This window comes from Methylobacterium sp. Gmos1, assembly GCF_053764715.1.
In genome coordinates this window covers 162,784-220,131 of the sequence record NZ_JBSNCC010000004.1, presented here as the reverse complement: position 1 = coordinate 220,131, position 57,348 = coordinate 162,784, and the positions used below count along the sequence as shown (strand labels likewise).

General features: G+C 65.5%; 47 protein-coding genes, 1 tRNA gene and 1 pseudogene (2 of these 49 cut by a window edge). 21 read left to right on the top strand and 28 right to left on the bottom strand.

Annotated elements, in window-relative coordinates; genetic code table 11:
- Positions 1-821, bottom strand: partial view of a TRAP transporter substrate-binding protein gene (locus ACS5PV_RS10145; protein WP_455395211.1) — the 5' portion only. The gene continues 205 nt to the left of window position 1, outside the view; 821 of the gene's 1,026 nt are visible here — the first part of the coding sequence; it begins with the start codon at positions 819-821; the stop codon falls past the left edge of the window.
- Positions 822-1,039: 218 nt separating this feature from the next.
- Between ACS5PV_RS10145 and ACS5PV_RS10140 the strand changes: the two genes are divergently transcribed.
- From ACS5PV_RS10140 to ACS5PV_RS10110, 7 genes are all read left to right on the top strand, one after another.
- A complete protein-coding gene (locus ACS5PV_RS10140) occupies positions 1,040-1,945 on the top strand; it encodes a LysR substrate-binding domain-containing protein (protein WP_455395210.1) in 906 nt (301 codons plus the stop codon).
- Between the two features lie 185 nt (positions 1,946-2,130).
- Positions 2,131-3,492 carry an NAD(P)H-dependent oxidoreductase gene (locus ACS5PV_RS10135; protein WP_455395209.1) on the top strand — a complete coding sequence of 454 codons (1,362 nt, stop codon included), beginning with the start codon at positions 2,131-2,133 and terminating at the stop codon, positions 3,490-3,492.
- 69 nt (positions 3,493-3,561) lie between these two features.
- On the top strand, positions 3,562-3,888 hold the full coding sequence (locus tag ACS5PV_RS10130) for a putative quinol monooxygenase (protein ID WP_455395208.1): 327 nt from the start codon (positions 3,562-3,564) through the stop codon (positions 3,886-3,888).
- Positions 3,888-4,775 carry an NAD(P)-dependent oxidoreductase gene (locus tag ACS5PV_RS10125; RefSeq protein ID WP_455395207.1) on the top strand — a complete coding sequence of 296 codons (888 nt, stop codon included), beginning with the start codon at positions 3,888-3,890 and terminating at the stop codon, positions 4,773-4,775. Before ACS5PV_RS10130 ends, ACS5PV_RS10125 begins: the two co-directional genes overlap by 1 nt.
- Before the next feature lie 323 nt (positions 4,776-5,098).
- On the top strand, positions 5,099-6,145 hold the full coding sequence (locus ACS5PV_RS10120) for an L-histidine N(alpha)-methyltransferase (protein WP_455395206.1): 1,047 nt from the start codon (positions 5,099-5,101) through the stop codon (positions 6,143-6,145).
- Positions 6,146-6,270: 125 nt separating this feature from the next.
- Positions 6,271-7,044: a guanitoxin biosynthesis heme-dependent pre-guanitoxin N-hydroxylase GntA gene (gntA, locus tag ACS5PV_RS10115; protein ID WP_455395536.1), complete on the top strand. Its 774-nt coding sequence runs from the start codon at positions 6,271-6,273 to the stop codon at positions 7,042-7,044.
- Complete coding sequence (locus tag ACS5PV_RS10110) at positions 7,034-7,657, top strand: DUF1989 domain-containing protein (protein ID WP_455395205.1); 624 nt, start codon at positions 7,034-7,036, stop codon at positions 7,655-7,657. Before gntA ends, ACS5PV_RS10110 begins: the two co-directional genes overlap by 11 nt.
- Positions 7,658-8,663: 1,006 nt before the next feature.
- On the opposite strand, the gene ACS5PV_RS10105 is transcribed toward ACS5PV_RS10110, so the two are convergent.
- From ACS5PV_RS10105 to ACS5PV_RS10080, 6 genes are all read right to left on the bottom strand, one after another.
- Positions 8,664-10,100, bottom strand: coding sequence for an ATPase domain-containing protein (locus ACS5PV_RS10105; protein ID WP_455395204.1), 1,437 nt, complete (start codon positions 10,098-10,100; stop codon positions 8,664-8,666).
- A gap of 1,287 nt (positions 10,101-11,387) precedes the next feature.
- The gene (locus tag ACS5PV_RS10100) at positions 11,388-11,597 is read right to left on the bottom strand and encodes a cold-shock protein (protein ID WP_455395203.1); all 210 of its coding nucleotides are present in this window, start codon (positions 11,595-11,597) and stop codon (positions 11,388-11,390) included.
- Between the two features lie 739 nt (positions 11,598-12,336).
- Positions 12,337-14,379 (bottom strand): ATP-binding protein, encoded by a 2,043-nt coding sequence (locus ACS5PV_RS10095; protein WP_455395202.1) that lies wholly within the window; start codon positions 14,377-14,379, stop codon positions 12,337-12,339.
- Between the two features lie 2 nt (positions 14,380-14,381).
- Positions 14,382-15,902 carry an ATPase domain-containing protein gene (locus tag ACS5PV_RS10090; protein ID WP_455395201.1) on the bottom strand — a complete coding sequence of 507 codons (1,521 nt, stop codon included), beginning with the start codon at positions 15,900-15,902 and terminating at the stop codon, positions 14,382-14,384.
- 562 nt (positions 15,903-16,464) lie between these two features.
- The gene (locus ACS5PV_RS10085) at positions 16,465-16,713 is read right to left on the bottom strand and encodes a hypothetical protein (RefSeq protein WP_048435260.1); all 249 of its coding nucleotides are present in this window, start codon (positions 16,711-16,713) and stop codon (positions 16,465-16,467) included.
- A gap of 154 nt (positions 16,714-16,867) precedes the next feature.
- Positions 16,868-17,686: a transglutaminase-like domain-containing protein gene (locus ACS5PV_RS10080; RefSeq protein WP_091888983.1), complete on the bottom strand. Its 819-nt coding sequence runs from the start codon at positions 17,684-17,686 to the stop codon at positions 16,868-16,870.
- Between the two features lie 346 nt (positions 17,687-18,032).
- Between ACS5PV_RS10080 and ACS5PV_RS10075 the strand changes: the two genes are divergently transcribed.
- Positions 18,033-18,365 carry a hypothetical protein gene (locus ACS5PV_RS10075; RefSeq protein ID WP_455395200.1) on the top strand — a complete coding sequence of 111 codons (333 nt, stop codon included), beginning with the start codon at positions 18,033-18,035 and terminating at the stop codon, positions 18,363-18,365.
- A gap of 504 nt (positions 18,366-18,869) precedes the next feature.
- On the opposite strand, the gene ACS5PV_RS10070 is transcribed toward ACS5PV_RS10075, so the two are convergent.
- The 5 genes from ACS5PV_RS10070 to ACS5PV_RS10050 form a co-directional block, all read right to left on the bottom strand.
- The gene (locus ACS5PV_RS10070; RefSeq protein ID WP_455395199.1) at positions 18,870-19,202 is read right to left on the bottom strand and encodes a hypothetical protein; all 333 of its coding nucleotides are present in this window, start codon (positions 19,200-19,202) and stop codon (positions 18,870-18,872) included.
- 178 nt (positions 19,203-19,380) lie between these two features.
- Positions 19,381-19,647: a hypothetical protein gene (locus ACS5PV_RS10065; protein ID WP_455395198.1), complete on the bottom strand. Its 267-nt coding sequence runs from the start codon at positions 19,645-19,647 to the stop codon at positions 19,381-19,383.
- Positions 19,648-19,649: 2 nt separating this feature from the next.
- Positions 19,650-20,108, bottom strand: coding sequence for a hypothetical protein (locus ACS5PV_RS10060; protein ID WP_455395197.1), 459 nt, complete (start codon positions 20,106-20,108; stop codon positions 19,650-19,652).
- 513 nt (positions 20,109-20,621) lie between these two features.
- The gene (locus ACS5PV_RS10055; protein WP_455395196.1) at positions 20,622-20,864 is read right to left on the bottom strand and encodes a DUF6894 family protein; all 243 of its coding nucleotides are present in this window, start codon (positions 20,862-20,864) and stop codon (positions 20,622-20,624) included.
- Between the two features lie 1,410 nt (positions 20,865-22,274).
- Positions 22,275-22,526, bottom strand: a complete 252-nt coding sequence (locus ACS5PV_RS10050) for a hypothetical protein (protein WP_455395195.1) — start codon at positions 22,524-22,526, stop codon at positions 22,275-22,277.
- 1,047 nt (positions 22,527-23,573) lie between these two features.
- On the opposite strand from ACS5PV_RS10050, the gene ACS5PV_RS10045 reads away from it, so the two are divergent.
- Complete coding sequence (locus ACS5PV_RS10045; protein ID WP_455395194.1) at positions 23,574-25,025, top strand: diguanylate cyclase domain-containing protein; 1,452 nt, start codon at positions 23,574-23,576, stop codon at positions 25,023-25,025.
- A gap of 324 nt (positions 25,026-25,349) precedes the next feature.
- Here ACS5PV_RS10045 and ACS5PV_RS10040 read toward each other — a convergent pair whose 3' ends face one another.
- Positions 25,350-25,739: a response regulator gene (locus ACS5PV_RS10040; protein ID WP_048435255.1), complete on the bottom strand. Its 390-nt coding sequence runs from the start codon at positions 25,737-25,739 to the stop codon at positions 25,350-25,352.
- 16 nt (positions 25,740-25,755) lie between these two features.
- Positions 25,756-27,612 (bottom strand): PAS domain-containing protein, encoded by a 1,857-nt coding sequence (locus tag ACS5PV_RS10035; protein ID WP_455395193.1) that lies wholly within the window; start codon positions 27,610-27,612, stop codon positions 25,756-25,758.
- 393 nt (positions 27,613-28,005) lie between these two features.
- Between ACS5PV_RS10035 and ACS5PV_RS10030 the strand changes: the two genes are divergently transcribed.
- Entirely contained in the window at positions 28,006-28,215 is a 210-nt protein-coding gene (locus ACS5PV_RS10030) for a ribbon-helix-helix domain-containing protein (RefSeq protein ID WP_093568175.1), read from the top strand.
- A 3-nt stretch (positions 28,216-28,218) separates the two neighbouring features.
- Positions 28,219-30,273, top strand: a complete 2,055-nt coding sequence (locus tag ACS5PV_RS10025) for an ATP-binding protein (RefSeq protein ID WP_455395192.1) — start codon at positions 28,219-28,221, stop codon at positions 30,271-30,273.
- A 123-nt stretch (positions 30,274-30,396) separates the two neighbouring features.
- Here ACS5PV_RS10025 and ACS5PV_RS10020 read toward each other — a convergent pair whose 3' ends face one another.
- Both ACS5PV_RS10020 and ACS5PV_RS10015 read right to left on the bottom strand, forming a co-directional pair.
- Positions 30,397-32,811 (bottom strand): PAS domain S-box protein, encoded by a 2,415-nt coding sequence (locus ACS5PV_RS10020; protein WP_455395191.1) that lies wholly within the window; start codon positions 32,809-32,811, stop codon positions 30,397-30,399.
- Between the two features lie 282 nt (positions 32,812-33,093).
- The gene (locus ACS5PV_RS10015) at positions 33,094-35,328 is read right to left on the bottom strand and encodes a CHASE3 domain-containing protein (RefSeq protein ID WP_135414713.1); all 2,235 of its coding nucleotides are present in this window, start codon (positions 35,326-35,328) and stop codon (positions 33,094-33,096) included.
- Positions 35,329-35,611: 283 nt separating this feature from the next.
- On the opposite strand from ACS5PV_RS10015, the gene ACS5PV_RS10010 reads away from it, so the two are divergent.
- Positions 35,612-35,887: a hypothetical protein gene (locus ACS5PV_RS10010; protein WP_455395190.1), complete on the top strand. Its 276-nt coding sequence runs from the start codon at positions 35,612-35,614 to the stop codon at positions 35,885-35,887.
- 177 nt (positions 35,888-36,064) lie between these two features.
- On the opposite strand, the gene ACS5PV_RS10005 is transcribed toward ACS5PV_RS10010, so the two are convergent.
- Both ACS5PV_RS10005 and ACS5PV_RS10000 read right to left on the bottom strand, forming a co-directional pair.
- Positions 36,065-36,706, bottom strand: coding sequence for a hypothetical protein (locus tag ACS5PV_RS10005; RefSeq protein WP_455395189.1), 642 nt, complete (start codon positions 36,704-36,706; stop codon positions 36,065-36,067).
- A gap of 270 nt (positions 36,707-36,976) precedes the next feature.
- Positions 36,977-37,447, bottom strand: a pseudogene (locus tag ACS5PV_RS10000) (hypothetical protein).
- Positions 37,448-37,650: 203 nt separating this feature from the next.
- On the opposite strand from ACS5PV_RS10000, the gene ACS5PV_RS09995 reads away from it, so the two are divergent.
- From ACS5PV_RS09995 to ACS5PV_RS09975, 5 genes are all read left to right on the top strand, one after another.
- Positions 37,651-38,559, top strand: a complete 909-nt coding sequence (locus ACS5PV_RS09995) for a hypothetical protein (RefSeq protein WP_455395188.1) — start codon at positions 37,651-37,653, stop codon at positions 38,557-38,559.
- A gap of 89 nt (positions 38,560-38,648) precedes the next feature.
- Positions 38,649-39,467, top strand: a complete 819-nt coding sequence (locus ACS5PV_RS09990) for a hypothetical protein (RefSeq protein ID WP_455395187.1) — start codon at positions 38,649-38,651, stop codon at positions 39,465-39,467.
- Between the two features lie 25 nt (positions 39,468-39,492).
- Entirely contained in the window at positions 39,493-40,392 is a 900-nt protein-coding gene (locus ACS5PV_RS09985) for a hypothetical protein (protein WP_455395186.1), read from the top strand.
- 466 nt (positions 40,393-40,858) lie between these two features.
- The gene (locus ACS5PV_RS09980; RefSeq protein WP_455395185.1) at positions 40,859-42,601 is read left to right on the top strand and encodes a DUF927 domain-containing protein; all 1,743 of its coding nucleotides are present in this window, start codon (positions 40,859-40,861) and stop codon (positions 42,599-42,601) included.
- 279 nt (positions 42,602-42,880) lie between these two features.
- On the top strand, positions 42,881-43,279 hold the full coding sequence (locus ACS5PV_RS09975; RefSeq protein ID WP_455395184.1) for a hypothetical protein: 399 nt from the start codon (positions 42,881-42,883) through the stop codon (positions 43,277-43,279).
- 108 nt (positions 43,280-43,387) lie between these two features.
- On the opposite strand, the gene ACS5PV_RS09970 is transcribed toward ACS5PV_RS09975, so the two are convergent.
- Entirely contained in the window at positions 43,388-44,044 is a 657-nt protein-coding gene (locus ACS5PV_RS09970; RefSeq protein ID WP_455395183.1) for a hypothetical protein, read from the bottom strand.
- Positions 44,045-44,195: 151 nt separating this feature from the next.
- On the opposite strand from ACS5PV_RS09970, the gene ACS5PV_RS09965 reads away from it, so the two are divergent.
- A complete protein-coding gene (locus ACS5PV_RS09965; protein ID WP_455395535.1) occupies positions 44,196-44,423 on the top strand; it encodes a helix-turn-helix domain-containing protein in 228 nt (75 codons plus the stop codon).
- A 50-nt stretch (positions 44,424-44,473) separates the two neighbouring features.
- On the opposite strand, the gene ACS5PV_RS09960 is transcribed toward ACS5PV_RS09965, so the two are convergent.
- From ACS5PV_RS09960 to ACS5PV_RS09950, 3 genes are all read right to left on the bottom strand, one after another.
- Positions 44,474-44,863, bottom strand: coding sequence for a hypothetical protein (locus ACS5PV_RS09960; protein ID WP_455395182.1), 390 nt, complete (start codon positions 44,861-44,863; stop codon positions 44,474-44,476).
- A 1-nt stretch (position 44,864) separates the two neighbouring features.
- A complete protein-coding gene (locus tag ACS5PV_RS09955) occupies positions 44,865-45,200 on the bottom strand; it encodes a DUF3768 domain-containing protein (RefSeq protein WP_455395534.1) in 336 nt (111 codons plus the stop codon).
- A 105-nt stretch (positions 45,201-45,305) separates the two neighbouring features.
- Positions 45,306-45,959 (bottom strand): hypothetical protein, encoded by a 654-nt coding sequence (locus ACS5PV_RS09950; RefSeq protein WP_455395181.1) that lies wholly within the window; start codon positions 45,957-45,959, stop codon positions 45,306-45,308.
- A gap of 904 nt (positions 45,960-46,863) precedes the next feature.
- Between ACS5PV_RS09950 and ACS5PV_RS09945 the strand changes: the two genes are divergently transcribed.
- Complete coding sequence (locus tag ACS5PV_RS09945; protein WP_455395180.1) at positions 46,864-47,937, top strand: HamA C-terminal domain-containing protein; 1,074 nt, start codon at positions 46,864-46,866, stop codon at positions 47,935-47,937.
- A complete protein-coding gene (locus ACS5PV_RS09940; RefSeq protein WP_455395179.1) occupies positions 47,934-50,543 on the top strand; it encodes a DEAD/DEAH box helicase in 2,610 nt (869 codons plus the stop codon). The genes ACS5PV_RS09945 and ACS5PV_RS09940 overlap by 4 nt, the downstream gene beginning before the upstream one ends.
- A 341-nt stretch (positions 50,544-50,884) precedes the next feature.
- Here the strand turns inward: ACS5PV_RS09940 and ACS5PV_RS09935 are convergent, their stop codons facing one another.
- From ACS5PV_RS09935 to ACS5PV_RS09920, 4 genes are all read right to left on the bottom strand, one after another.
- The gene (locus ACS5PV_RS09935) at positions 50,885-52,414 is read right to left on the bottom strand and encodes a DUF6538 domain-containing protein (protein ID WP_455395178.1); all 1,530 of its coding nucleotides are present in this window, start codon (positions 52,412-52,414) and stop codon (positions 50,885-50,887) included.
- Positions 52,415-52,499: 85 nt separating this feature from the next.
- A tRNA-Ser gene (locus ACS5PV_RS09930) sits at positions 52,500-52,589 on the bottom strand.
- Between the two features lie 106 nt (positions 52,590-52,695).
- Positions 52,696-53,040 (bottom strand): hypothetical protein, encoded by a 345-nt coding sequence (locus ACS5PV_RS09925; RefSeq protein WP_455395177.1) that lies wholly within the window; start codon positions 53,038-53,040, stop codon positions 52,696-52,698.
- 318 nt (positions 53,041-53,358) lie between these two features.
- Positions 53,359-53,880, bottom strand: a complete 522-nt coding sequence (locus ACS5PV_RS09920) for a cupin domain-containing protein (RefSeq protein ID WP_455395176.1) — start codon at positions 53,878-53,880, stop codon at positions 53,359-53,361.
- 575 nt (positions 53,881-54,455) lie between these two features.
- On the opposite strand from ACS5PV_RS09920, the gene ACS5PV_RS09915 reads away from it, so the two are divergent.
- Positions 54,456-54,653, top strand: coding sequence for a hypothetical protein (locus ACS5PV_RS09915; RefSeq protein ID WP_455395175.1), 198 nt, complete (start codon positions 54,456-54,458; stop codon positions 54,651-54,653).
- 75 nt (positions 54,654-54,728) lie between these two features.
- Here ACS5PV_RS09915 and ACS5PV_RS09910 read toward each other — a convergent pair whose 3' ends face one another.
- Complete coding sequence (locus ACS5PV_RS09910; RefSeq protein ID WP_455395174.1) at positions 54,729-56,363, bottom strand: ABC1 kinase family protein; 1,635 nt, start codon at positions 56,361-56,363, stop codon at positions 54,729-54,731.
- 388 nt (positions 56,364-56,751) lie between these two features.
- On the bottom strand, positions 56,752-57,348 hold the 3' portion of the coding sequence (locus ACS5PV_RS09905) for a hypothetical protein (RefSeq protein WP_455395173.1). Its footprint extends 717 nt past the window's final position; the window shows 597 of its 1,314 coding nt (coding positions 718-1,314); its start codon lies beyond the right edge, outside the window; it ends in the stop codon at positions 56,752-56,754.

Genomic DNA, 57,348 nt, shown 5'->3' with positions numbered 1-57,348 from the left:
GCGCGGTCGAGCTCGCGCCGGACGATCTCCTGGAGCGCTTCGGGCAGCTTCCCGAAGGCGCGCCGGTTGGCCACGATCCAGAAGGGATCCCAGATGTGGTTGGTCTCCGAGACGTATTTCTGCACCTCGTAGAGCTTGCCGGCCTCGATCGCCACGAGGCCGTTCTCCTGGCCGTCGACGAGGCGCGTCTGCAGCGCGGTGTAGAGCTCGTTGAAGTTGATCGAGGTCGGGCTCGCGCCCAGCGCCGAGAACAGCGAGGTGAAGATCGGCGCCACCGGCACGCGGATGCGGTAGCCCTTGAGGTCGTCGGGCGTCTTGATCGGTTTGGCGCCCGAGGTGATCTGCCGGAAGCTGTTGTCGGCGGCCTTGGCGGGGATGACGAGGCCGGCCTTCTCGACCTGGGCCCGGACGTACTGGCCGATCGGACCGTCGACCCCGCGCCAGACCTGGTCGTAGTCGGAGAAGGCGAAGCCCACATTGGTGATCGCCGCGCCGGCTGCGACGGTCGAGATCACCGAGCCGGCGATGTTGAGGAACTCGATCCCGCCGCTGCGGACCTGGGTGATCAGGTCGGTGTCCGAGCCGAGCTGGCTTGCCGGGAAGAACTTCATCTCCATCCGCCCGCCGGAGGCCTCGCGGATGCGGGCGCAGGCCTGCTCGAGCCGGGCGTTGATCGGCTGGGTCAGGGACTGGCCGGTGGCGAGCTTGTAGGTGAACTCGGCGGCGCGCGCCGGCCGGGTGCGGATCGCGACGAGCGGCACGGCGGCGGCGCCGGCCAGGAACAGGCGGCGCGAGGGTCCGGCTTCGGGCTTGGACGTCATGGGTTTCCTCCGGCGCACCGGCATCCGCGGGGCTCGCGGTGCGGCATCGTTCAGGCCGAGGCGGAGGAGGCGCGAGGCTTGGCGCTCGTCGTCCTCCCTTGTGCGGCGCCCCTGTTCCGGGGCGTCCCGCCTCGCTGGGAACCGACACTACGGAAGAGCGTCCATGTAGGACAATCCAGATTATTTGCGCATCCGTGTAGCTCCGCTACAGTGTCGGGATGACGGTCCCGCTCCGCGCCATCACGGTCTTCCACGCCGTCGCCCGCTCCGGCAGCATCACCCGGGCGGCGGAGGATCTCGGCGTCACGCCCTCGGCGGTGAGCCAGCAGATCCAGGCGCTGGAGCTCAGCCTCGGCACAGCGCTCATCGGCAAGGCCGGCCGCAACATCGTGCTGACGGAAGCCGGCGAGCGCTACTTCGAGATGATCGGGGCCGAGATCGACCGAATCATGGAGGCGACGGAGCGCATCCAGGGCTTCCGCTCGGTGACGACGCTGACCGTGCGGGCGACCCCGAGCCTGTCGACGAAGTGGCTGCTGCCGCGGCTCGCCAGCTTCATCACGGCGCATCCGGACATCGAGCTGCGCCTCGACGGCACCAACGAGCCGACCGCGTTCCAGAAGGAGAACGTCGACATCGAGATCCGCCACGGCACCGGCGGCTGGCCCGGCCTGTTCGCCGAGGGGCTGGTGGAGGAACGCTTCCGGCCGGTCTGCGCTCCCACGCTCGCCGCGCCCGGCAGCCTCGCGGCGGCGGACCTGTCCCGCCACCTCTTGATCCACTCGGTGAAGTCGCAGGTGCAGTGGGCGCACTGGTTCAAGCTCGCGGGCTCGGTGCCGGCGGCGCGCTGGCGCCGCCTCCTGTTCGACCGGACGCACATGGCGATCGACGCCGCCGCCGGCGGGCTCGGCGTCGCGCTCGAGAGCGACCTGATGCTGTGGGGCGACCTGCGGGCCGGGCGCTTGGCCTGCCCGCTCGCCGCACCGCCGCGGATCGCCCTCGTCACCCAGTGGGTGACGTGCCCGCCCGACCACCTGCGCCACCGCAAGGTCCGCGCCTTCCTCGACTGGATCCGGCGCGAGCGCGACGCCTGGGCGTTGGAGCGGGACGCCGCGAGCCTTTAGCGCCGCTTCATGGTCGGCTCGGAAAACTGGATTGTCCTTCACGGATTCGGCTTCTAGCGTTCCGGTCGTTGGATCCCGCCCGCTCGACCGTGCTCGCAGGCCGCTCTCGCGGGATCGCGCCGAGACCGGCCCCGCCGTCCTTCGAGGACCGGCGGCGAGAGCCGGCCGGCCCTAGGAGGAAATCGATGAACCTCTCCACCCTGCTCCTCGCCCGTGCCTCCGCCGGCAAGCCGGTCCGCGTCGGCCTGATCGGCGCCGGCAAGTTCGGCTCGATGGTGCTGGCCCAGGCCCAGCGCATCGAGGGCCTGCACGTCGTCGCCGTCGCCGACCTCGATGCCGGCCGCGCCCGCGCCTCGCTCGCCCGCGTCGGCTGGCCGGAGGAGCGCTACGCCGCGACCTCGATGGGCGACGCGGTCAAGAGCGGCCGCACCTTCGTCACCGAGGATGCCGGGGCGCTCAGCGCCTGCGCCGAGATCGAGTGCATCATCGAGGCGACCGGCCACCCGATCGCCGGCATCCGCCACGCCATCCAGGCGATCGACGCGCGCAAGCACGTCGTGATGGTCAACGTCGAGGCCGATGTGCTCTGCGGTCCGCTGCTCGCCGAGCGGGCGCGGCGTCAAGGCGTCGTCTACTCGATGGCCTACGGCGACCAGCCGGCGATCATCTGCGAGCTCGTCGACTGGGCCCGCTCCTGCGGCTTCGAGCTGACCTCGGCCGGCAAGGGCATGAACTTCGAGCCGCGCTACCGCTACTCCACCCCCGACACGGTCTGGGGCTTCTTCGGCTGGTCCGAGGAGGAGGTGAAGAAGGGTGACTTCAACCCGAAGATGTACAACTCGTTCACCGACGGCACCAAGGCGGCGATCGAGATGGCGGCGGTGGCCAACGGCACCGGGCTCGACTGCCCCGACGACGGCCTCGCCTTCCCGCCGACCGGCCTGCAGGACCTCGCCCGGGTCTTCCGTCCGGTGAGCGACGGCGGGCGGCTGCCGCGCTCGGGCCTCGTCGACATCGCGGCGAGCCAGGAGCCGGACGGGCGCGAGGTGTTCAACAACATCCGCTACGGCGTGTTCGTCACCTTCAAGGCGACGAGCGAGTACACCAAGGCCTGCTTCAAGCAGTACGGCCTGCTCACCGACCCGTCGGGCTGGTACGGCTCGATGTGGCGGCCGTTCCACATGATCGGGCTCGAGACCAGCGTCAGCGTGCTCTCGGCCGTTCTGCGCAACGAACCGACCGGCTGCTCGAAGGAGTTCCGCGGCGACGCGGTGGCGACCGCCAAGCGCGACCTCAAGCCGGGCGAGATGCTCGACGGCGAGGGCGGCTACGCGGTGTGGGCGAACGCCATTCCCGCCTCGAAGAGCCTCGCGCTGGGCGCCCTGCCGATCGGGCTGGCCCACAACGTCAAGCTCAAGCGCGCGGTCGCCCGCGACCAGATCGTGAGCGTCGACGACGTCGAGCTGGTCAACGATCTCGACGTGGTGGCCCTGCGCCGCCAGATGGAGGACACCACCCGGCAGATGGCGGCCCCGAAGGCCGCCTGACGCCCGACGATCGGCGGCGCCGGAGACGATCCGGCGCCGCGCGTGCCTCTCCCTCCCGCGAGTCCCGTCATGCCCTCCCCGCCCCGGCCCTTCGTGGTCATCGCCGAGTTCCGGGTGAAGCCCGGCTGCCTCGACGCCTTCCTCGACCTCGCCCACGACGACGCCCGCTCCTCCGTCGCCGGCGAGCCCGGCTGCAGCGCCTTCGATGTCGCGGTGAGCGAGAGCGACCCGCGCACGGTGGTGTTCTACGAGGTCTACGACGACCGCGCCGCCTTCGACGCCCATCTCGAGACCCCGCATCTCGCCCGCTTCCGAGCCGGTTTCCCGGCCCTGATCGAGGAGGAGCGCCCGGTGCGCTTCCTTGCCCGCACCGCGAGCGGGGCGGAGAGCCGCTGATGGCCCCGCTGACGGTCGGCTTCCTCGGGACCGGCATCATGGGCGCCCCGATGGCGCGCAACCTGTGCCGGGCGGGGTACGCCGTGCGCGCCTGGAACCGCTCGCCCGACAAGGCCGCCGCCCTCGCGGAGGCCGGAATCAGCCTCGCCGCCGACCCGGGCGAGGCGGCGCGCGGCGCCGACGCGGTGATCTGCATGCTGAGCTCCGGCCCGGTCTGCGACGAAATCCTGCTCGGGCCCGGGGGGGTCCTCGCGGCGATGGCGCCCGGCAGCCTGCTCGTGGTGACGAGCTCGATCCCGGTCGAGACCGCGCAGCGCCAGGCCTCTGCTGCGGCGCAGGCCGGTCTCCACTACGTCGACGCCCCGGTCTCCGGCGGTGAGCGCGGCGCGATCGCCGGCACCCTGGCGATCATGGCCGGCGGCAGCCCGGAGGCGTTCGGACGGGCCGAGCCCGTCCTCGCCGCGATGGGGCGCCCGACCCATGTCGGCCCGGCGGGCTGCGGACAGCTGGCCAAGCTCGCCAACCAGGCGATCGTCGCATCGACGATCGTCACGGTGGCGGAGGCGATCACCTTCGTCGAGCGCGGCGGTGCCGACCCCGCCAGGGTCCGCGAGGCTCTCCTCGGGGGCTTCGCCGACTCGACGATCCTCAAGCAGCACGCCCTGCGGATGATCGAACGCGATTTCGCGCCGGGCGGCCCGGCGAAGTACCAGGTCAAGGACACCGGAACGGCGCTCGCCCACGCGGCGACGCTCGGCCTGGCGCTGCCCGTCCTGTCCCTCGTCGATCGGATGTTTTCAGACATGGTCGCGCACGGCGACGGTGACCTCGACCATAGCGCCGTCCTCCGCGAGCTTTACCGCCGCAACGACCTGCCTCCTCCCTAGCAGCGCCACGCGTTTCGGATCGGGGTGCCGGCGTGGACCGCCGCGCCTGCCAAGCCGACGTCAGACACGCGAGCGCGAGGCAGGCTCGAGAGGCGTGCCAGTAGCTCAGCCTCGTCCCGAGGCCGTCACGACCGGCCCTGGCCACGGACGCGACGACCTCGATGCTCTGCCGCTCCCAGCCTCTGATCGTCGTCCGGTCGGCACGCAGCGGCGCGCCAATCGACGTCGATCGACCGCCAGAACCCCGGCCTACGGGGCGGCGGACCGTATCGCGCTCGCGGTGCTGACGGCGACGCGACCGACCTGAGATGGGGAGCGCAACCATGCCGATGACCATGGCCACCGACCCTGCCGAGACCGCCGCCTTCCTGCGCGATGCCCGCGCCGGCCTGTCGGCGCAGGTCCGGTCCCTGCCGGGCAAGTACCTGTGGGACGTCGAGGGCTCGACGCTGTTCGACCGGATCTGCGGCACGCGCGACTACTACCCGACCGGCCGCGAGATGACGCTCCTGCCCGCGGTGGCGGCGGAGGTCGCCGGCCTGGTCGGGCCCGGCGCCACGGTCGTCGAGTACGGCAGCGGGGCGAGCCGCAAGATCCGCGTCCTCCTCGACGCGCTCGCGCAGCCCGCGCGCTACGTCGCGCTCGACATCTCGTGGGATTTCCTCAAGGCCGCCATCGACCGGCTCAGCCTCGATTATCCCGGCGTCGCGATGATCCCGGTCCACGCCGACTACTCGCAGCCGATCGCGCTCCCGGTCGACCTGGCGGGCGGGCCGGTCCTCCGCTTCTTTCCCGGCACCAGCATCAGCAACTTCTCACGCCCGCAGGCGGTCGCCTTCATGGAGCGCGCCCGGGCGACGCTCGGGTCGGGCTGGTTCCTGATCGGCGTCGATCCGACCCGCGACCGCGACCGGCTGCTGCGGGCCTATGGCGGAGCCGAGGGACTGATGGCGGCGCTCCACCTGAACCTGCTCGCCCGGGCCAACCGCGAACTCGGCGCGAGCTTCGACCTCGACGCCTTCCGGCACGAGGCGCGGGTGCTGCCCGAACCGTTCCGGGTCGAAGCTCATCTGGTGGCGACCCGGGACACCGAGTGCCGCCTCGACGGCGAGGTCCACCGCGTCGCGGCCGGCGACAGCATCCACACCGACAATTCCTACAAATACGCGCCCGGGCGTTTCGCGAGATCGCGCGGGAGAGCGGCTGGATCCCCGAGGCGGTGTGGCTGGACGAACTCGGCGTGTTCAGCCTGCACCTGCTGCGCAGCCCCTGATGCCGCCGGTGGCAAGCGGACGTCGAACGGGGTGACGGAGCGAAACCAGGGACCGGCATCGGGACACAGGATCCACGTGGAAAAAAGACACGCATGAGGATGCATGTGCAAGGAACTTCGTTCACCTCGACCGAACAGGGACGGGTATCGAGCGGGCGATCGCCGGCCAGGTCCGGCGCAGGATTGTCGCGCAACGATCCTCTGCCCGTGGGGCCGGCTCACCTGCCGCTGCCCCGGGACGACCGCCACCATCCGCAGGTCGAGGCCTTCCGGGCGTTCATCGGCGCGGCCGGCTTTCCGTGCGTCGGGGCCAAGGCGGCCTTGTCCCGCGGCCGGATGCGCATCCTCGTCGCACGCAGCCTGACCTCGGCCTGGGACGACATGCGGATCTACCCGGCCCTCCTCGCCTTCGCGGCGCAGTACCGGGCGCAGCCCGACCTGTTCCAGAGTTTCGCCGTCGTGTTCGAAGGGCCGGATGCCGCGGATCCGGGGCGGTTGGGCGAGGAGGCGTTCGAGCGCCACCTCTGGGAGCGCCTGCAATCGCTCGCCGGCAAGGATGCCTGGCTCGGCCACCCTTGGGACGAGCGCGTGGCGGCCGATCCGGGCAACCCGCATTTCTCCGTGAGCTTTGCCGGCGAGGCCTTCTTCGTGGTCGGCCTGCATCCCGGGGCCAGCCGGCCGGGCCGGCGCTTCTCCTCACCCGCCCTGGTGTTCAATCGTCGCCGGCAATTCGAGCAACTGCGCGAGGCCGGGCGCTACGAGAAGCTGCGCGCCGCGATCCTGGAGCGGGATGTGGCGCTGGCGGGCTCGGTCAATCCGATGCTGGCGCGTCACGGCGAGGTGTCGGAGGCGCGCCAGTATAGCGGCCGGGCCGTCGGCGAGGGCTGGCGCTGCCCGTTCCGGCCGCCGGCACAGGCCGGGTCCCCCGCCGGCGCGTCCCGGACCGGCGCACCTCCAGCGGACATTTCCAAGGCCGGAGACCCCGATGCGCTCTGACGATCGCGTCCACGAGATCGCGCCGCGATCGGGCGTGGCCTTCACAATCGACAAGGGCGACCGCCTGACCGTCATCGACCCGCGGGGCGAGCAGGTGGCGGATCTCCTCGCTTTCAACCGGCACGACGTCGACGAGGTCATCTCCTCCGGACGCACCCTCGATTATGCGAGCCGGATCTACCTGACCACGGGAGATTCCCTCTACTCGAATCGCTCGAACGTGCTCCTGCGTATCGTTGAGGACACGGTGGGCCAGCATGACTTCCTGCTGACCCCCTGCTCGGTCGACACCTTCCGCATCATCTACGGCGACATGCAACCGCATCGCGGCTGCTTCGGCAACCTCGCCGCGGCGCTGGCGCCGTTCGGGATCGCGCCCGACCGGATCCCGGTGGCGTTCAACTGCTTCATGAACGTCGTCGTCGACGGCGCGACGGGGACGCTCAGCGTCGAGCCGCCGCTCAGCCGCGCCGGCGACCGCATCACCTTCGAGGCCGCCACCGACCTCGTCGTCGGCCTGACCGCCTGCTCCGCTCTGCAGTCGAACAATGGTCGCTTCAAGCCGATCCACTATCACGTCGATCGGCACACCACCGCCGGACGTGCATCGTGAGTGGTGTCTCGATGCCGCTCGCCGGGGCGCCCGCGCTTGGCGACCATGTGCTTCCAGGAGCGGGCCACCGGCAGGCGCATAGGTGCCGCCCGACTGCATAAGTCGGGCCGTACGAAACCGTTGCGTGACGGCAATCTATCGGGATGATTCGGCTTTCAGCAAGCCTGGCGGAGAGGGAGGGACTGTCCAAGCAGACTTAAAAACTCAATGAAATCAGCGGCTTCGCGTTCGGCTTTCCATACGCTTTGTACCAGCCCTTTGTACCCCGTGTCCAGACTGCCTTGATAGGTGGCGTTGCGACTCAGGGGTCCGACTTGCCCCTATTCATGGGCAAGCGGCTACCCTGCACGAGCTCTCCAATCTCGGGGTCTGTCCGCACGAGCGCCTTACGATGGGCGGCGAACTTCGCTTCAAGCTCCTCGGGGCCATACGCGAGCCTGACTCGGAGAGCCTTCGCGACTTGGCAATGGGAAATCCGTGAACGCGGTGGCGTAATCCATCGACGTGGCGAAGGCGGTTTGGCGCGCCGCGACCAACCCGGCCTGTCTGATTTGCTTGTCCACCGGAGTTGGCGCCATCGCATTGGTCGGCAGAGGCCATCGACCGGCATCCCCGCCGATGATGTATCGGTGTTGTCGGCACCTGCCCGCACTTCTGCAACTATGGCGATGACTGTTCGAGCCGAGCGTCGGGCTCGGCAGGGCGAGGTTGGCGCTCACCCCGGCCCGAACCGCCGGTCCTGACCCCTTGCGGACATTCGCTTTCGGATTGGGAACGTCCGGTGTTCATTTTTACCATACACTCATTTGCGCATAAAAATATTCAATGACAGAATTATGTATATTTCAAACAGATTTGGCAGATAAAATCAACTTAATAGGATCATTATACGATATATTAGCGCCACGTATCAGTTGTATGATTTCGATATCTTAAATTATGTTCGAAGCAATATATATTTTTATACTGATAATAAGACTCTAGAGAAGCGACAACGAACATACGCTCACTGCCACAATGCATCTATGAGTTGTCTGCCGACGTGAAGTCCATCAGCATCAATCCAGAATTCCCGGATGGTGTCGTCGTGCGGTCCGATCCTCTTCTTGATCACCGACACCGCCCGGCGCAAGTGCCCATCCGCCTCGAAGAACCGAAACAAAAGTAGGGTGTCAGCAATGTAGGTAGGATCAATCGCGGCCGAAATCTGTCCCACCAAGCCGTGCTGGACCAGCACGAGTAGCGTCGTCACCCTCTGCTGGTTCAGATAGGTCAGGATTTCGTGCATTTGAGGCAGTAGGTACTGCTCGCCTGGCATCGCGTTCTGATAGCCGGTGAGCGAGTCGATCAGCACGAGCCGCACGCCCTCGCGCTCGACAGCGTCGCTCACCATGGCGGCGAGCTCGCCCGGCGAGACCTCCGCCGGGTCGATCTGCTCGACCCGCAGGCGCCCCTCCGCGACCGCCGCCGTGATATCCATACCGAGACCGGCAGCCCGGCGCATCAGGATCCCGGTCGGCTCGTCGAAGCTCAGGATCAGCCCGCGCTCGCCCCGCGCCAGCGCCGCCGTCACGTAGGTGAGCGCGGTCGAGGACTTGCCGACGCCTGAGGGGCCGAGAAGCATCGTACTGGTGCCTCGGTCGAGCCCGCCGCCGAGTAGCGCGTCGAGGGCGCCATTACCGCTGCTGAGGCGATCGACCTCATAGGGATGGCCGTGCTCGACCGCGACCAAGCGCGGGAACACCGAGAGGCCGCCGCGGCGGATGACGAAGTCGTGGTAGCCGCCGCGGAAATGCGTACCGCGCATCTTGATCACCCGCAGGCGCCGGCGCTCGCCGCCGTAGAGGGGGACAAGCTGTTCGAGCTGGATCACCGCGTGGCAGAGATTGTGCAAGTTGAGGTCGTCCTGGTCGACGGTGAGGTCGTCGAGGAGGAGCGCAGTGGTGTCGTGGATGAGGAGATAGCTGCGCAACGCCAGCACTTGGCGGCGGTAGCGTAGGGAGCTCTGCGAGAGCAGGCGGATCTCCGACAGGCTGTCGAACACCACGCGCTGGGGCTTGATCCGATCTATCTCCGCGATGGCGAGCCGCACGGTCTCGCCGAGTTCGAGGTCGGAGGAATGGACCAGGCTCTGCTGCTGGCGCTTGTCGATGCTGAACTCGGGCGGCACCAGCTCGAAGATCTCGATGCCGTCGAGCGACCAGCCGTGTCGGAACGCCACGGAGACGAGCTCGCGGCGGCTCTCCGACAGGGTGATGTAGAGGCAGCGCTCGCCGAGCCGCGCCCCGTCGCGGAGGAATTGCAGCGCCAGCGTGGTCTTGCCGGAGCCCGGCCGCCCCTCGACCAGGTGGGCACGGTTGGCCGCGAAGCCGCCCCCCAGAATGGTGTCGAGGCCGAGTGCCCCTGTTGCGACAGGGGAGGCATCGACGCGCTGAGTGGGCATGGGAATACTTTCAGAGCATGGTGAGCTTCACCACGGCGCTTGCAGGGTAGAAGGACAAATAAGCCATCCATTTTTCAGGATATGTTAAATTGCTTATCCGGCGCCATCCAAAGGCCGCTCCCGCGGCTGCCATGCAAATGGCTTTTTCCAGGATTTGTGCCGATGCTTATTTGCCGGAGGCCCAGCGTATGAGGGCATTTCCGTCAATTTTTCAACGCGCCGGCGAAATTCTTCATTGGAAAGACTGCGCGCTGAACCTGTGATTAAATTCTTTGCCATGAAAAATTTCTCCCGATAACCTATATACTATAATCGCTACGATCTACCGTATCGCCGGCTTGAGTCATTAGAAAATAGCGGCAATCTCACTTTCTCTGACAGCGCGATCTCCCATACGAGATCGGATACGGTACGACGCCTCCCCACTCCGATCCTCTGGCATGAGCTGCACAATTTCGAAAGTATCTCCGCTGCTCGTCAACCTGTCGGAGAAGCCGCCTTGAACCATGCGGACTTGTTGGCGTAGTTTGAATTTATGGGACACGTGGCTTGATCCTTTATTCATGATCGGGAAGATCTGATATTTCCGCCAAAATGCATTGCAACCACATCCGAGCTTGCGCCTTGCGGGCATCTCGCGCGGCCTTCTGCTTGGCACACCGCTTAACTTTAGCGACTGCGGCGTCGGCAGCACGCAGCATTTCCCCAGGCGCCGCAAGCTCGCGCTCACGCACTTGCTGGGCTTCTGCTCCAGCCTACTGGATAATCCGAGTTGCTTTTCAAGCAGCTCGTTCTGTCTCTCGCTCGGTCAGACGAATAGATCTCGCTGCGAAGATAGCCCGCCGTTCGGCTTGCCTGTCCGCAGAGGCCAGGTCGTTCTCGGCGCGCCCCCCGCTGAAACCAGGCTTGCAAGGCCTGGCGTGCCGCGGAGGCGGAACCCAGCCTTTCACCCAGAGGCGCTTCATTGCATTTGCCCATGGCTCAGGCTCGGTTCCTGACGAGGGATCGGATTGGGGACAAAAAGCGGTTTGAGGCGTGTCAGTGCGGTTCGTGGACCGAGTGATCGCAGTAGGTGCGATCGGATAGTTGACGCCGCGATGCTGGTCACCAACCTATTGCGAGTATCGATTGCCGAGGAGCGGCGACAGCTTGATTGCTACAACGCAGAGAAAAATTTATATATTTTCCAAAAATTTACGTCGCTTTTTCGCTTAAAAATATACCGACACCTTAATTTAAAGCAATGGAAGTGAGGACAGATATGCCCTCACCCCAATGTAGTGAATTTTATGCTGACTGCAGATTGCCGGCAGACTGCTTGCCGCTGCGGCGATCGGATTCCATTTCGTAGAATAGTTTCTGTCCATCGGTAAGGGTCTGCATGCCAGCCCGCTCGACTGCTGAGATGTGGACAAAGACATCCTTGGTGCCATCATCCGGCTGAATGAAGCCGAAACCCTTTTGCACGTTGAACCATTTCACGGTGCCGACGCTCATCGCCATCTCCATATTTCCCAGGTGCATACATGAACTCAGCGCGCCACAACGTCGCTAAAGCTCCGACTATCGGCAGATCTGGAGAGAATAACAGAGCGGACGCCCGGGGTAAGCGGAACGAAAAGCCCGGCAATCCGGCCAATGATCAACTCGTCTCATATGGTTCGGATCAGGCGAATTAGCAAGGGTGCAGAGAAAAAACTTTTTGCGCGTTCGGTTTTCTAATACGAAATCTTGCAAAGGCGGCCTCATCGCGCAGCTGTCCGATTCGACATAAGATGCCAGGATTGCACCCTCTGCCTCGTCGGGCCTCTTCGCGCCGTGGCCGATCTCCTCGCCGATCGATGTCGTTATACGAGCTCGGTAGCCTATCGAAAGAAAAGGGCTGCGTTGCATTGCGCTGTAACGTCATTGATGAGAATAAACCCAAATTATACTACCTATCCTAGCACGATCACGAAGTATTGACGATCATATGCCGATCGAAATGTCGAGACTGTAGCTCATTTTTGATCAAGAAGGCGCCAGCGATGAGATCAGGATGATCTTCTTTCAGACATGTTTGACTATTGTTTGTGGCGCTGTCTAATTGCGGATTTATCGATAAGCCATAGCTTTATCCACTAGATTTAATATTTTACGGTCTTTCACATAAAAATATAATACATCGGAAAATAATTGGATGACGACCGTGGAGGCATCTCCGAAGGCTGGCACCGGATCGTCATTGGTGACGCCTTCAGCGTCTTTCGCCACCAAGCACCAGCCGGAGCGAGCGGGCGAGTTCGTCGCGGCGATAGGGCTTGCTCAGCACCGGCAGCTCGCCGCGCCCGATGACCTGCCCCTCGTCGAGATTGGCGACATAGCCCGAAGTGAGCAGGACCTTGATGCCGGGACGGAGCCGTTGCGCCTCGACGGCGAGCTGCGAGCCGTTCATGCCGCCTGGCATCACCACGTCCGAGAACAGGATGTCGATGCGCTCAACCCCCCTGAGGTGCTCCAGCGCCTCCGCGGCGTTGCGTGCGACGACCACCCGGTACCGCAGCTCCTCCAGGCTCTCGACAGCCATGGCGAGCACTGGCTCGTCGTCCTCCACGAGCAGCACCGTCTCACCCGCGCCGGCTCGGCGGAGAGGAATGGCGCTGACCGGCCCGGTTCCAGGCTCCTCGCCGGCTGGATCGGTCGAGCGTGGGAAACACAGGCTGACCGTCGTGCCCCGCCCGACCTCGGTCTCGATGCGTGCGAAGCCGTTGGCGCTGCGCGTGAAGCCGTAGACCTGGCTCAAGCCCAATCCTGTTCCCTTGCCGACCTCCTTCGTGGTGAAGAAGGGCTCGAACACGCGCGGGAGCGCGTCGGACGGGATGCCGCTGCCGGTGTCCGTGACCGACACCGTCACGTAGGGACCGGGCGGCACCCCCTTGTCGGCGACGGCCGAGGTACCGAGGTGGATGTTCCGGCTCGTCACGGCGATGCGGGCGGGGCCGTCCCGTCCCTCCATCGCGTCGCGCGCGTTGACGACGAGGTTGAGCACCGCCGCTTCGAATTGGGCCGGATCGATGCGGATCGGATCAATCGCGGGATCGAGGTCGAAGGCCAGCGCGACGGCTCCGCCGGCCGCCCGCTCGGCGAGTGGCTTGAAGTCCAGGAGCAGCCGGTTCGGGTTGAGCGTCTGCGGCCGCAGCATCTGGCGCCGGGAGAAGGCGAGAAGCTGCTGGGTCAGCTGCTCGCCGCGCCTCGCCGCGCCCATGGCCGCCTCGGCCAGGCGCTTCACGCGCTCGACCTGCTCGGGCCGACGCAGCATCATGTCGAGCCCGCCGACGATGACGGTGAGCAGGTTGTTGAAGTCGTGCGCCACGCCGCCGGTGAGTTGCCCGATCGCTTCCATTTTCTGGGCTTGGCGCAGAGCTTCCTCGGTGAAGCGCTGGTCGGTGCGGTCCATCAGGATGCCGGCGATCCGCGTCGCCGTATCGCCCTCGTCGCGGACTCGGCCCCTGAGCGCGATCCAGCGCACCTGTCCGTCGGCGCGCCGGATGCGGCATTCGAGGTCGAGCGTGCCGGTCTCGCGGGTCGCCGCGAAAGTGCGCTCGGCAATGTCGCGGTCCTCCTCGACGACGTGCGCGATCAGGCTCTCTCTGTCCCAGCGCGGGCCCGCCTCGCCGTACCCGAAGACGGCGTCGAAGCGGGGCGAGCGCCGCGCTGCGCCGGTGCGGTCATCGAGGTCCCAGGACGCCATGCCGGCGGCGTCGAGGGCGAAGGCGAGTGTCTCGTGAGCGGTCTCGACCTCCCGCGTGCGCTCGGCCACGCGCCGCTCGAGATCCTCGTTGGCGAGCCGGAGCTGCGCTTGAGCCCGCTCGCGCTCCAGGAGATGCTCGCGAGCCTGGTACTGGCGGCGGCGCGCCCGAAGGGCGGAGGCCGCGGCGCTGACGAGCGTCTCGGCATTCACCGGGCGCTCGAGCAGCACGACATTGGCGAGCCGGGCGAGCCGCTGCGACGCACGCTCGGAGCGGCGGCCGGCCTGGCGGGTCGCCAGCACGATGAAGGGGAAATCCGACCAGGCCGGTTGCGCATCGAGCCACGCGAAGAGGTCGGTGAGGTCGCCCTCCAGCGCCTCCTCGGTGACGAGGGCGGCACCAGCGCCGGCCCGCAGGCTGTCGAGCCAGCCCGTCAGGTCGGGACAGGCTTGTGCGGGCGCGCCGGTCCCGGCGAGCACCTGCCCGATCACTGCGGCATCGCGCCCCCGCGGCGCCAGGATCAGGATGCGCTCTTCGTGCGCGACCGGCATGCTCACGCCTCGCCACCCGCCGGAGCCTGGCCCGTCAGCATCGCCACCTTGCCCCGGTAGGCCGGCAAGCCCGTGAGCACGCCTTCGAAGTCCTCGAGCGCCTGGCCGACCTCGAGGCCGCCCTCGGATAGCTTCAGCTCGCGGATGGTGCGCTCATGCGCGTTGACCCGGCTCTTCATCACCGAGAGGGCGGTGCGAACCATGCCCTGAGCCTCGAAGAACCGGAACAGCAGGATGCCGTCGCTGAGATAGCTCAGGTCGACATCCGTTCGGACTTCGCCGACGACGCCGTGCTGGCCGAGGACCAGCAGGGTGGTGATGCCCTGCTGGTTGAGGTAGCTCAGCAACTCGTGCATCTGCAGGACCAGGAATTCCTCGCCCGGCATCGCGTGCAGGTAGGCGTTGAGGCTGTCGATGACGACGACCGACGACCCGCGCTTCTCGACCGCCTCCCTGGCCATGGTGGCGAACTCGCCCGGCGAAACCTCGGCGGGGTCGATCTGGGTGATGGTCAGCCGCCCGGATTCGACATGCGGTCTGAGATCCATGCCGAGCGTGGCCGCCCGGGTCATCAGGGTCGCGAGTCCCTCATCGAACAGGTAGTAGGTCGCCGTCTCGCCGCGCTCCAGCGCCGCCTTCATGCACCGGACCGCGGTCGTGGTCTTGCCGACGCCGGAGGGCCCGAGCAGGAGCATGTTGGTTCCGGGTACGAGGCCGCCACCGAGCAGCAGGTCGAGCTCGGCCGATCCGGTGGACTTGGCCACCGGGTCGAAGGCCGCGTGGTGCTGGGACGCGATCAGGCGCGGGAACACCCGGATGCCGCCGGTCTCCAGGGCGAAATCGTGGTGACCGCCGCTGAACTTGATGCCGCGCATCTTCACGATGCGCAGCCGTCGCCGCTCGGACCCGTATTCGCGCGCCATCTGGTCCAGGGAGATCACGCCGTGCGCGATGCTGTGCAGCTGGACATCTCCCGTCTCCGAGGTCTTGTCGTCGAGCAGCAGCACCGTGCAGGCGCGCTTGGCGAAGAACCGCTTGAGCGCCAGGATCTGACGCCGGTAGCGCAGCGGGTTCTGAGCGAGCAGGCGCAGCTCCGAGAGACTGTCGAACACGACCCGGTCGGGCTTCGTCTCGCCGACGCGGGCAATGACGTCCTTGACGGTCTCGCCGAGTTCGAGCTCGGAGGGATGCAGGATCGATTGCTCGCTGTCGGGATCGAGGCCCATCTCGTCGACGAGCTCGTAGAGGTCGATGCCGTCGAGCGACCATCCGTGCGTCGCGGCGGCGGCGCGGAGTTCGTCCGAGGTCTCGGACAGGGTGACGTAGAGCGCCCGTTCACCGCGGGCCGCCCCCTCGCGGAGGAACTGGAGCGCGATGGTGGTCTTGCCCGTGCCCGGGGTGCCCTCCAGCAGATAGAGCCGGCTCGGGGTCAGGCCGCCGCAGAGAACGTCGTCGAGACCGGGCACGCCGGTCGAGATCCGGGGCTCCTTGCCGGGCGTCCGGCGCGTTGCGGGTTCGGTCATCGCGGAGGGTCCAGGTTCCTTGGGGCCGGTGGAGACCGCCGCCCGGCACGGCGGCGGTCCTTCCGGTCCCTCGTGGGTGCTCGCGAACGGTATGTCGGGAGTACCGGAGAACGCGGCATACGCCGAGTGAGGGTGTCAGGATACATCCCTGGAGATTCCACGAACGACCGTCCGGCGGTCAGCCACCCGAGGTCCGGCCGTCCGCCCGTCCCCAGGCGACCTTGCCTAGCTCGTTCGCACGGCGACCGGAACCGGTGGAAAGGCGAGCGTACGAGTTCGTTCGGCGATCATGCGGCGGAAACTCCGCGGGTCCTGACCTGCCGCCAAGCCGCTACGGCGGCTCGTCGGGCCTCGTACGCCATACGCTGCGGCGTCCCTGGCTCACCCCTGCCGAGGGGGCCGTAGCCGTGCAGCAGGACGCCGTCGGGCCCATGGAGCCGCTGCACCTCGGCCCGCCACGCGCGATCGGCGAGGGCCAGCCGGTGCTCGGTCTCCACCAGGCGCTGCGCGTTCGTCGCGACGCTCGTTGCGGTCACTCCTGAGGCGGACACTCCCGAGGTAGTCATGGCGCCGCGAGCCGCTTGGTGTTCGCCGCCACGTGCTCGCGGTAGCGGGCGACCACCATCTCGGGCGACCCGCCGGACGAGAGCGTCACCATCGCCTCGCCGGCCGCCGAGACTTTCTCCGTCACCATGGACTGAGCCTCGGCCCACCCCTCGGGACCGCCCCAGGCCAGCCGGACCATTCGCAGCTCGACGACCTTCTGGGCTTCGATCGCGAGCATCATCGAGGACAGCAACAGGTTGATCATGTCTCGCTCCGCACCGCGGCAGATGCGGCACGGCGTCAACCCGCCGCGACCGAGGATTGATCCGGCCCCGAAACGCAGCGCAGCCCTGCAAGCCGCCCCGTGACCAGGGGCAACCCGCGCGAGCCCGCGAGCCGACGGGCCGGGCCGGATCGTCTCATGCCGTGAGCGGCGTCGCCTCCTCGGTCGTCACCCGGAAATCCACGAGGGTGTTCGGCCCGAACGTGAGCGTCAGGGGCACGTCGGCGGCGTCGCGTCCGTAGGCGATCAGGATTCTGCCGATTCGCGAGCTGTTGTTGCGCGGATCGAAGGTGTGCCAGCGGCCGCCCAGGAAGACCTCCATCCAGGCCGCGAAATCTCCCGGAGCATGCGGCAACGGCAGACCGATGTCGCTGACGTAACCGGTGCAGTAGCGAGCCGGGATGTTGAGGCAGCGGCAGAACGCGATCGCGAGATGGGCGTAGTCGCGACAGACGCCGCGACGTTCCTCGAAGGCCTCCAGCGCCGTGCGGGTGGGCCGGGAATGCTCGTAGCCGAAGGCGATGCGATCGTGCACATAGTCGCAGATCGCCTGCACCCGCGCCCATCCCGGCGCCATGGCGCCGAACAGGTCCCAGGCCGTCTGCGACAGGCGATCGGTCTCGCAGTACCGGCTCCCGAGCAGGTAGAGCAGCGTGTCGACGGGCAGGCTGCGCACCTCCTCCTGCCGTGCGACCGTGTCGGTCATGTCCCCGTTGCCGTGATCGCGGACGACCGTGTCGGTCTTGAGCGTGAAACGTCCGGCCGGCGCGACGAGCCGGTTGCACCAATTCCCGAACGTGTCCCGATAGCCCTCCAGGGGCACGGCCGGCACCGTCAGCAGATAATCCGGTCGCTCAAGATCGGAGAACCGCGACGCGTGGACGTTGAGCATCGTGACGACCGGCGTGTCCTGCACGAAGTCGTAGGTCATTTCACAGCCGACGTGGATGCGCATCGCGTGTCTCCGGGGGACGGCAGGGTCGCGCTCTCCCTGAACGCGGGTCGGCTCGCGTCTCCGGTTCACGTGGCTGCACTCGAACGATCCATGACACGAATGGGCGATCTGTACAGCACGAAGAAAGAGCTTTTCCGTTCGCCGGACCGGAACGCGATCATCGAAGCGACAACCGGCCCCCGGCAGGGCAGTGGCCGGTCGCTCCCTCCCATCGCGGCATTCGCGGTGGTGGCAGGCATTTGGGCGTCGTGGTCCCGACGGGCCGAAAACCTGCGACGGCGTCGGAATCCAGCCGCCACCCTTTCATGCCAAAACATGATAGAGTGGGTTTTTAGAAGGTCTCCCGATGAACCGTCAAAATAATGCAGTGGTGTTTCTGGCCACGCTGATCTGCGCGGGTGTCCTCTCCAGCACCTGGTCCAGCGCCGGAGCGCGCCCGGCCGGTGCCGGGCATTCCACCGAGCGATCCGTCGATGGGGCCGCTTCCAAGGTCAGATTGGATCCCGCGAAAATCGAGGACCGCGCCAGGAGAAGAAGGGAGGCCGACCGCAGGCGCGACGAGCGCATGAACAAGCTCGGTGCCTCGATCTGCACGGGCTGCGGCGGTCCCATCGTTCCCTTTGACCCGAGCGGAGGCGATCCGAGCATCAACGGCAGATCGAAACCGCAAAGGCGCTGAATGGTCGATCGGAGTTCGTTATCGAGTGCGCAGCCGGGCGAGAGGCGGGCGGAAGCCATGACGACACGCCATTGGTTTCGCACGATGAATCGGCACCGATGGTCCTTACCCGCTGGGCGAGATCGGGTGCCAAGCCCGTATAGCGATCGAGGAGCGGGATGTTCCCGCTCGCCGACGCGCCGCTTCGTGAGACCAAGGCGATCTTCGGACCATCGCTGCATGGGTTCGATGTCGCAGCCCGGATGGCAGCGTGACGGCCACGCCCACCTCCGGCTCGAAAGCCGGCTATCGGGTATCGGCCGCCTGTCGCCGCTCCGGGACGGCGAGGCACTCAGCCGGTCGTGCGAACCCGGGCGGGCTACCGTTTCACGCCGGGCTTGCCGTTCGCCACGACCTGGCCCTTCGTACTCGGTGCAGCCGCAATGACTTTCGGGGTTTCCTTCTTCGGCTTCTTGGCTTCACGATTTCCACGAGTTCGATCGCTAGTCATCTGGACTTCTCCGGTCAGATGTTGGGAGCCTGCGAGTCTTGCGCCTCGGGCTCCGTCAGCCCCGACAGACGCGCGAAGTCGGACAACACGGCGGCGACCATGCTCTGCAAGCGAGGATCATCGCAGGAGAGCGTCGCGGCAAACCTTTCGAGCAGATACTTCGCCTTGTCGGCGGCCTCCGGCCATGTCGTCGCCTCGGCCGCGAACAGGTGGGCTTCCAGGTCGTGCTGGCGCGCGACGAGGCCCGCACGTTGCGCTTTCACCGCAGCTCGCCTGCGGCGCACCTTCGTCGCCTTCTGGGCGGCCATGCCGCGCCGTTCGTCAAGCTCGATCGGACGATCCGTCATCCAGCCAACCCTCTGTGCTGCGTTGCTGGCTCTTCGCCGCCGGGATGCGAACGCGGGTGCTCCGAGGGACCCTCTCGGACCGCAGCCGACGGAGCCGGTGGAAAGGGGGTCATGGCCTCGACACCTTGATATGCGGGGCACTGGACCCACGCACGTACGTTCCTTGCGCGAGCGAGGTTCAGGGACCAGGAGTGGCCATGGCTGCCGGCAACGACGCCAAAGAATTCGGGTCACGCGTGGAGCTCGTGCCGATACCGCTGAGCAAGCGCTCAATCAGCATCGTCGCTTCATGGATCTGCATTGCCGCGGTTCTGATCGTCTCGAGGCTGGCTCGTCCAGGCTCGTCGGTACTCCACCAGCGACCGTTGTCGATGGCTTGAAGCAGGCGGCCGATCCGTCTGTGATCCCGTTCGATTTGTTCGATAACCTCAGCACCGTAGGGCACGACTATCTCCTAGAATGAAACGACAGTGAGATCTGCTGCCAAAGGCGCACGGTGCGATCATAGGATATTTGGCCGACAGCATGAGAGCGATCATAACCGCGACGGTTTCCCTGCACACGTGCCAGTTTCAGCCGGCTGACGATCCTGTCGAGACGCCGCTCCTCGCGTGCAATTCTCGACAAGATGTCGCGTGCGCGATCGCAAAACACGTCCTTGGATTCGACTGTGGTTGTTCCGTTCGCACTCGGCAGTGCTCCTGGACCTGATCCTTCTGACGTGCGACGATGCAGTTCGGCCCAGGCATTCAGGTGGCGCAGGAGCCTGATGTGATCGCGTTCCTCAAGCGCCTGTTCGATGCGCCAGCCGAGCAAGCGGAGCCGCAGGTTGACGATGACGGCACGCAGGGTCGATCGACCGTAATCTGGAGAACGCTGTCGGCGAGAAGGAAAGTCGGTGGGCATGGCGCCCTCCGGTGCAGTCCTGGCCCATCGCCACGACACCAGTACGTATATGGTGTGCAGTGAGCGGATAGCAACTCAAATCCAAAAATACTCAAAAAATCACCGTGCGGCCAATGAAGTTGTAGGCCATGAGAATTTTTTTTGCCCTGTGGTTGTTGGTCTCGAAGCTGAGCAATATGGACGTCGACAATCGCGCTTCTCCAGCGAGCCCGGGACGCTATCGACGCGCAAAGCGCGTTCGAGCGGACTCCGCTCGCCGCCGTGCCGACGGGCATGAGATCGCTCAAGGTCGGCGACGATGCGAACGAACTCCGCTGCATTCGCAAGGAAATGGCATACAGATCCAAGGGCGTCTCAAGCCGCCAACCCGTCATGATCGATTAAATATTTCAACAAAAATACTATAGCTTTTTCCCATAGAATAAAATCGCCATGCAGCCAAAAGTTCAGCAGGGACTTGAAGCAGCAGATTTGGCCATCTCGTGTTAAGTAATGCTGCCCTACGTTAAAATCTCAGGCTGTGTCGATCAACCATTCCGCGCTAAGAATGAGAGAGGCTGCGAATAATGCCTGCCCTGCCTCGTCGCGCATCAGCACCGCAACCTGCCGGCTTTTACCCAGGCTCATTTCCTCACGCGCGATATCTGGCAGAATACGGATCGCGGCATCGCGGGCAGCATGAGCGTTAGGAAACTCGGTTCCTATATCGTCGGGGATCAGTTGGCCGTCTTGGATGTCGAAAAAGAAACGCGGCATCGCATGCTCCGCTCGTGTAACCCGGGAGCGCGCATGTCTCACAGCCGCCAAGGGGCAAAACAGGTGTTGGCGATGATGTGGCCTTATCTCGAAAGAAATCGAGGTGCATTAACATAAAGCAAACCAGGCGGATCGCAGCCGCTGCCCCGCCTCTCACAAGACCGATGCGTGAAAATTTCTGCCCGACTATGGTCGGTTTAGCTCACTAAGCGCGTTGCGTTAAGCGAACCTACCTGCCGTGAGTGACAGTGGGCGTAGCGTTCAGCGTGGGAGACGAAAAACGATGCCCATCACATACGACGAAGAATGGAAGCCCGGCTCTGACAAACATTCGAGCGTGAGGCAGGTTTATCGCGATGGGAAGCGGCTTGGCCGAGTACGATCCTGGAAGGCAGAAGATCCTGGCGAGTTGACTGGCGAGTGGTTCACTGTCGAACGATGGGAGAAGGGTCTGCATGTTCCTCAAGAAGGAATGTATGTTGATTTCCAAGAGGCCCTGGAGCGGGTTGCAATCTACAATGCAACACACTAAAAGTAGGCGCCTGTGTCATCAATCCTGGCATTTTTTACCTAAGCGCCCTTTCTTATTTCTTACGCTAAAGCAATTTTCAAAAAACTTTACGACTAATCTATTTTAGTTTGGCTGTCTCAGATTTACAAACACAAGTCTTAAAAGGTCCAAAATTATAAATGGCAATAAGTGGTCTGGTTTGCTCTAGCAACTTACGAGATTTTGCTATGATTTCATGCGATGATTCAATTAGCCAGGCATCGTACTCTGAAGCTGCGAAACGCTTGTGAGATGACATTGCCATGACAGCGCTCCTCGCGATGCAGGCGGGAGCGCACGTCTCTCTCGGCCACCAGCGCCTACAGGTTAAAACGGCTGGCGATGGCGGCATCCTGCGCCTGCATTGCGAATTATTCAAGTGAGGTGGCACAGATTATTTGTAATCAGATCAGAAAATTGAGTCCCGTTGGCATCTTGTTCAACAGTTCTATGACATGCAGCGAACGCATCTCGAACTTCGTCAATCAGACGCGCGTCTTCCACATCACCTTGCGCCCCTCCAGCAGTAGTGGCGCGATTGAGGCAGGCGGTGAGGGTGCTGGATGAGAAGGCAGGTCGGTACTCCATCCTCCCGCTGAGCCAGTACTGTCAAACTGCGCCGCTCCGGCCATCGCCCAGGCGCGCATGCGAACTTATCTAGGATGCCTGGCTCGAGAAAACTCGCTCAAGAGAGATCGGTGACCCTCAAGGATAATCCGCTTTGTCTACGATCGAGCTCGCGACCTCATTGCCGTGCACCTTAATGATGAAGTGCAAGCGCTTCGTTGTAATTGCTCGGCGCTCTTACATCCCCGCGCCGCGTTCAAGAATATTTTCTCTCTCGCAAATTTGCTTGTTATCTAATGAATGCTAGCAGACGATATTTTGTATTTTATTCTGAGTTTTTTCAATATCATAATTACATAATCAGCAAGCATTACATCTTCTACATCAGATGTTTCTTCTGTATCCATTACAAAACTAGCCATGCTGTTATCATCATCGATATCTTTGAATTCAATCCAAAGCAGATTGTGACCGCAAGGAAATTTCTTGATCTGTTGTAGCACCATGATCGCAATCTGCGGCCACGTTTTCCATTCGCGTTGCATGCGCTCGTTCCGGAGGCGGCAGACACTGCTGCGCCACCGCAGGCCCACAGTCAAATTAAAAATTCTGTTTTCCTACAATCATACCCTTATGCCGCACCCTCGATCGCCGATATTCGCCATCAAACAGGGGACAATGGATTGAATTAATATCATTTAGGATTAAACTTTTACTTATGGATGTCGATATATTATTTTTCGACATTGCACTTGCAATGGTCGTAAATCTCGCGGTTGAACCGCCCTTCGAACACAATACGGGTGAGTTCAACACGCCTGTCTGAAGCTGGAGCAAATCTATCGAGCAGGTGTTGCGTGCTGCGATGGGCAATCGCAGCTCCCTCAGAACGGAGTCGGCCAAGATTCTAAATCTCTGGCGGTCTTTGTGCTGCCGGAACCGGACTAGCACCCGAACATTGACCCCGCAGTCACACCAGCCTGCCGCCTCACGGCCGCTCGGCTGGCGTCACCGGCGGGCCGGGTCTCCGTGACGGGGAAAACGCTCCCGGTCCGCCGCGCGGTCGGCGTTCTGCTTAAGTCGTGTTCATTTCTGGAAAAGCTAGATTTTTCCCGCAGGGCGCAGGTCCGGTGCGTGGTATGTGATCACCCACACCTGCACAGAGTTTCCCGCCTCGGCAATGATTGGTGGTAATACGCTGGAAACTCGATTTGTCTCCGATCGCGAGGATCACCGGTTCCGGCAGCGGCAGCGGCAGCGTGACGAGGACTTGCTCGCCCGCGTTTCGTCGCGTTGATGGTGCCGACGGTAGCCCGCCGCAACCACGACACGGCCAATATTCAGGATGCCAACCTGGCGGCGCGCTGCCAGCGCTGTCACATGTTGCGCAATCGCGATAAGCATCAGAGCTGCCACTGGCTCACTCTGTTTCGGCGCAAAGCCATGGGTGACATGTCCAGGGACGCTACCGACTTGCCTCATCTCGGCCGAGCCGACTCGATCACTCCGGTGGCGGCTCCTGATCAAAACGTTAGGAACGGGACATTCATCAATGCCAAGGTAGCTCTGGCGGAGGAACGTGGCGAGGGAACATGTCAGACAGCCAACGAGAAGCGGTGCGCCAGAAGGCGCTCGCTGAGATCGCGCTGCTCGACACGGCCCCGGAACGCGAGTTCGACGCTCTGGCGAAGCTCGCTCAGCGCATGCTCGGCACCCGCATGTCCTCGATCACGCTCATCGACCCTGAACGGCAATGGTTCAAGGCGCGATGCGGTCCCTTGGCGTCCGAGACGCCTCGTGCCGGAGCATTCTGCCCGGTCGTCTTCCAGACCGAAGCACCTTTGGCCGTGGCCGATGCTCGACTCGATCCACGCTTCGCGTCGAGTCCGTTTGTCATTGGCGCCCCTAACATCCGCTACTATGCTGGGGTGCCCGTCCGGGTCATGCAGACCGGCGGTGATGCGGTCGTCATTGGTACCCTCTGCGTGCTGGACGATAAGCCTCGTGAACCCTGCGCCTCTGATGTGGAGGTTCTCTCGGAACTGGCCTGCATAGCCGAAGCACTTCTTGAGGCAAGATTGGCCGCGTTACTTGCGGCCGGAGCGGCCGAGGATAGACGGCTGACCGTCGAGCACCTCGAGCGCGAGCGGCGGCAGTTCAAACAGGCGGAGCGCATGGCCGTGATGGGCTCCTGGCGCTACGATCTCGGACTCCACGCCGCGACCTGGTCAGACGGCATCTTCGCGATCCATGAGCTGCCCGTGAGCGGCGGTGTGCCGAATGACGAGATTATGAACTTCTTTCCGGAGCCGGATAGGAGCGCGTTTCTTGCCGCGGTGATGCGCACGCTCAACACGGGTCTGCCCTTCGAGCTGGATGCTGACTTGATGACGGCAAAGGGCAACCGCCGACGAGTTCGTTGCCTCGCGGAGATCGAGGTGTCGAAGGGAAGGCCCGTCGCGCTGATGGGCCTGCTTCAGGACATCACCGAGCAGTATCGTATGGAGCAAAAGCTACGACAGACCGCTCGCACCGACGATCTTACTCAGCTATCCAACCGGGCGGAGTTTAACCGGGTTCTGGACAGCCGCCTGCGGGAAGCCGACGCTAGGAATACGGAATTTGCGGTGCTGTTGATCGATCTCGATGGCTTCAAGGACGTGAACGACGCTTTGGGGCACGCCGCAGGCGACGAAGTGCTGCGCCGCGTGGCGGACCAACTCCGTGCCGAGTACCTGAGTTCATGTATTCCGGCACGGCTCGGAGGCGACGAGTTCGCCGTTCTGGTCCCGCCGACGGTGGGTCGAGTCGCCATTGAGGCCCTGGTGCAAAGGCTGCTTCACAGCCTCCGCATCGTGGCGGATGGGCCTGGGCAAATTGCGAGCGTCACGGGGACGATCGGGGTCGCCTGGTCTGGTGGGGAAGCGCGGAGCCGAACAGAACTCCTTCGTAACGCAGATACGGCTCTCTACGAGGCCAAGCGCACGTGCAAGGGTACCGCGCGCACCTATTCGGGGGCATCAGATCGCCGCACCGCCGGCTGAACAAGGTCGTCAAACGGTATCCAAACGGGGTTCATCCGCACTTTCAGCGCTGATGACTCGCCGTCCGATTAACTGCCGTCGGTCTCGGTGGAGATCAGGAACTATGCGACCGATCATACGACCTGATTAGAGGTCCGAAAGTCGGTGCATCACCGTCCGGCCGGGCAGAGGAGGGGAGGATGTCGTCTCTCCTGTCGGCGCACATAGCATCGCAGGTCCCGGTTCGTTTCCATTCCCTGAGCAGGTCAGAGGCGTCCTGGGCGGTGGCCCCGGACGCCGCCTTCGTCGGTTTCGTCGGGGCATCGGTTCGCCCCGGGGCCGGGGCTAGCCCATGACCTGTGCGGCGATGCCGTTGAGGGCCTTGACGATATCGTCCGGCGGGTATGGCTTGGCGAAGAACAGGCCATTGTCGGGCAAATCCTCCTTCGTCACCTTGCGCCGCCCCGACGTGACCATGATGGCGACCGGGGGCCAGCGCTCCCGCACGGCGTGGGCCAGCTTCAAGCCGTCCATCGAGCCCTCCATCTCGATGTCGGTGAACAGGACGCGAATCTCGGAATGGCGTTCGAGGAGTCGGATGGCCTGGTCGGCGTTCCGTGCCTCATAGGTCGTGAAGCCCGCCTCGATGCAGAGGTCGACGGCTTCGGCCCGAAGCAGGGCGTCGTCCTCGACGACGAGGACGGCGACGTCGGCCGGATTGAAGGACTGTCCCATTATGCAACCCGAACCATCATGCCTCGACCGCGATGCTGCCGGGCACGCCCGTCAGCCTGAACCTGATGCCCGCCGGGTCGAAATCCAGGTGGCCCTCCCCCTCGAAATAGGCTGCCACGATCCGTTCGATCAACTTGGAGCCGAAGCCCCGGCTCCCGGGCGGGACGACGGGAGGCCCGCCGGTCTCGACCCAATCGAAGGCGAACGCGCCATCCTCGAACCGCCACGACATCGCGACGCTGCCGGCCTCGTTCGACAGGGCGCCGTACTTGACCGCGTTGGTCGCCAACTCGTGGACCGCGAGCGAGAGGCCGAGCGCCCGCTGCGAGGTGAGGATCAGAGGCGGGCCGGACCAGGAGATGCGGTCTCCGACGACTCGGTACGGGTCGATGGCGGCCGCGACGACGTCATGGATGTCGGCCTCGGTGAAGTTCGATCGGGTGAGGATGTCCTGCGCCCGACCGAGGGCGGACAGGCGCTGCCCTACGGCCGCGCGGGCCTCTTCCATCGACTTCGCCTGGCGCAGCGTCTGGGTGACGATGGCCTGCACCATGGCGAGCGAGTTCTTCATGCGATGGGCCAGTTCCTGGGCCAGCACTGCGCGCGCCTCCTCCGCCACCTTCAGGTCGGTGATGTCGCGCGAGATCGACAGGATGCGCTCGGGCTTCCCATCCGCTCCCACGATCGGGGAGACCTGCACGTCCCAATACCGGCGGTTGCCCTTCATCGTGTCGGCGTAGCCCTGGAATCCGGACGCAACGCCCGCCCTAGCCGCGGCAACGGCTTCCTTGGCGGCGAGGTTGCCCTCGCCTTCCCAGAAGCTCGGCCAGGGACACCCGGCGACGGCGTTGAAATCAGAGACATCCATGACGCGCTTGCCTCCCTCGCTCATGAAGGTGAGCCTGGCGTCGAGGTCGAGCACCTTGATACAGTCGCTGGAGGCGGCGAGCACCCCGCGCATGAAGGATTCGCTCTCGCGCAACTGCTCCAAGGCGCGATGCCTCGCGGTCGCGTCGGCGGCCATGCCGAACCATTCCGTGACGCGGCCCTCGCCGTCTCTCACGGGGACCGCGCGTGAGAAGATCCAGCCCGTGCTCCCGTCGGCGAGGCGCACCCGGTGCTCCATCTCGAAGGGCTCGGTCCGCGCGACCGCCGTCGCGATCCTGTCGCTGACCTCGGTCCGGTCCTCCGGGAGCAGGTATTCGTCCATCCAGCGCACGCTCGGCGCGTCGGCGTCGGTGATGAAGCCGCGACCCTGCAAGGTGCGCATCTCCTGCCAATCCGGGCTCATCGAGTACAGGCTGTCCGAACTCGCCTCGACCAGCGCCGCCAACCGCTTCTCGCTCGCGCGCAACCGTTCGATGGCCGCGTCGCGCTCCCGCTGCGCGACGACCCGGGCCGTGCAGTCGGATGTCACGTTGAGCAGGCCGACGACTTCGCCTCCCTCGTCGCCAACGGGCGAATAGGCGAAGTCGTACCAGACCTGCTCCTCGAAGCCGTTGCGCATCATCGTGAGGGGCTGGTCGCGGAAGGCGCAGCTTTCCCCTCGGAAGGTTCGGTCGATCAGGGGGACGAGGTCGTCCCACAGTTCCGGCCATACGTCCTCGGTCCGGAGGCCCAGGGCGCTGGGGTGGCGCGCTCCCAGGATCTCGGCATAGCCGTCGTTGTAGAGGAAGATGCGCTCAGGTCCCCACATGACGCACATCGGGTGCAGCGACGCGAGCATCAGGTCGACCGTGGTACGCAAAACCGCGGGCCAGGTCTCCCGCTTCCCCAAAGGCGTCGACGCCCAGTCGTAAAGACGGAAAAGGTCCGCCATCCGCAGTGAACCGGTCCGTCCGGCATCCGTGCCAAGCTTGGCGTGTCGCATCATGCCTCGTCTCGCGAGATATCCCGTTCGGCGAGCGACCCGCCTGCACCATCTCTAGACGGTCACCGGCGTGCCAGGAAGGGAGGTGCGCCCACCTCTTCGTGAGGCGGGCTACCCGGACACGGCGACACGCCAACGCTTCCATGCCCCGGCGATCTCCGGAAGAAGGGCTTCGAGAAACCCTACCGACGCGACAAGGTCTCGGACGCGATGCGGCACAGGAAGGCCGCCCAAGGTCAAAACCCAACTCGCTTGACTGTGAGAGGGTCTACTCCCGACCGTTCGGGCTTTCGGGGTGACCGCTTCGCGGCCATCCCGCCGCATTCCTCCTTCCGGGTCCGGGGTGTCCGGTTCGCAACCTTTGACGGTCTCGACCGAGCGTGACAGACCGTTGGCATGCCGAACACGCCGACCCGCAACGTCTCCCTGGCGACCGAGTTGACCGCCTCCATCAACGCTCAGGTCGCATCGGGTGACCACTCGAACGCGAACGAGGTGGCGCGAGCCGGACTGCGCCTTCTCATCGAGGGTGACCATGCGCCGACCACGGATGGGCGCCCGGCAGCCCACGAAGCGGCCCGTGCAGACGATCGTCCGGGTCGCTGATCGATGGCCGACCCTCGACCTGCCTCGACGCTCCTTCAACGCTTCCTCACCGACGTCGTCGCGGTCGAGAGCATCGCGGCCGTGCCCACGATCCTCGACGTGGTGTGCCAAACCACCGGAATGGGGTTCGCTGCCATCGCGCGCGTCACCGATGACCGCTGGGTCGCCTGCGCCGTCAAGGATGACATCGCCTTCGGCCTCAAGCCTGGCGGTGAGTTGAGCCTCGAGACGACCATCTGCCACGAGATCCGGCAGAGCGGCACCGCGGTCGTGATCGACCACGTGGCCGAGGACCCGGCCTTCTGCGGCCACCACACGCCCGCCCGCTACGGATTTCAGAGCTACATCTCGATGCCCATCGTGCTGCCCGACGGCACGTTCTTCGGCACGCTCTGCGCCATCGACCCCAAGCCCGCCAAGCTGAACACGCCTGCCATCGTTGGCATGTTCAAGATGTTTGCCGACCTGATCGGCTTCCACCTCGATGCCAACCAGAGCCTCGCTTCACGTACCGCCGAGCGCGACCTGTACGAGAACATCGTCCAGTCTGACACCGCGCCGATCTGCGTCTTCGACACGGAGTATCGGCTGATCGCCTTCAACAAGGCCCACAACGACGAGTTTTTCCGCGTCAACGGCTTCACCACGAAGGTCGGCGACATCTTCCCCGACCTGTTCATCCCCGAGCAAGCCGCCGTGATGCGCGCCAACATGGCCCGGGCGCTGGCCGGTGAAGCGTACAAGGTCGAAGCCGTCTTCGGCCGGGCCGAGTTCGGCCAGCCATGCTGGGAGATCACCTACACGCCCCTGCGCGATGCGGCGGGCAAGGTCTTCGGCGCCTTCCACCAAGCTCACGACATCAGCGCGCGGCTCAGGGCGGAAGCTGAGCTTCAGGATGCGCAGGACGTGTTGCGCCAGTCGCAGAAGCTGGAGGTTATCGGCCAGCTCACCGGCGGCGTGGCGCACGACTTCAACAACCTGCTTACGGTCATCAAGTCCTCCACCGACCTCCTGAAGCGCCCGGATCTCGCAGAGGCACGGCGCGGCCGCTACATCGAGGCGATCTCCGACACGGTGGATCGCGCCGCGAAGCTGACCGGCCAGCTCCTCGCCTTCGCACGGCGGCAGACACTCCAACCCAAGGTGTTCGCAGCCTGCGACAGCGTGCGGGTACTCTCCGAAATGCTAGGCACGCTCACCGGCTCGCGCATCAGGGTCGTAACCGAGCTGCCGGAGAACGACTGCTTCGTGAACGCTGACCCGAACCAGTTCGACACGGCGCTGGTGAACATGGCCGTGAATGCGCGCGACGCGATGGAGGGCGAGGGGCAACTCACCGTTCGCGTGCGGGCCGTCGAACGGATGCCACCCGTGCGCGCCCACCCTGCGGTGGATGGACCGTTCGTGGCGGTGTCGATCAGCGATACCGGCGTCGGCATGACACCGGAGACGCTGGGACGGATCTTCGAGCCGTTCTTCACCACCAAGGCGGTCGGGCAGGGCACCGGCCTTGGGCTCAGCCAGGTGTTCGGCTTCGCCAAGCAGTCACAGGGCGAGGTCGTGGTGGAGAGCGTGGTCGGGCAAGGTACGACCTTCACACTCTATCTTCCCCGCGTGGGTGGCGCGATCCAGGCCCCGGAACGGGGCGAGCCGACGCCCGTGGTGGATGGCCATGGCACCTGCGTGCTTGTGGTCGAGGACAACGTGGAGGTGGGCACGTTCGCCACGCAGGCTCTGGCCGAACTTGGCTTTGCCACGGTCTGGGCGGCCGATGCCGGGGAAGCTCTGGCGGAGCTGGCCGACGACGCGGGTCGGTTCGACGTGGTGTTCACGGACGTGATGATGCCCGGCATGAACGGCGTTGATCTCGCCCGTGAGATCCGGCGTCGTCATCCCGGTTTGCCCGTCATCCTGACCTCCGGCTACAGCCACGTTCTGGCCCAGACCGGCACCGGCGGGTTCGAACTTCTGCAGAAGCCCTACTCGGTCGAACAGCTCTCGCGCACCTTGCTGGCGGTTGCCATGCCCGATCGCACTAAGCGCATCAGTGATGAATAGCGTCCGGCAACAAGCTGCAGCCCATTTCGACTGTCCACTCCGAGCAGTCCTTCGCCCACGGTGGCCCCTCGCACGGTCAAACTGATCGAGCCGAGACCGGTGTCCGCGGCAGCCCGCACGGTGTCAGGCTCCGCCCCTGAGCCCGACGCAGGCGTCCTGGACGGCACGGCGGAGGATGCGCGACAGATCGGCGACCGAGTAGGGCTTGCGCAGCAGGTCGAAGCCGTGCGTGCCCTCGGCGGCGAGCACGTCGCTGTAGCCGGAGGTCAGCACGACCGGGATGTCCGGCCGGCGCCGGCGTATCTCGCCCGCGAGCTCGACGCCGTTCATGCCGGGCATCACCACGTCCGAAAACACCACCTCGAACTGCGAGGAGTCGCGCTCGATCTCGGCGAGCGCCTGATGCGCATCCTTGGCCCAGACGGTGACGTAGCCGAGCTCGCGCAAGGCCTGCTCGGCGAAGGCGCCGACATCGAGGTTGTCCTCGACGACGAGGACCCGGGTCCCGTGCCCTTCGGCCAGCGCCTCCGGCTCCTCCACCGGCCCAGCGGCGCGTGACGGGCCGACCCGCGGGAGATAGAGGGTGAAGGTCGTGCCTTCGCCGAGCGCGCTCTCGACGGTGATTTCGCCGCCGGATTGCTTGGCGAACCCGAACACCTGGCTCAGCCCCAGTCCCGTGCCCTGGCCCACGGTCTTTGTGGTGAAGAACGGCTCGAAGATGCGCTCCAGGTTCTCGCGGGCGATGCCCGCACCGGTGTCCGAGATCGTGACCGCGACGAAGTCGCCGCGCCGCGGCGGATGCGCCCGGACAGAGGGGATGCGGGATGCACGGCGGAGCCCGATGCGCAGGCGGCCCTCGCCGTCCATCGCGTCCCTGGCATTCACCACGAGGTTTACCAACGCCGTGTCGAACTGGCTCGGGTCCGCGTTGACGTGAAGGTCGTCCTGTTCCCCGTCGGGCATGCCGAGCTCGACCCGGATGCGTGATCCGGTGAGCGTGCCGACCATGTCGGCGAGCGCCGCCACGGCGCGGTCGGCCGCGAAGGTCTCCGGCCGCAGGGCCTGTCGGCGGGCAAAGGCGAGGAGCTGACCGGTGAGCTTGGCGGCCCGGTCGACCGTGTCGGAGATCGCGCCGACGTAGCGGAGCCGGCGATCCTCGGCGAGGCCGGGCCGCTTCAGCAGGTCGGTCGAGGACTTGATGACCGTGAGCAGGTTGTTGAAGTCATGGGCCACGCCCCCGGTCAGTTGCCCCACGGCCTCGAGCTTCTGCGATTGGCGCAGCTGCTCCTCGAGCGCCCGCCGTTCCGTGACGTTGCGACCGGCGGCGTAGAAGTGGTCCCCCCGGGGAATGGCGTTCCAGGAGATCCAGCGATGACCGCCGTCTCTGGCGCGGACGCGCACGTCGACGTCGTGCAGCGCCAGCCCGCCCGTGACCCGCTCGAAGGCCGCAGCCGCCTCCGCCCGGTCGTCGGGATGGACGAAGGCGTCGAAGCGGGCGCCGACGACGTCGGTCTCCTCCCACCCCAGCATCTCGGTCCAGGCGGCGTTCGCCTTGCGGAAGAAGCCGTCGCGTCCGCAGACCACGAAGAGGTCGCGGCTGGCTCGCCAGACCATGTCGCGCTCGTTGGCCTGCTCCTGGGCAGTGGCCTCCAAGTGGTTTTCAAAGCGGCGCCGGTCGGTGATGTCGTTGAACAGGATGGCGACCCGGTGCTGCTCGGGGTCGCCCACCCTCAGGGCGTGCACGTCGTACCAGCGTCCCATCGCAATGGACCCGCTCTCGAACCTCACCGGCTGGCCGGTCCGCGCGACCGCGCCGTAGGTGTCGAACCAGGAGCGTTCGAGCCGGGGCACGAGCTCGCTCGCCCAGCGTCCAGCCGCATCGTGCAGGCCCGTCTGCGCCGCGAAGGCGGGGTTTACCTCGACGAAGCGGTAATCGACCGCGCGGTCGTCCGCGTCGAAGCGCATCTCGATGACGCAGAAGCCGCTGTCGACGGCGTCGAACAACGCCCGGTACCGGGCTTCGCTCTCGGCGAGTACGCCCTCCGTGGTCCGGAATCGGGTGACGTCGAGCTGGCTGGCGAAGAAGTAGCGGAGTTGTCCTTCAGCGTCGAAGACGGGGCTCACGTAGAGCTCGTTGCGGAAGGGTGTGCCGTCGCGGTGGTAGTTCAAGATCTCGACCACGACGTCGCGCCGGGCCACGATGGCGTCACGGACCTTTGCCACGTCGGCGGGGTCCGTGTCCGGGCCCTGGAGGAAACGGCAGTTTCGCCCGATCACCTCGGCAGCGTCGTAGCCGCACAGGTTCTGGAAGGCCCGGTTGGCGAAGACGATGGGATTGTCTGGCTGGTTGGGGTCGGTGATGATCTGCGGCATGCGAGTCTTCTCCGCCGCCGTGAATAGCAGGTCGGTCGATGCCGCCGAGGTTCGCTGCCCACGGTCCGGCCGGCGCAGGCCGTCACCCAGTTGGGCTTCAAGCCTCGCGACGCGGTCCTCGAGTTCGCGCTCGCGCCGCCGCAGCCTCTCGATCTCTGGGTCCATGGCCCCTCCCTTGGCGTGAGTACCTTCCGCACCGGCGCGGGACAACGGTCCGGGTCGGATAACGCGACAGCGGCGTCCAGGTGGCGAGGCGTAGAGTGCGACGTTCGACGGCGTCGTCCGTTGGCGTTTGCCCTAACCCGGGGGCGCCTGAGGGAAGGACGGCATGCAATCGGATACGCCATGGCCGGGAGGCGACCCGCCGCCGAACCGGCCCGCCAGGCGAGGCCCCAACACCCCAGCCTCCTGGCCCGATCAATCGGCGCTAGGCCCCGGACGTCGACGTCACAGCCCTGTACCCTTGACCGGGCGCAAGGCCACCACGTTCGCGGCCTCGGGCATCTCCGCTCCGGCGGGTCCGAGCACCTCGGCGACCTTTCTGGCGAGTTGCTCGCGCTTGAACGGCTTGGAGATGAGATGCACCCCGTCGTCGACCCGGCCATGATGAATGATGGAGTTCTCGGTGTAGCCGGACATGAACACGATCCGGACCTCGGGCCGCAGGGCCTGTACCCTCTCGGCGAGTTCGCGACCCCGCACCTTGCCAGGCAGGATCACGTCGGTGAGCAGCAAGTCGATGGTCGCGACGTTGGCGGCAAAGACCCTCAGCCCTTCCTCGCCGTCGCCGGCTTCCAGGACGCGGTAGCCGAGATCGGCCAGGATCGCGCAGGCGATTTCGCGAACCGCCGCCTCGTCCTCCACGACCAGGATCGTTCCCGATCCGCGTGGCAGATCGACCGGACTGCCGGACCGCTGGCCCGTCGCCGCCGCGGCCCCGACCGCACGCGGCAGGTAGAGCTTCACCGTCGTGCCCTCGCCGGGCTCGGAATAGATTTTCACGTGTCCGCCGGACTGCTTGACGAACCCGAACACCATGGCGAGGCCGAGCCCCGTGCCCTTGCCGTCGGGCTTGGTCGTGAAGAACGGCTCGAACACCCGCTTGACGATGTCGGGGGTCATGCCATGGCCGGTGTCGGAGACCGCCACCATGGCGTAGTCGCCGGGCACGGTTTCGGCGTGCCGGCGGACATAATCGTCGTCGAGGACCTTGTTGCCGAGCTCGATGGTGAGGCGGCCGCCGCCCGGCATCGCGTCGCGGGCGTTGAGCGCGAGGTTCAGGACCGCGCTCTCCAACTGCGCCGCGTCGGCCATCGCGGGCCACAGCCCGACGGTCTCGACGTAACGGACATCGATGGTCTCGCCGAGGGTCCGCCGCAGCAAGGGTATCAGGTCCGGCATCGTCGCGGCGAGGTCGATGGCCGACGGCGCGAGCGGCTGCTTGCGGGCGAAGGCGAGGAGCTGGCCGGTGAGCGTCGCCCCGCGCTGGGCAGCCCAGGATGCCCGCTCTATCCGCGTCTGGAGCCTGGCGTCGCCGTCGAGTTTCGCCCGGATGAATTCCAGGTTTCCGAGGATGACCTGAAGCAAGTTGTTGAAATCGTGCGCGATGCCGCCGGTGAGCTGGCCGATGGCCTGCATCTTCTGAGCCTCGCGCAGCACGCCCTCGGCCTGGGCGCGCTTGGTCATGTCCGAGATGGTCAGCACGAAGCCGCCGTCGGGCATCGGCGTCCGGCGGATCTCCAGGTGGTGCCCCTCCGCGTTCTCCCGCTCGTAGGTGACGGCCTCGCGGGGATTCCGGCTGCCGTGTCGGACCTGGTCCTCGGTCTCCAGAGCGGGACGCCCGGGTTCGCCGGTGTGCTCGACGAAGGCGCCGTAGGTCGTGCCCCGTCGGACCATCGCCTTCGGCAGGTCGAGTAGCACTTGGAAGCACTCGTTCCAGTTCGCGAGCTTGCGGTCGGGCCCGAACACCGCGACGCCCTGGCTGAGGCTGTCGAGGGTGGTGCGCAGGCGCAGGGCCACAGCCCGCTGTTCGGTCTCGGTCCTGTAGGAACGCGACCACGCCTGGTTCAGGAGGCGGGCCGCCCAGAGCAGGGTGAGGACCGCCAGCACGGAACCGGCGATGACCATCCAGCGCACCCAGGTCGCACGGGCGTCGTTCTGCACGAGGCGCTCGTCGAGGAGCCGCTGCTCGTCGGCGAGCATGGTCGCAAGAATGGTTTCGGCCTCGCGCATGTGGTTGCGGCCGGCGTCGCCGTTGATGATGCGCAGCGCCGCCTCCAGGCCACCGTCGCGGCGCGCCTGAAGCGTCTGGGCGAGTTCCTCCAGCTTGTGCTGGATGGCCGGGGCCAGCGCCCGGATGCGCTCCTGCTGCGCGGGGTTGTCGGCGGTCAGCTTCTGGAGCTCGCCCTGGAGGAGGCCGAGGCGGTCGCGCGCGACGTCGTAGGGGCCGAGGTACTCGGCCCTGCCGGTGAGGACGTAGCCGCGCTGGCCGCGCTCGGCGTCGCGCAAGGCGATGGCGAGGTCCTTGGTGGTGTCGAGCACCTGATAGCTGTGCCGCGACCAGGTGCGAGCGTCGCGCGAGGCGTTCAGCCGCTCCCAGGTCGCCGCACCGACCAGGGCGAGGATGGCGATCAGCACGCCGAGGACGAGGACGTTAGCGCGCCTGACGAGGTACTGGGTCATGGTATCCTAGTTGCGGCCGCAGCTTACTATTTGGTTCACGTCAGCGAGCGCGGTGCCATATTGGTCGCTAGTGAGACCTTGAGGCAATGCCCACTCGTGCGTCCAAGGTCAGCCCATGCGCCGCGATGCGGGCCTTTTACGGGCGCCGCGAACCGGGATCGTGGGACGCATCCCTCCGCGGACGCACTGAGTTTCCTGCTCTCAGCCGGCCCAGCGGGCATACCGGCCCTCGTTCCACGGTTCGAAATAACGCCCGAACGAGACCCGGACGTCCATCTACGCCTTGAGCATGACCGGTGTGGTGGGTTCATCGTTGCAGCGCGGCGCCGCGGATATCAGGGCCCGTGGCCCGGCAGACTCTCTGACGGCGTCAGGGGGAACCCCGCTCTACGAGAAGCTCGGCTATTTCCTTTATGATGCGGTCCGAGAACTCCTCGGCGCAGAAGCGGTCGAGCTGGATCTCGACCTTGGCGAGCTAAGCCTGGACGCGGACGTCCTCGGCCTAATCGGCTTTGGACCGGGCGTCCAGCGCGTCGTTCCCGGCATGAGGATCTTGTAGCCTCCCGTCCCGACCACTCCGTGCAGAGGCAGCTTGCGGTCGGATAGCGGATATTCAAGTAATTGTAGCTGAAGGTCCGCTAATGGCGCGCTGCAGACGTCCGCTGTCCGAACGCTGACCAGCTTCATTCCAGCCTCTGCAGCCCCCCCCTTAATATCAAGCTGAATGGGGATCCCCTTATTCCCGCACAAAGACGGGGTGCCGCCAGGGGTCCGTTGCCGGTTGCGGCGCGCTGTCGAGCTCAGCCGAGGAGGGGGGTAGCACGAGGATGTCGTCGAAGCCCGCCCGGCCCCGGGGGAAAGCCTTAAAGTTGTAGGTGTTCACGTACGGGACATCACCCGTCTCGATGGGCGTGGCAGTGATCGACGTGAGGGGGCCACCTCGGGGGCAGTAGCGCGCGCCGCGGTCGCCCAGGTGCTCGTTGAGCGGTTCGTGGAGGCGGCCGCACGGGGGCATGACCGCTATGCCCTGCAAATGCAGCCCGTCATTGGGGACCAGGGAGCGGACGCTGACCTTCGCGCGCTTCGCGACGGGGTAGTCGGGAGCGAGGATCCAGTACGGCCGCCAAGGCCGGCGGCTCGGCGCATTCGCGTTGCGCCACACCCGCTCGCACAGCCACCCGTGCGCCCGCTCCGCTTCGTGATGCATCTGGGCAAGGACGGTGTCGCGGCGCCCGCCTAAGTGGCGAAACTTCAGGACGAGGAGGTAGGGGGCCCAGCCCTCGGCGACGAGGTCCACGGCGAGCTGCCCATAGCCATGGGTCAATCGATTGATCTGGTCACTCCTGGAGAGGGTAGGGAGGGAGGAAAGTGAAGTCATGCCTGTGCTTCCTGGGTGAGACGGGAGGGGGAATGTGCTCTGTGTCGCTGTGCTCACTGAGCTGGTGTGCTCAATCGACTCTATTTCGACACACCAAACCATATGCCCGCCCGTAGACGTGCATCTTAGCGCGAAGCATCGCGCGCCAGCTTGTGGCAGCTTCCAAGGCAAGCCGGCAGTGTTTGCATACGCAAGCACTTTACCGTGTTGGGAAATTAGCGATGCGGCGTAGATGCTATTGGCATTTGCGCATAGCTCACGCCGCCAACGTCAGCGCGATCTTGGTTTCAGGATAGCCGGCGCTGTCGGAACAGCGGGATAGGGCCCCTGAAACAGGTCACCCAACGCCTTGCGCCGGAACAGGGTCCGCAAGCGGCGGCGCTGATGCTCGTCACGGTCGTGCAGCATGTGACAGCGCTGGCAGAAGGCTGCGAGGTTGGCGCTCTCGTTATTGGCCGTGTCGTGATCGCGGTGCGCGGCCGCCAGCACCACCCGCGTGACCCGGACCCGGGCGAGTAGGTCTTCGTTGCGCAGTCGGTGCCGGAGCCGACGGCCCTAGCCATTGCGCCAGCCCGAGACCTCGGCATCCCACCACCGACCGTCGCCGAGGTGGAAAACCCGCTGCAGGTGTGGACGGGCGCACGCTTCGCACCGCCCCTGTGCCCGACGGAAGCGGATCGCGTCGGAGAGCTGGGGCCAGTCAATGGGGTAGAAGAAGCGGTGCTCCGGCCGGATCGGCATCCCTGCTCCCCGGCTCCCTGGGCCTCAGTGCGGCGGTAGCCTATCACCTCCTGTGGTTAAGCTCGACCTACCAGGACAGCTTGCTGCTGCCCTGGATCGCGAGCACTTTCAGGGTAAGCGCGTGCAGCGGGTTGCAGGACATGATTGGATCCAAGATTTAGGCCCAGCAGCCGTTTACGCGCACTGCAAGGCTCGAGGATAGCATGGCAAAATCGCAAAATGGACTGTACCGCCTCTATGACATCTCAGCTGCAGGCAACTACATACTCGATATCAGCAATTCACCATACTTGCTCGCTATCCGCTTATATGAACTGCAAATTGCGATCTTGTTTGGGCGAAAACTAAACGACCGACAGCGTCAGAAAAAAGAATTTCCAGATCGGTGGCTTGCGATATCCAACGATTTGCTGGCTTCTGCCTGTGTTTGTAGTGCAATGAAGTTGCTATGGTATATGTATAAGACGCAACGTATTGGCGGAAATTCTCAATTAGATCTCTTGGACGATCCGGATGCGAGGGAGGTGCTCGGTCGCGTGTTGAGGACTCCGGCTGGCCTCAAGAAAATTGCGACCGGCCACCGGCCCCGCGTCTTGGATATCAAACTGAGAAACCGCCGTCGCCAGCAGCGGAGATACGCACCCTTGTACGATGTCTCGTTTCGCTGGGAAATTTTGGACGGGTCGAAGTTGGAGGGCGGGTGGAGCACGGCGGAACGTATGTTCGACCAGAAGGCGGGAACGGACGCCCATGAGACCATCAGAAAGATCTACAAAGGATTGCGTGGTCGATCGACCGCCTACAAGTACAAGGACAAGGGCGATTTCATCGCTGGCTTTATCTGGCTTCGACACTTCTACGGTGGGGTCTTCCGACCGGGAGAAGTGGAAAAGGCCTCTTTTGCCCGTAAGTTGTTGGCGGAGGCCAACGACGTGGACAGCCTGCGTCGAGTTTTCGGTCAGTACGAATTCGTCAAGGCGCGGCTGGAGGAGCGCGGCTACGAACTCCTGGCGCTTGATCTCGCCCAGCCGGTACCCCTCATCGAAGTACCGATTTTGCCCCTCTCGGACGAGCTCCTCGACGCGATTGAATCAGCAGAAACAGCCACTTAGCAGGTGGTTTGCGCTCTAGGCGAACCACCTCGCTGGGAGAGGTGCGGTACGACGGCCAGGCCCTCAATTCGAGGGCTGGAGGCCCTGAAATGTTGGACACGATCCCGAACCTGCCCTGCGATGTCGACAGCAACCGAGCGCATGACCTTCTCGTTCTGAACGAAAACCTGGTCGACCGCCCCCTCACCGTTCCCGCGGACGAGCACAGCACGATCGCGGCGATCAACAAGGCCTACGCGGCCTGCCAGGCGGTCGGGGGCGATGACGGCTTCTTCGGCGACAGCTGGAAGCGCCGGGTCAACGAGTTGCTGCTGCCGAGCTACGGGCTGCTCCTCCTGACCCACGACAAGCCCGCTCAGCTTGCCCGTGTCGCTCGGCTAGGCGGCATCAAGACGACGCGAGCCACGGAGAAAAACCCGGCGCTCATCGCGATCAAGCTCGGGGCTCGCCCGGGCGACACCCACGAGGAGAAGCTGTGCTCGGACTGGTCGGCGGTCCTGCAGTGCGCGCAGGTCCAGCAGATCGCGGTCGAGGCGTTTCTCGGCTGGGTCGAGAACACCACGGTGGCGGAGTGCAAGCGGGAGGTGGCCGCACAGCGGCGGGCGGCGAAGCTTGCCGCGGGTGCGGCACCGCGGGTGCGGGCTGAGGCTCCTGCGCCCGAGAGCTTGAGCTCCTCGGACAGCGAGGCGCCCCGGCTCGAGCTGCGTCTGCTCGGGGCCGATGGCCCGGCCGAGGAGGCGGTCGAGTTATCCGAGGTGGTGTACCCGACCCTGCTGGCCGCCCTGACCGAGCCGGGCGCGCGGAGCGTGCTGGTGGAGCGCCTGGGGAGGTCGCTGCTGCTCCTCGCCGACGAGCTCCGGATGGCCGAGTCCGACGCCGCTCAGGCGGCGGAGGTCGCCCATGGCTGACCGTAACACCAAGGGGGGAGGGCCAGTGGCCCTCCCCACCACCGAGCGCGCGGTCGCGGTCGCGATGGCGGCGGGGGCGGGCTTCAACACCGAGGCGGTGACCTGGACCGTGGGACGGGGGCAGCGCGGCAAACGCAGCCCGCGTCGAGCCGAGATCCGGATCCAGAAAAAGCGTCGCCGCCGCTGGCTGCGCAAGCACGGACGGGTGCACCCCGACCTGGCGGCCCTGGGCCAGATCATCGCGGGGTGCCGGCGCGGCCGGCTGCAGCGGCGCTGCCTCCACCCGGCCTGCCCGGACTGCGCCCATGCCTTGCAGCGTCTGCTGGTGCGGACCGTGGGTCACCTCACCGCCGGCGGGCCAAAGGGAGCCTGGGTGACGGTGTCGATTATCCTGCCGGTCAGCCGCCGGGATGGGGAAGCTGACTTCGTCGGGGCCCGTGCGCAGGCGGAGACGCTGTTACGGGCGGCGGGCGTGACCGTCGGGGTGTTGGGCCTCGACGTGAGCTTCAACGAGGACCACCGCCACGCGCTGCCCGAACACGAGCGGTTTGCCGACCATGCCTCGGTGCACCTCTACGGCTTGATCCGGGCGGAGGAAGCCCCCGCGGCGCAGGCGGTGCTGAAGCGGCTGATCCCGGCCTCCGAGGCGATCCGGCGACCGGTGCGTACCAAACCCTGGGACGGGAACCTCACGGCGGTCGCCTACGCGCACAAGCCGGAGTTTCAGCGGCGGCAGACCATCCTGCGGGCGGATGCGAAGCGGGGGCTGGTTCGAGACACCCGTGATCGTTCCCTCACCGTCGAGCAGCGGATCCAGGCGGTCCGGGCGCTCGATCGAGCGGGACTGACGGGGCGGATCATCCTGCTCGGCCTGGACTTCAAACCGACCAACACGGGGCGCCTGAGACTCGTCCCGACGACCTAGAGGAGGGCCAGACCTATGGTTTTTTGGCTTTGGCCCCGGGCCCGTGCACCCCCTCCGGTAGGAAGTGCGTCTCCAACCTCGAAGTACGCGCCGCTCTCACCACGAAGTGCACGACATCGAAGTTTGAAATCGCACTTAGCACAGCAGCGAAAACAATTTCCGTTGCTACTGCATCATGCTCTATGAGCAAATTGCCAGGGAACTAATGTTGTAGTTAGTGAGTTGAAAGTATCCAGCCCCACTCATCAGCTTGCTTTGACACCTGCCTCTTCGAGGAGCGTGCCGATCAGAATGAGTGGGAGCTGGGAAACGGTGTGAACTGCAGCACGCCGATTTCACCGTGAAACGCCCGGCCATAGCTCACTCAGACAGCGTGCCACCCGTGCCGGGCGTGCCCCCCCAAGAACCTACGTGCAACGCCACCCGGCATGGGTGGCACGGGCGGCACGCTGACTAGGAGATCAACATGCCAAGCAAAGCCCTCGTCGTTTACAAGCCTCGGCGTGTTCCCAAGCGCAAGACGATCAACCCCAACTGGCGCAGGGTCCCGCGGCAACCGAGTGTCATCAAAACGGCTCGGGTCGTCGATGAGGCGACCAACACCGCCTATGATCGCTTCGAGGCTCAATCCGATCTCGGCGAGCCCGTGACCGCGGATGTGCCGTCCGAAGAGTCGGAGAAGTCTGCAAAGGTCATGGCCGAGTTGCGAAAGCACAACGCGGGGCTGACGAACAAGGCGTCGCTGGATGTGGTCGACGCCGCCATCGAGACGCGACCGCCGCGCTACCTGCGCCATGCTGCTCAGCCCGGATGGTACCGGGGTGAGCAGAACCTGTTCGTTCGCCCGACCCATGTTGTCGGAGCTATCCCGGGCATCGTGGAGGTCCTGCCGCCGCGGCCTCAGCCCGGTAAGAAGCGTCAGATCGTGTTCACGAGCGCCGGCACGGTCGAGGGGTGGCAGAATGGTGTCGCTCGCCGGGCGCGGTGGTCGACGCGAGCCACGCTGATGCTCGGGGCAGCCTTCGCCGGCCCGCTCCTGCGCGTGCTCGGAATGCAGTCGTTCGGCATCAACTTGTACGGCAAGACGAAGGTCGGCAAGTCTACCGCGCAGATCGTCGGTGGCTCGATCATCGGCTTGGGCACGGAGCGGGCGTTACCGAGCTTCAAGGCGACCATCGTCGGGCTCGATCAGATCGCCATCACCTGCAACGACATCGTATTGTTCATCAACGAGGCCGGCCTGCTCGGACGAGACGCTTACAACAAAATCAGCCCGATGATTTACGGCTTCAGCGAGGGCAAGGACAAGACACGGGCGGATGTGTCGATTTACGCGAGCGACGTAGCCGCTTCGGGTTGGTCGCTGGTCTACGTGCTGTCCTCCGAGCATGCGGTCGAGGCGCTAGCCATGCGGGTCGGGTCAACGCGTCAGGGCGGTGAGGAGCCGCGCTGTCTTGACGTGCCGGCCGTGCATAGCGGCAACGCGACGATCTTCGACCAGCGGCCGCCGGGCCTGACGGATGAAGGTTTCACCCGTTGGGCGCACCGGCAAATGGCCAAGATGCGAGAGGCATGTGAGGCGAACCATGGCGTTGTGTTCGACGCCTACTTGCGCGGACTGATCGACCTTGGTGACAAACTCAAGGCTCGCGCCCAATATTACGTCGATGAGTTTGTGGCCAGCTTGTTCCTGAAGGACGTTGACGGGGCCGTGAACCATGCTGCCCGCAACTTCGGAGCAATCTACGCGGGCATCTGCATAGCCATCGACATGGGTTTGCTGCCGTCGCCTTGGCGTAAGCGCGCTGCTCGAAAGGCGGTCAAAGGCTGCTTCCGCGACGGCCTCAAGGTCAGCCGGTTGCGGGACACGATCCTGGAGGAGGCCAAGGCGATCCTGCACCAACGCCTGAGCGATACCCCCCTCCCGCAGAAGCAGGACGCCCAGTCCAAGACGGATGCCGGCTTCCGGATGGCCGACGGTCCGCATGAGGTGGTGGCGATCCGCTCCACCGAGTTTGTCCGCTGGTTTGGCACCAAACGGGCCCATCTCCACGCTGTTCTTGCGTGGCTCGACGAGCAAGGCGCGCTGGTGAAGACGGACGCGGGGAAGTACCCCGTGGGCCGGGGCTACGAGTGGGCGGTGACGACGCCACGCTGGTCCAATGCCAAGGTGAAGTGCATCGTGTTCACGGTGCCGACCTCGAAGTGAGGCTAGCTGCCGGCCCACAACTACAGGGGCCGGCAGGGCCTCAATGAAATTGGCTGTATTAATATCAGCAGACGTTTGCATAGCCTGTAAATTGCCTATGATGAGGCGGCTTTGTCAGTTGTTTCACATGATCTATTCCTGTCTAAAACGATTGACATATACTGATGCTACGGACGGAAAATAGATCGACGCGGCGGCCTCATCAGCTTGTATTTATAGACTGGAGCTATTTACCAAGCAGGCGCTATGAACCGATCAACATCCAGACAGGAGTCAAGCATGGCCCGCTCAACCCAAAAACCTGTACAAAAAAACCCGCGAACCGCGCGTCCAACTACCAGCAAGGACACCAAAGGCGAACCCCACGCTCGCGAGGTCCGTCGCAGCAAGGCGCCTCGACGCCAGGATCCGATCGCCCCTCCCACCCACGCCGTCATCGCAGCACGCTCTGAGCTGCAGGAGTGGGTTGCCGGCAGCTGGTTGCGACGCGCAGACCCGTTGATGGTAACAAGCAAACTGCTCGCCGTCGCCATTCGAGAGGCCCGCACGTTTTTGGAACCGGAAGCTTTGGCGATGGCGTTGGCTGGGATCGGCATGACCCCGGAGACGATGGATGAGGACGATCTCGTCACCTGCATCGAGAGCCTTCTGATCGACGTACCAAACTTTCCTGAGTGAATCACCGGTATCGCCGTTAGAGGCCGATTCTATTTGGATGCAATGATTGCAGATAGTAAGACGGGGCACGCATCGTGCGTGCCCCGTTTTTACTTCGAATACATATAGTCAGCTGACGTAGCGAGTGGAGGGCCTGCAATTTGGTAGCGCCATCCCGGCCGCCTCGGCTTGGGCGCTCACCGTACCACCACTGGTCAATGCGGCGACCAGAGCTGTTGCTCCGATGATGATGCCGATCACCGAGGACGTGCGCGCACGTCGCACGTTCGCAGAAGCGATGAGGCGCGCCGTGCCAAGGTCAGCGGTCTGACGCTCACCGACATGGTACCGGCCAGCCGCGTCCTGCAGCACCGCGACCCCGTTCCTGGTCTCGATGTGCGTCAGCCCCGCGGCCGTGTAGCCCGACCATCGTGCTTCGATGGCCGAGACCATCGCCGGCAACGCCCCTTTGTCGGGTACCGCCGCCCACGCCCGCCGCAGTTCGTCGAGGGCAGGCGCCCCGTAGGGAGCGAGCTGCACCACGGTCGCTTTGAAGTCGGGATCGTAGGCAAGGAGGGCCCGCCAGGTCTCGTGTGGGACGCCACTCGACTGCTCCGGCTTCTGCCGCGAGCGCACAAACGGCAGGATCGCCGCGGGGACGATCAACAGCAGCGAGGCCCACGCCCAGCCGACGGCGTTGAGGCCCTTTCGGTGAGCCACGATGTAGCTCACCACGGCAGCGATCAAAGCAACAAGGAAGTAGGCCCCGGAGGCGGACAGCAGCATGACGGAGGTTCCTTGAAGTGGGTCGACGGCCTGCAGCCAAGCCCTTGGGTGCGAGTAGTGTCGGACTGTTGATCAGCCGTTCGTCAGGCTGCGGTTCTGGCTCTCTCGCGCGGTGGAGGCGTGAGCACTCATCGACTGGAATTTGTGATGCCTGCGCGTCGCCCAAGGCTTGTCGCCGGAGCGGCCGGCGCTCGCGGCTGGCATCGACCGCGCCTATGTCGGGCAGGTCGAGCGCGGCTCGGAGAACGTGACGATCTCGACGTTGGAGGCGATGGCGGTCGCCCTCGCTGTGCCAGTCGCGGCGCCGTTCATCGAACCCGAAGCCGGGGCCGTGCCGCCGATGCCATTGCAGGCCGGGCGGCGCACAAAGTCCGGCTGAACATCGAAACCGAGTCGGGAACGCCGGGTGCGCTTGTCGCGTCGGGCGCCTCATGCACCGATCTCCAGTTGCGGAGAGACCCGAACGAGAAGCGCCCAAGCTGCGTCGATCGCCGCGCGGGTCCGGGCGTCGAGGTCGCGCGATCCGAGGGCCGGCGCAGTGAGCAGCGCGAGCAGCCGTTCCGCGAGATCCGGCGCAGCGGCGACTAGCCGAGCGTCGGCGAGGCGCTGGATACCGGTGGCGATATGCAGCGGGCAGCCGCCGGGCTCGACGGGTGCATCCCGCCGGATGAAGTAGGGCCAGCCACTTGGCCGGTCCTCGGCCGCGGGCTCGACCCCGAGCATGTTTTGCGCGGGCGATGCTCCCGGTTCGGCCTCGCCGCGCGCCAGCCACGGCCCGGGGGTGGGAATGACCGAGGCCGCCAGTCTGCGTCCGGCCACGTCAGTACTCCCCGGCGAGCATGACGGTCAGCATCCGCGTCGTGATGCTACTGTCGGCTGGATCCGGGGAGTGCCCCTTCAGCGCGCGGTCGTAGTAGTCGATCTTGAAGAACACCCGCTCGCCTGCGACCTCGAGCGCACCGAAGTCGTGTTCGCCGCGGGGATCGTTGTCGGGCGTAAAGTCGTCGTAGGCGGCGATGGCGTCGAGAATGATTTGCTGGCGCTCGCGGCCGAGGGCGATGACGCCAGCGGTGAGCATGAGCAGGCCACCCGAGAGAGAGCGGCGGAGGATGTCGTTGAGCGCGCGGGTGCGATCCACGTCGAGGACGGTGGTCAGCATGATAGCCTCGAATATCGGAAGGAGGGTAAGCGGCGGCGCCGAGCGGCCTGCAGCTGGGCACCCGAGCCAGTCTGTGTGGCTCGGGTGGGAGGCACGAAACGGCTAGGCTTTGCCGGGTGGCAGCAGCGCGAGTTCGTCGGCGCGGCGCAGGATGGTGGGCTGGGTCGGGTAGTCGCGCCAGCGCAGCGAGTGGACGGTGCCGTTGATCCCGATCACCTCCGCCTCCCACCAGCCCTCGTCGGGCCCCTCGTGGGCGAGCACGATGCTGCCCAGTCCGATCTCGTCGCGGTCGCGCGGCAGCTTGTGCCCGACGAAGGGTCCGGGCGGAGCGGGCGGCGGAGGGGCTGCCGTCGTCGCGCGAGGCAGCGTTCCCCGCACGGGCTCTTGCGGTGCCGCGGGCGGGCCATTCTCGGCGGCAGGCGCCAAGCCCGTGCCATCTGGATCCACCTGAACGCCGGCGAGTTCGAGGAGGCGGGGGAATAGCTCCCGCCGGATATAGGGGATGAAGGCGCGGCCGCTGCCGAACAGCCGGCCATGGGTGAACTGATCGGCGAAGGCGCGCTGCTCCTCATCGGCGAGCTGCACCACGCGAAGGTTCATCACCTCGGCCGCTTGCGCCGCGAGCTTGGCTTCGCTGACATCGAACCATGCCGCGCGGGGCCGGCCGGCATCATCGCGGCCGAACAGCACGAGTGCCGGTGTCATGGGCCGCAGCGGCACTTCGGCGACGAGTTGGAGAGCAGCTTTTCCACTCATCAGAGTGCTCCTGAAACGAAGAAGGCCCCCGGAGCGGGGGCCTTGGCGAAAAGGTTGAAGCGGAGTGCGCGTTGTCGGGGCTGCGGCCGCCATCGACGCTGGGTAGGGGAGGGTGGTGTTTTGATCATCACAGGGCTCATTGGCTCACATCAATCGGCGCGAATGCGGTGCACCGGCCGGTTTTGACAATAACAATACTACACGAAAGAAGAGATAAGTCAATGTTTTGATCGAAATTTATGAGTCTCTAGCACTGCGCGCATGGTACATCAAAATAAATACCTTAGATTAAAAATAGCAACCGATTTCGATACCGCCTTCAGATTGCCTCATGCTGTTCCGCGCTACATCGCTTTCAACCCAACGAGATCATTCACGCGTGACCGTGCGAATCCCGAAAGCGGACGCTTGTTCCGCTGTTACTATGGCGGAGTTGCGCCCGTCCTCTCCGTTCAGCTAAGTTCGACCCAATCCCGAAACCCGCCGGTCGTTCATACAGCCCTTGGTAGCCGCAAGAATCTTGCTGCATCTGATCAAATTTTGCTGAGAAGTAGCGGACACCTAGTCGCAGGATTAAGCAGTTGCGTCCAGCTAGCGCACGGTCGTTGCCTTCGAGATGAAGATCAAGTCGGGGACATTGGCAACTACACCGCCGTCGATCATTCACTTGTCGCCCATCCTGTGCCCCGGGAAGTATGTTGGGATCGCTGCCTCCCGCGAACGCCCTATGAATTCTTGTATGCAGCAACAAGCCGCTCTCACACAGGTTGCGATTAGGACGACCATCGGCTCTAGTTGATCGCTTCCGTACGAGCCGAATCAATGCAGCCAACCGATTCGAAATCATATTCGCCACGCCGCCGCCCGGGAAATCCGAGCGCCGGTGCCCGTGCTTCGAACTAAGATGGCGAACGGCGGATCGGATAGCGACGGCCCCGATGAGGAGGTGGAAGCCCTCGCTCGCGCGCTCGCGACCCTGCTGAATCCTTCGAAAATCGATGGCGTGGTGAACTGCTGCGTTCGGGCGGTCCATGACGAGGCCTGGGAAGGCCCCCGGATGGGCTTACTACACGTCCGGTTCGGCGAGGATAGGCCGAGGGTGGAGGACCTCGCCTACCTACTCTGGTCGGAGTGTATGTACTACGCACTCCCCCGGCGTAGGCAGGAGAGGTTCCGCCGTGAAATCGCAGCGGATATGACGGCGGTCGCGCGATGCTACCGGGCTGTCAGGGATCTTTTTATCGACTTTAACGCGCGCCATCCCGAGCGCGCGAGCGAACTGGGCGAGGTGCTGGCCTACTGCCTGGTGCAGGAGCACCTCGGGGCCGCGCAGGTGGCGAGTAAGATGTCCTTGAAGACGGCGGCCAACATGCCCGTGCACGGGCTCGACGGCATCCACGCGGTTTTCGAGAACGGCGCGCTGACGGTCTACTTCCTGGAGTCGAAGCTAGCGAGCGAGGGCCGGCGGGGCGTAGCGTCCTACGCCGCGTCGGCCGCCGAGTTCCTAAGCGACCGCCGCCAGTATCTCCGTGAGTACGAGATCGTCGCAGACCTCGGGAACCTAGACGCGCTTGAGGGCGAGGCAAGACAGCGCGCACTCGACCATTTCGACGTAATCGGTCACCCCGAACTCCGGCGCAGGGAACGGTTCGTGGGGATCATCTGCCATTCGGAACCGGGGCACTTCGGCAAGCGCCTGCGCATACGCGATGACCAGCCCCCCGACATCCACGAGCGCGACTTTGCGGAACGGTACGCCGCTGACCACGGCAAGCTTCGGCTTACCGCGAGGAAGCAGTTGCTGAAGCATGGTGCAGACCCCGCGAAGGCGATCGTCCTCCTCGTTGCAGTGCCCGATGTGCGCGAGCTGCGGAAGGCGTTCTACGCGGCGATGGGCGTGGCCGAACGGGAGTTCCCGCTGGATGGCGACGACCTTGAGATCGACGACGACGAGGGCGCGGGAGGCGACCCGGCATGAGCTTTGCGCTGGATCTCTCGGACCGCATGGCGGGCCATGCGGCATTCTCGGACATCTTGTGGCGCCTGGAGAGCTCGGGCGCCGCCCGTTCCATTGCCGCCGAGATCGAGACCGTGACGGAGCCGCCATCCGACGAGGACCTGCACAAGCTCCTCTACTGCGCGGGCGTCTTCGTGCAGACGGACGTTTTCGCCTACAGGCGCATGGCGCAATCCATCGCCTTAAATTCGCTCATCGTCGCCGGGGGCGACGAGGGAGCGTACCAGCGCGGCCGCCGCATTCTGACGGACCTTGGCAACTTCCCCGCGCTCGACCGCGTCAGGCGCGAGGGTGCCGAGGCTGGGGCCTCGTTCCTCGACGCACTCCGCTGGACGCTTTCGCGCGAGCTGAATACCGTCAAGGTCGGCGACCAGTGGATCCCCCTGACTGACTTTCAGAAAGACGCCTGGGACGAGCTGCCCGAAGCGCGGGCGATCGCCATCTCGGCGCCGACGTCGGCGGGCAAGTCGTTCCTCGTCATCGAGCACCTGTGCCGGCAGGTCGAACGGGCGGCCTCCTTCCGCGCCGTCTACGTCGCTCCCACGCGCGCGCTCCTGTCGGAGGTGAGCGCGAAGATCCAGAGGCGCCTCGGCGCGGCGACCGACGTCAGGATCACCACCGTGCCGACGCAGGACCCCTCCGGCCCGGACCGCCAAGTCTTCGTGCTGACACAGGAACGCCTCCAGGTGCTGCTCGCCGCCTCGGCCGTGACGTTCGACCTCGTCGTCGTCGACGAGGCTCAGAACCTCTCGGACGGCTCCCGGGGGATGATCCTCCAGGACAGCGTCGAGCAGGCGGTTAGCCGAAGCGGGACAACCCGCCTCGTGCTCCTCGCGCCGGGTGCTCGGGGCTTCGAGGCGGTCGGCGCCTCGATCGGCGCGCCCGATCTCACCGTGACGCGTTCCGAGCTTCCCTCCGTTCTCCAGAACAGGATCCAGTTGAGGAAGGCGGAAGTCGGCAACGCGCTCGAACTGGACCTGCTGACGCCGGACGGTCCGCGACGGCTCGGCACCTACCGGAGCGGACGGGGTTTCGACGTGCCGGACAGCCGACTGGCAGCCGCGGCACTCGAGTTGGGCTCGACAGGGGGATCCCTCGTCTACGCGACTGGCCCAACGGAAGCGGAGAAAGTCGCGCGGCAACTATCCCACGACCTTGAGGACGGAAGCGACCCCGCGCTGGCCACGATCTCCGATTTCGTGAGGAAGCACATCCATCCCGACTACACGCTCGCCGGGATGATCCGTAAGGGTGTGGCATTCCACTACGGCAAGATGCCGACGCTCCTTCGCGAGACTCTTGAGGGCGCCTTCCGCGACGGCCACGTGAATTTCCTCGTCTGCACGACGACGCTGTTCGAGGGCATCAACCTCCCAGCACGGAATGTGTTCATCGACACGCCCACCAGGGGCGCGAGGAAGCCGCTCGCTGCCGCGGCGCTGTGGAACTTCGCCGGGCGCGCCGGGCGCATGTCCGCCGACATCGTGGGAAACGTGTTCCTCGTCGACTACGAGGACTGGCCGGATAAGCCCCTCGACGCGTTCGTCGGCTACGAAGTCCAGTCCGCGTTCTTTCGGACGGCCTCGGAGGTGCCGGACCGCCTACTTGGGGCGTTAGGTGGCGTTATGCCTGCCGAGTTGCCGAATGACGACGACGCCCCGCGCGTGAGGGCAGCCGCCGGGCTGCTGATCTCCAAGGCCGCTGGGAATGCGGTCCGCGGGTACGTCGAACGTACCCTCGGGAGCCTCGACGAGGGGCTGCGTACCCGCCTGACGGAGGCGAGCATCACCGCCAACGAGCAGATCGGTCTTCCGGCGACGCTGCTGGCGACCAACTGGACCGTCGATCCCTTCGGCCTGCGTCGGCTGTACGACAACATGCTCAAGAAGGTCGAGGAGGGGAAGACGAGCCGGCTAATACCCGTCAGTCCGCTCGGGAAGGGAGCCTATAAGTCGTACAGCTCGATCTTCTCTAGGATCCATAGGGAGGTGAACGGGGGGAGCGTCAACTTCGCGGGCCTAGTGTCCGGCATCGCTGTCGATTGGATGTGCGGGTTGACCTATCCCGTCATGCTCGCCAAGGCGGTCAAGCGGCAAAGGAGATCCGACGAGAAGAGGATCGAGCGCAACAAGATCACTCGCGAGAAGAACCCCGCTAGCAGGGTCCGGGACCCCGACGAGATTGTTGTAGACGACGTCGTCCGCCGGGAGTTCGACCTCATCGAGGACCAGGTACGCTTCCGCTTCGTCCAGCTCGGCAAGGCGTACATTGACATACTCATCATCGTCCTTCGGGAGACTGGGCAGGAACGATTGATTGGCGACGTCTACGATTTCCCGTTGGCGTTGGAGTTGGGTATCTCGACCAAGTCCGGCTGGTCGTTCATGGAGCTCGGCCTGTCCCGGATCGCCGCGGCGGCCCTCCAGCCGGAGTTCCCCGACAGCAACCTCACACCTGATGCGGCGCGCAGGTGGCTGGCGGGAATCCAGGACATCGGTACGCTACGCCTAGGGCCGGTGATCGTGGATGAACTGCGGCGCTTGAAGCTCGTAAGCCCGGCGGCGTGATCCGTCCGGGGTGGACGCTCTGGCGTAGTTCGTTTGGACTGCGACACTGCCGCCAGCACCGATGCACCCCGTGGGATAACGGCGACGTCGAGTCTTGTACTGAGATCCAGTCGCAGGCATCGACGCAAAGACTGCTTCCCGCCCCTTGCGCTCCTCCAGTGCCGGCGGCTCATGGGTCCGGAAGGAGGCACGTGTTCGCGTGCTGCTCGTTCGGCTGCTCGCTGAGCCTTGACGAAGGCGGGCTCAAGGTACTGTAGGCGATATTTCTATTATGGATTGTCTTTTGCGATCTGTGCGTATTTAACATATTTTGTGTATATTTCTAGGCCGCCGACTCGCAGCTATGGCCTGGGAATTTTTTCGATTTCTCTCTTCATCGCCTGAACGTCATACTCACCATATCCGTCCCCAACCGATCGATGCGCATGTCCGGTGATCGCATCAGTCACATCGCTAGCAAGGCCATGATTTCGCGCCAGTGTTTTGAAGCGGTGCCGCCACGAATGATTCGGGGCAAGGCGTGGATCGGTTAGGCCGAGCCCGCGCACCCACCGACCGAGAATCTTGGTTCCGTTGCCGCCGCGCTTGCCGAACTTGTCCGGCGGCAAATCGGGGAACAACGGCCCGGCCTTCTGGCGGCCTACAAAATCAAGGAAGCCGGCCGCGATGAGCGCGGAGTGCAGGGGCACCGTCCGCTCCGAGCCGACATTCTTCAGCGACCCGGCCTCGGCATCGAAGTGCATTACGGGGATCCCGTCGACCTCGCTGATATCTTGAACGCGCAGTTGGCACACCTCCGACAGCCGCGCACCCGAGTACGCGCAGACAAGTGGCACCCACCGCTTAACCGGATCGCTCTCGGCAGCAGCCGCCTGCAAGATCTGGGTGGCCTCGGCGTCCTTGAAGCCGCGCTTGCCCTGTCCCGGCTTCTGTTTGACGCTGATCGTGATCCGCTCGGCGGGATTCTCGGCGAGCCGGCGGTTATCGACGCCCCACCTCAGGATCGCCCGAACGGGTGCGAGCCGGCTTTCACGGATGGTTTTTGCGGCAAGCCCGGACGCGACGAGGCTGTTCTTCCAGGCGATCAGATCCTCGCTCGTGACCCTGGCTGCGTCGCGATGCCCAAGAAACTCGGCGAGCTGCACCATCACGCGCTTCCAATCGTAAAGCGTCTTCTCGGCCGGTTTGCGCTCGGCGGCCCAGCCTTTCACGAGCTCATCGAACTCGACCTCCGACGGCGAGGCCTTGGCGGCGGGCACAGAGGCTGCAAAGCGGGGTCGCACAGGCGGTACTTCGTCACCCACATCGCCAAGCGCGAATCGCTCCAGGGTCAGGCTGGCGCGCTGGAGTGACGCCCCGACCGCCTTGGCGAGGGTGCGGCGACCGTCCTTGTCGACGACCAAGCCTTTCGCTTCGATGAGTTGATCGGCCTGCTCGAAGCAGAGCACCTCCATCCCGTCCTCGCCGCGGTCGGCGTACTCGCCGTGGAGCACCTGATGAATCAGGTCCGGCCGACCCCACAGGCCGGCCCTCCTATTCCGCCACAGGCGCTCGAAGAGATCGGTCCGCCATGGGTTGCGGCTCGGATTGTCGCGGTGGAGGGCCACCCAGTCGTCGCGGACAGGGGAGGCGAGTTCGTGGGCCTCTCGCTCGCTCAGCACCTTTGGGCCGGCCTCAAGCGCAGCCAGCCATTCCTCGATTTCGCGGATCGCCTCGGGGTGCAGCCGGCGGGCTTCGTCGGGGTCCTTCGTCCCGAGGCTGACCATCACGGTCCACTTGCCGACCAGCGGGCGCAGGTGAGCTGGCACGCCCTTGCGAGCGTAGTAGACGCCGTTGTGGTGCTTCCAGGGACGGGCCATCGGCAGGGGCATTTGTACCACCCGTTTGTACCAAGCGGGCCGTACGAAACCGTTGCGGGACAGCAACTTACCGGAATGATTGAGCTTTTAGCAAGCCTGGCGGAGAGGGAGGGATTCGAACCCCCGATGGACTTGCGCCCATGCCGCATTTCGAGTGCGGTGCATTCAACCGCTCTGCCACCTCTCCGCGGGCGCCGTCACCAGCGCAGGCGGGGCATTAGCATGGGTTCTCGCCGGACCACAAGCGGGGATCGGCGAGAAACCGCAATTTGCGGGAGACCGGGATCCGGCGCTCAGGCGACGGAGCGGCTGCCCGCGAGGCTGATGCGGCGCTGGCCGGGATGCCGAGTCTCGGGGGCGCGCGGCGCGGAGCGGGACTGGGCGAACAGCACCGCCCCCGCCGTCCCGGCCACCCGCACGAGGTCGGTCTCGGTGCAGGCCGAGGCGACGCGCAGGCCGAGGGCGTGGAGGTGGCTCTTGCCGTACAGGTACGTCGCGAGGCGAGCGCGCGTCGCCGACGGGATGTCGGCGAGGAGCGTCTCCACCGCTTCGGCATCGGCGCGGTAGAGCGTGCCGAGCACGTCGAGCGGGACCGGGCAGTCGTCGGAAGAGGGCAGGCGGGCCTGCTGCGCGGGCATGGGATCCTCGGGATGATCTGGAATTGCCCCGAGGGTCGCCCGGCGTGCTTAACAACAGGTTAAGCGTCACCGTAAAATCCCCCGCGTCCAAGTCGTCACGAGACCTGATGCGCCAGGGCCACTGTCCTGCCGCGGGCCGCATCCCGCCGCCGTCCTGCCGATCCGCTCGCCCCGCAATGGAGCGGCGGCAGGACAGGGGGAAACCTGCGACGTCCGCGCGCGGGAGACTATGGGCTGCTCGAAACCGACCCCGTGGAACCGCGATTACTCTCCCGCGTTGTCCCGCCCCCGCGGAGGCGCCGGGGGCGCCAGGCAGGGTCACGGGTGCTTGTGGATCGGGTCGACCCAGTACACCGCTTCCGGCCGCTCGACGGGCTCGATGTCGGTGATGTTGACCACCACCGCCTCGTTGTCGGAGCGCACCAGCACGCATTCCAGCGCCTCGTCCGGCGAGGCGTTGATCTCCTGGTGCGGCACGTAGGGCGGCACGTAGATGAAGTCGCCCGGGCCTGCCTCGGCGACGAATTCGAGCCGCTCGCCCCAGCGCATCCGGGCGCGGCCGCGCACGACGTAGATCACGCTCTCCAGCGCCCCGTGATGGTGCACGCCGGTCTTGGCGTCGGGCTCGATCGCCACCGTGCCGGCCCAGATCTTCTGCGCCCCGACCCGGGCATGGTTGATCGCCGCCTGGCGGAACATCCCGGGGGTCTGCGCCGTATTCGGGTCGAGCTTGTCGCCGGTGATCACCCGGACGCCGTCGTGCTTCCAGCGCGGCGCGTCATGATCGTGATCGTGATCGTGCGTGTGGGGATGGGCGTGGTCGTGCGGGTCGTTCGACATCGGTGTTCTCCGGAAGGGCCCTGGATCCGCATCGTGCGCCACCCCGCGACGGCGCGCCAGGGTGTGCCCGCGGCGGGATGTTTGTTTTAAAGAACGAATGTCGGTCGTGCGCGAGGCGATGGCGTCAAAACGAGCCGCGACGCAACGATCTTTCCGTGAGAAGGCGCGTCGGCAAAAGCTCCTTGTCTTTCGAGTTGTTCCATAAAAAGAACATTCTCGTTGACATCGACGCCCGTCCGGCCGATCTTGATTGGGCCTTCGGGGCCGTCCACGCGCCCCTGCCGCGGTGATTTGAGGCGATTGCGCCGCGAGACCAAACGCTAAAGCACCCCGGCGCGCAGACGCGGCGCCGGCGGGCCAACCCGGAGATCCACCCGATGCTGCTCAGCCGCAAGCCCTTCGCCGGCAGCCCCGTTCCGGCTCGTTCGGCGCCGTGTCGCCGCGGCGGACGCCGCGGCTAGGCCCGCGCCGTCCGTCCCGGGCCGGTCGAGGCCGGCCCGACTCTTGCAAAGCTTTCGAGACAGGATTTTTCGCGGCGCGCCCTGAGCGGCGGCCGTGACCGGAGATGCACGCCCATGCAGCCCGCCCGCATCGTCGAGATCGGCGAGACCTCCGCCGGGATCGTCGTCCCCGAGACCGACGGTTTCCGCTTCTTCTCCGCCCATCCGGACTTCCACACCCTGGAAGGACGGGTTTTCCGCAGCCCGCGCCACGCCACCCGGGCGGCGCAGGACCTGCACGCCCGCCGGCGCAGCCGGCGCCTCAACGCCTGAGCGCGGCGACACGCTCGCGAGCGAGCCCTCGCAAGAGGGCAGGGGCCGTCCCTCCGGGGCCGGCCCCGCTCGTCGTCAGCGGTTGCGGGCGAGCAGCAGGATCCACCCGATCCCGATCGTCAGCACCAGGATGCCGATGGTGGCGAAGGCCGGGGTGCCGTGCTCCATCAGCCGGGGCGCGAGCTGGGTGGCGAAGGCCGCCACCACGAGGCCGACCGCGACCCGCGCCGCGGCGCGCTCGATGCCGCGGGTCAGCTTGTCCATGCCCTTGAGCTCGATCTCCACCGTGACCCGGCCCTGCTTGAGCCGCACCAGCATCAGGTGGATCAGCGTCGGCAGCTCGGAGGCCGCGCCGTAGAGCCCGGTCGCGAGGCCCTGGAACTTGCCCTTCATGTCCTTGACCGAGAACTGCGACCGCATGTGGCGGCTCACGGTCGGTCCGGCCGCCGCGAACAGGTCGAAGGCGGGGTCGAGCTGGCGCATCACGCCGTCGGCAGTGACGAGGCCCTTGAACAGGATCGCGAGGTCGGTCGGCATCGCGAGGTCGTTCTCGCGCGCCATGGTCATGAAGTCGGTGAGCACGAGGCCGAGATTGAGCGTCGCCCCGTTGTGGCGTGTGACGAAGGCCTGCGAGGCGGCCTCCAGCCGGGTCAGGTCGGGGTTGCTGGCCCCCGTCCAGTCGAGCAGCACCGCCATCAGCCCGTCGGCATCCTCCTGCAGCATCGCGCCGATCAGCATCAGGAGCTGCGAGCGGCGGCGCTGCGACAGCCGCCCGACGATGCCGAAATCGATGAAGGCGATGCGGTTGCCGGGCATCGCCAGCAGGTTCCCCGGATGGGGATCGGCGTGGAACAGGCCCTCGATCATCGCCATCTGCAGGAAGGCGTCGACGCCGCGCTGGGCCAGCACCTTGCGGTCGAGCCCGGCCTCCTCGAGGCGCTTGGTATCCGTCGGCGGGATGCCGTGGATGAATTCCTGCACCAGCACCCGCTCGGAGGTGTATTCCCAGTAGACCTTCGGAAAGACGACGTCGTCGCGGTCGGGGAAGAGGGCCGCCAGCATCTCGCAGTTGCGGCCCTCGTTGGCGAGGTCGAGTTCCTCGCGCAGGCCGTTGGCGATGTGGCGCATCTGCTCGGTCGGCCGGTAGCGGGCCATCTCGGGCCACTCGGTCTCGACGATGCGCGAGGCGTGCGACAGGAGCCGCAGGTCGGCCTCGATGATCTTCTGCAAGCCCGGACGCCGGACCTTGACGATCACCTCCTCGCCGGTCTCGAGCCGGGCGCGGTAGACCTGGGCGATCGAGGCCGAGGCGATCGGGTTGGTGTCGAACTCGGAAAAGATCTCGGCGGGGGGCGCGCCGAGATCGGCCTCGAGCTGGGGCCGGATCACCTCCCAGGGCAGCGGCGCGACCTTGTCGTGCAGCTTGCCGAGCTCTTCGGTCCATTGCGGCGCGAGCAGGTCGGCGCGGCTCGCCAGCACCTGGCCGAGCTTGATGAAGGTGGGGCCCAGGGCCTCGATCGCCCGGCGCAGGCGCTCGGGCTGCGACAGGCGGGCGAGGTCGACGGCGGGCGCGCTGCGCCAGGCGAGCCGCGGGATCGCCCGCAGGCCGAGCCGGTCGACGACCTTGTTGACCCCGAAGCCGATCAGGATGCCGGCGATTTCCTGGAGGCGCTGGCGGTCCCGCGCCGCGACGATGGCGGTTTTCAGCATCTGCGCGTCGAATCTGCTCGGCTGGCGTGGGTGGGGGCGCCGGCCCGGGCGAGCCGGACGGACGGGGCGAGGCGGGCGACAGCGTCGTCCGGGCCGGGTGTGGAGATGGGTGCGCGCCTCGGCATCCTGATCCTCCCGAACACGTCCGGCTCCCGACGCGGCGCGCGTCGACCATCTCCATGCGGCGTCAACCGGGCGGGAAAGGGGCGGCTGGCGCGAGCCCCGGCGGTAGCGCATGACCCGGGTGAGCACAATCACATCGGGGCCCGGGCGCTCCATTGCCGCAACCACGCGCAACGCCGGCGGCCGCCTTCCGCACGCGCGAAGGCCGGCCCCGGGTGCCCCCGGGACCGGCCTCGCTCAGTGTCGGACGATTGAGGGCGCCGGATTACATCCGGCCGCCCGCGCCGCCGGGCTGGCCAGCCTTGGCGCCGCCATCCTGCATTGCCTTGCCGTCCATCCCCTTGCCGCCCATCTGGCCGCCGCGCTGGGTGCTGCCGGTGGTCTCCGGGCCGGCGCCGCGGCCGCCCATCTGGCGATCTTGGGCTTGACGATCTTGCGCCTGACGCTCGTTCATGCCGCGCTCAGCGCCGTTGCGGCCCGGCTGGTTGCCCGCCGCCTGTTCGGGACGGGCGCCGTTGCGCTCGCCCATCTCGCGCCGATCCTTGCCGTCCTTCATCTCGCCCCGCGACAGGTCGCGGTTGCGCTCGCGGTCCATCCGGCCGTCGCGGCGCTCCTCGCTGCGGCTCAGGCGATCCTCGCGGCGCTCGCTGCGCACGTCCTCGCGGCCGCGAACGCTGCCGGTGACGCTGGTGCGCTCGGAGACCGACAGGCGGCGGTACTCGGGCGAGCCGACGAGGACGCGACGGCCCGAGATCACCACGTAGCGGTCGCCGCCGGTGCGCTCGGAGACGATCAGGCGACGGTACTCGGGCGAGCCGTAGATCACCCGCTGGCCGCGCACCACGACGGTGCGGCGCGGGCC

Excerpts from the sequence above, each read along its gene's own strand:
- ACS5PV_RS10030 (WP_093568175.1), top strand. The coding sequence starts at position 28,006 with ATGCCGAACACGCCGACCCGCAACGTCTCCCTGGCGACCGAGTTGACC.
- ACS5PV_RS10090 (WP_455395201.1), bottom strand. The coding sequence starts at position 15,902 with ATGACCGAACCCGCAACGCGCCGGACGCCCGGCAAGGAGCCCCGGATC.
- ACS5PV_RS10075 (WP_455395200.1), top strand. The coding sequence starts at position 18,033 with ATGAACCGTCAAAATAATGCAGTGGTGTTTCTGGCCACGCTGATCTGC.
- ACS5PV_RS10070 (WP_455395199.1), bottom strand. The coding sequence starts at position 19,202 with ATGACGGATCGTCCGATCGAGCTTGACGAACGGCGCGGCATGGCCGCC.
- ACS5PV_RS09975 (WP_455395184.1), top strand. The coding sequence starts at position 42,881 with ATGGCCCGCTCAACCCAAAAACCTGTACAAAAAAACCCGCGAACCGCG.
- ACS5PV_RS10095 (WP_455395202.1), bottom strand. The coding sequence starts at position 14,379 with ATGCCGGTCGCGCACGAAGAGCGCATCCTGATCCTGGCGCCGCGGGGG.
- ACS5PV_RS10120 (WP_455395206.1), top strand. The coding sequence starts at position 5,099 with ATGCCGATGACCATGGCCACCGACCCTGCCGAGACCGCCGCCTTCCTG.
- ACS5PV_RS09950 (WP_455395181.1), bottom strand. The coding sequence starts at position 45,959 with ATGAGTGGAAAAGCTGCTCTCCAACTCGTCGCCGAAGTGCCGCTGCGG.
- ACS5PV_RS10055 (WP_455395196.1), bottom strand. The coding sequence starts at position 20,864 with ATGCCGCGTTTCTTTTTCGACATCCAAGACGGCCAACTGATCCCCGAC.
- ACS5PV_RS10015 (WP_135414713.1), bottom strand. The coding sequence starts at position 35,328 with ATGACCCAGTACCTCGTCAGGCGCGCTAACGTCCTCGTCCTCGGCGTG.
- ACS5PV_RS09990 (WP_455395187.1), top strand. The coding sequence starts at position 38,649 with ATGTTGGACACGATCCCGAACCTGCCCTGCGATGTCGACAGCAACCGA.
- ACS5PV_RS09935 (WP_455395178.1), bottom strand. The coding sequence starts at position 52,414 with ATGCCCCTGCCGATGGCCCGTCCCTGGAAGCACCACAACGGCGTCTAC.
- ACS5PV_RS10080 (WP_091888983.1), bottom strand. The coding sequence starts at position 17,686 with ATGCGCATCCACGTCGGCTGTGAAATGACCTACGACTTCGTGCAGGAC.
- ACS5PV_RS10130 (WP_455395208.1), top strand. The coding sequence starts at position 3,562 with ATGCCCTCCCCGCCCCGGCCCTTCGTGGTCATCGCCGAGTTCCGGGTG.
- ACS5PV_RS10020 (WP_455395191.1), bottom strand. The coding sequence starts at position 32,811 with ATGGACCCAGAGATCGAGAGGCTGCGGCGGCGCGAGCGCGAACTCGAG.
- ACS5PV_RS09940 (WP_455395179.1), top strand. The coding sequence starts at position 47,934 with ATGAGCTTTGCGCTGGATCTCTCGGACCGCATGGCGGGCCATGCGGCA.
- ACS5PV_RS10110 (WP_455395205.1), top strand. The coding sequence starts at position 7,034 with ATGCGCTCTGACGATCGCGTCCACGAGATCGCGCCGCGATCGGGCGTG.
- ACS5PV_RS10060 (WP_455395197.1), bottom strand. The coding sequence starts at position 20,108 with ATGCCCACCGACTTTCCTTCTCGCCGACAGCGTTCTCCAGATTACGGT.
- ACS5PV_RS10045 (WP_455395194.1), top strand. The coding sequence starts at position 23,574 with ATGTCAGACAGCCAACGAGAAGCGGTGCGCCAGAAGGCGCTCGCTGAG.
- ACS5PV_RS10005 (WP_455395189.1), bottom strand. The coding sequence starts at position 36,706 with ATGACTTCACTTTCCTCCCTCCCTACCCTCTCCAGGAGTGACCAGATC.
- ACS5PV_RS10135 (WP_455395209.1), top strand. The coding sequence starts at position 2,131 with ATGAACCTCTCCACCCTGCTCCTCGCCCGTGCCTCCGCCGGCAAGCCG.
- ACS5PV_RS09920 (WP_455395176.1), bottom strand. The coding sequence starts at position 53,880 with ATGTCGAACGACCCGCACGACCACGCCCATCCCCACACGCACGATCAC.
- ACS5PV_RS09980 (WP_455395185.1), top strand. The coding sequence starts at position 40,859 with ATGCCAAGCAAAGCCCTCGTCGTTTACAAGCCTCGGCGTGTTCCCAAG.
- ACS5PV_RS09910 (WP_455395174.1), bottom strand. The coding sequence starts at position 56,363 with ATGCTGAAAACCGCCATCGTCGCGGCGCGGGACCGCCAGCGCCTCCAG.
- ACS5PV_RS10050 (WP_455395195.1), bottom strand. The coding sequence starts at position 22,526 with ATGCAACGCGAATGGAAAACGTGGCCGCAGATTGCGATCATGGTGCTA.
- ACS5PV_RS10125 (WP_455395207.1), top strand. The coding sequence starts at position 3,888 with ATGGCCCCGCTGACGGTCGGCTTCCTCGGGACCGGCATCATGGGCGCC.
- ACS5PV_RS10040 (WP_048435255.1), bottom strand. The coding sequence starts at position 25,739 with ATGGGACAGTCCTTCAATCCGGCCGACGTCGCCGTCCTCGTCGTCGAG.
- ACS5PV_RS09915 (WP_455395175.1), top strand. The coding sequence starts at position 54,456 with ATGCAGCCCGCCCGCATCGTCGAGATCGGCGAGACCTCCGCCGGGATC.
- ACS5PV_RS10085 (WP_048435260.1), bottom strand. The coding sequence starts at position 16,713 with ATGATCAACCTGTTGCTGTCCTCGATGATGCTCGCGATCGAAGCCCAG.
- ACS5PV_RS10035 (WP_455395193.1), bottom strand. The coding sequence starts at position 27,612 with ATGATGCGACACGCCAAGCTTGGCACGGATGCCGGACGGACCGGTTCA.
- ACS5PV_RS10100 (WP_455395203.1), bottom strand. The coding sequence starts at position 11,597 with ATGAGCGTCGGCACCGTGAAATGGTTCAACGTGCAAAAGGGTTTCGGC.
- ACS5PV_RS10140 (WP_455395210.1), top strand. The coding sequence starts at position 1,040 with ATGACGGTCCCGCTCCGCGCCATCACGGTCTTCCACGCCGTCGCCCGC.
- ACS5PV_RS09925 (WP_455395177.1), bottom strand. The coding sequence starts at position 53,040 with ATGCCCGCGCAGCAGGCCCGCCTGCCCTCTTCCGACGACTGCCCGGTC.
- ACS5PV_RS09995 (WP_455395188.1), top strand. The coding sequence starts at position 37,651 with ATGGCAAAATCGCAAAATGGACTGTACCGCCTCTATGACATCTCAGCT.
- ACS5PV_RS10025 (WP_455395192.1), top strand. The coding sequence starts at position 28,219 with ATGGCCGACCCTCGACCTGCCTCGACGCTCCTTCAACGCTTCCTCACC.
- ACS5PV_RS10105 (WP_455395204.1), bottom strand. The coding sequence starts at position 10,100 with ATGCCCACTCAGCGCGTCGATGCCTCCCCTGTCGCAACAGGGGCACTC.
- ACS5PV_RS09945 (WP_455395180.1), top strand. The coding sequence starts at position 46,864 with ATGGCGAACGGCGGATCGGATAGCGACGGCCCCGATGAGGAGGTGGAA.
- ACS5PV_RS09970 (WP_455395183.1), bottom strand. The coding sequence starts at position 44,044 with ATGCTGCTGTCCGCCTCCGGGGCCTACTTCCTTGTTGCTTTGATCGCT.